Annotated in this window: 57 protein-coding genes and 1 pseudogene (1 of these 58 only partly in view); 27 read left to right on the top strand and 31 right to left on the bottom strand. The window is 64.3% G+C overall.

The annotated features are described in order from the left end of the window. The 9 genes from phnE (AC2FNA_RS18710) to AC2FNA_RS18670 form a co-directional block, all read left to right on the top strand. Positions 1-241: the final stretch of a phosphonate ABC transporter, permease protein PhnE gene (phnE, locus tag AC2FNA_RS18710; protein WP_496829108.1), read on the top strand. It extends 641 nt beyond the left edge of the window; only the last 241 of its 882 coding nucleotides appear in the window; its start codon lies off the left edge, out of view; its stop codon occupies positions 239-241. Next, positions 238-1608, top strand: a complete 1371-nt coding sequence (phnE, locus tag AC2FNA_RS18705) for a phosphonate ABC transporter, permease protein PhnE (RefSeq protein ID WP_496829106.1) — start codon at positions 238-240, stop codon at positions 1606-1608. Before phnE (AC2FNA_RS18710) ends, phnE (AC2FNA_RS18705) begins: the two co-directional genes overlap by 4 nt. A gap of 21 nt (positions 1609-1629) precedes the next feature. Next, on the top strand, positions 1630-2244 hold the full coding sequence (locus AC2FNA_RS18700) for an LbetaH domain-containing protein (RefSeq protein ID WP_496829104.1): 615 nt from the start codon (positions 1630-1632) through the stop codon (positions 2242-2244). Positions 2245-2560: 316 nt separating this feature from the next. Next, positions 2561-2809, top strand: a complete 249-nt coding sequence (locus AC2FNA_RS18695; protein ID WP_496829102.1) for a hypothetical protein — start codon at positions 2561-2563, stop codon at positions 2807-2809. A 59-nt stretch (positions 2810-2868) separates the two neighbouring features. Continuing rightward, on the top strand, positions 2869-3003 hold the full coding sequence (locus AC2FNA_RS18690) for a hypothetical protein (protein ID WP_496829100.1): 135 nt from the start codon (positions 2869-2871) through the stop codon (positions 3001-3003). A gap of 30 nt (positions 3004-3033) precedes the next feature. Then, positions 3034-3303 carry a DUF1214 domain-containing protein gene (locus tag AC2FNA_RS18685; RefSeq protein WP_496829098.1) on the top strand — a complete coding sequence of 90 codons (270 nt, stop codon included), beginning with the start codon at positions 3034-3036 and terminating at the stop codon, positions 3301-3303. Positions 3304-3387: 84 nt separating this feature from the next. Next, positions 3388-4128 (top strand): porin family protein, encoded by a 741-nt coding sequence (locus AC2FNA_RS18680; protein ID WP_496829096.1) that lies wholly within the window; start codon positions 3388-3390, stop codon positions 4126-4128. Between the two features lie 59 nt (positions 4129-4187). Beyond that, complete coding sequence (locus tag AC2FNA_RS18675) at positions 4188-5042, top strand: 2-dehydro-3-deoxygalactonokinase (RefSeq protein ID WP_496829094.1); 855 nt, start codon at positions 4188-4190, stop codon at positions 5040-5042. Positions 5043-5094: 52 nt separating this feature from the next. Next, on the top strand, positions 5095-5499 hold the full coding sequence (locus tag AC2FNA_RS18670) for an acyl-CoA thioesterase (protein ID WP_496829092.1): 405 nt from the start codon (positions 5095-5097) through the stop codon (positions 5497-5499). Here the strand turns inward: AC2FNA_RS18670 and gph are convergent. Then, the gene (gene gph / locus AC2FNA_RS18665; protein WP_496829090.1) at positions 5481-6137 is read right to left on the bottom strand and encodes a phosphoglycolate phosphatase; all 657 of its coding nucleotides are present in this window, start codon (positions 6135-6137) and stop codon (positions 5481-5483) included. The genes AC2FNA_RS18670 and gph overlap by 19 nt on opposite strands. Before the next feature lie 295 nt (positions 6138-6432). Continuing rightward, positions 6433-7353 (bottom strand): MBL fold metallo-hydrolase, encoded by a 921-nt coding sequence (locus tag AC2FNA_RS18660; RefSeq protein WP_496829088.1) that lies wholly within the window; start codon positions 7351-7353, stop codon positions 6433-6435. 184 nt (positions 7354-7537) lie between these two features. Here AC2FNA_RS18660 and hemP point away from each other — a divergent pair, with 184 nt between their 5' ends. Together hemP and AC2FNA_RS18650 are read left to right on the top strand one after the other, a co-directional pair. Further along, positions 7538-7705: a hemin uptake protein HemP gene (hemP, locus tag AC2FNA_RS18655; RefSeq protein ID WP_496829086.1), complete on the top strand. Its 168-nt coding sequence runs from the start codon at positions 7538-7540 to the stop codon at positions 7703-7705. Next, positions 7702-8145 carry a hypothetical protein gene (locus tag AC2FNA_RS18650; RefSeq protein ID WP_496829084.1) on the top strand — a complete coding sequence of 148 codons (444 nt, stop codon included), beginning with the start codon at positions 7702-7704 and terminating at the stop codon, positions 8143-8145. The genes hemP and AC2FNA_RS18650 overlap by 4 nt, the downstream gene beginning before the upstream one ends. A gap of 4 nt (positions 8146-8149) precedes the next feature. Here the strand turns inward: AC2FNA_RS18650 and AC2FNA_RS18645 are convergent, their stop codons facing one another. From AC2FNA_RS18645 to AC2FNA_RS18610, 8 genes are all read right to left on the bottom strand, one after another. After that, a complete protein-coding gene (locus AC2FNA_RS18645) occupies positions 8150-11206 on the bottom strand; it encodes an aminotransferase class III-fold pyridoxal phosphate-dependent enzyme (protein WP_496829082.1) in 3057 nt (1018 codons plus the stop codon). 116 nt (positions 11207-11322) lie between these two features. Beyond that, positions 11323-12195 carry an NAD(P)-dependent oxidoreductase gene (locus tag AC2FNA_RS18640; RefSeq protein WP_496829080.1) on the bottom strand — a complete coding sequence of 291 codons (873 nt, stop codon included), beginning with the start codon at positions 12193-12195 and terminating at the stop codon, positions 11323-11325. A 95-nt stretch (positions 12196-12290) separates the two neighbouring features. Continuing rightward, complete coding sequence (gene cueR, locus AC2FNA_RS18635) at positions 12291-12680, bottom strand: Cu(I)-responsive transcriptional regulator (RefSeq protein ID WP_234143077.1); 390 nt, start codon at positions 12678-12680, stop codon at positions 12291-12293. 10 nt (positions 12681-12690) lie between these two features. Continuing rightward, complete coding sequence (locus tag AC2FNA_RS18630) at positions 12691-15177, bottom strand: heavy metal translocating P-type ATPase (protein ID WP_496829077.1); 2487 nt, start codon at positions 15175-15177, stop codon at positions 12691-12693. 80 nt (positions 15178-15257) lie between these two features. After that, on the bottom strand, positions 15258-16013 hold the full coding sequence (locus AC2FNA_RS18625; RefSeq protein WP_496829075.1) for an SDR family NAD(P)-dependent oxidoreductase: 756 nt from the start codon (positions 16011-16013) through the stop codon (positions 15258-15260). Then, positions 16010-16936, bottom strand: coding sequence for an SDR family oxidoreductase (locus tag AC2FNA_RS18620; RefSeq protein WP_496829073.1), 927 nt, complete (start codon positions 16934-16936; stop codon positions 16010-16012). Before AC2FNA_RS18620 ends, AC2FNA_RS18625 begins: the two co-directional genes overlap by 4 nt. Beyond that, positions 16933-17835, bottom strand: coding sequence for a bile acid:sodium symporter family protein (locus AC2FNA_RS18615; protein WP_496829071.1), 903 nt, complete (start codon positions 17833-17835; stop codon positions 16933-16935). Before AC2FNA_RS18615 ends, AC2FNA_RS18620 begins: the two co-directional genes overlap by 4 nt. Continuing rightward, positions 17832-19148 (bottom strand): flavin-containing monooxygenase, encoded by a 1317-nt coding sequence (locus AC2FNA_RS18610; protein ID WP_496829069.1) that lies wholly within the window; start codon positions 19146-19148, stop codon positions 17832-17834. Before AC2FNA_RS18610 ends, AC2FNA_RS18615 begins: the two co-directional genes overlap by 4 nt. A gap of 67 nt (positions 19149-19215) precedes the next feature. Between AC2FNA_RS18610 and AC2FNA_RS18605 the strand changes: the two genes are divergently transcribed. Then, positions 19216-19878: a TetR/AcrR family transcriptional regulator gene (locus AC2FNA_RS18605; RefSeq protein ID WP_496829067.1), complete on the top strand. Its 663-nt coding sequence runs from the start codon at positions 19216-19218 to the stop codon at positions 19876-19878. Between the two features lie 68 nt (positions 19879-19946). On the opposite strand, the gene AC2FNA_RS18600 is transcribed toward AC2FNA_RS18605, so the two are convergent. Together AC2FNA_RS18600 and AC2FNA_RS18595 are read right to left on the bottom strand one after the other, a co-directional pair. Then, positions 19947-21395, bottom strand: a complete 1449-nt coding sequence (locus AC2FNA_RS18600) for a sulfatase family protein (protein ID WP_496829065.1) — start codon at positions 21393-21395, stop codon at positions 19947-19949. 18 nt (positions 21396-21413) lie between these two features. Further along, positions 21414-22976 (bottom strand): AMP-binding protein, encoded by a 1563-nt coding sequence (locus AC2FNA_RS18595; protein WP_496829063.1) that lies wholly within the window; start codon positions 22974-22976, stop codon positions 21414-21416. Between the two features lie 325 nt (positions 22977-23301). Here AC2FNA_RS18595 and rpsA point away from each other — a divergent pair, with 325 nt between their 5' ends. Beyond that, positions 23302-24978 (top strand): 30S ribosomal protein S1, encoded by a 1677-nt coding sequence (gene rpsA / locus AC2FNA_RS18590; protein ID WP_496829061.1) that lies wholly within the window; start codon positions 23302-23304, stop codon positions 24976-24978. Between the two features lie 85 nt (positions 24979-25063). Here rpsA and AC2FNA_RS18585 read toward each other — a convergent pair whose 3' ends face one another. Next, positions 25064-25975, bottom strand: coding sequence for a glutaminase (locus AC2FNA_RS18585; protein ID WP_496829204.1), 912 nt, complete (start codon positions 25973-25975; stop codon positions 25064-25066). A gap of 360 nt (positions 25976-26335) precedes the next feature. On the opposite strand from AC2FNA_RS18585, the gene ihfB reads away from it, so the two are divergent. From ihfB to AC2FNA_RS18545, 8 genes are all read left to right on the top strand, one after another. Further along, complete coding sequence (gene ihfB / locus AC2FNA_RS18580; protein ID WP_011046553.1) at positions 26336-26620, top strand: integration host factor subunit beta; 285 nt, start codon at positions 26336-26338, stop codon at positions 26618-26620. Between the two features lie 6 nt (positions 26621-26626). Next, entirely contained in the window at positions 26627-26980 is a 354-nt protein-coding gene (locus tag AC2FNA_RS18575; protein WP_496829202.1) for a lipopolysaccharide assembly protein LapA domain-containing protein, read from the top strand. 8 nt (positions 26981-26988) lie between these two features. Then, positions 26989-27639: a phosphoribosylanthranilate isomerase gene (locus tag AC2FNA_RS18570; protein WP_496829059.1), complete on the top strand. Its 651-nt coding sequence runs from the start codon at positions 26989-26991 to the stop codon at positions 27637-27639. Positions 27640-27779: 140 nt separating this feature from the next. Next, entirely contained in the window at positions 27780-27935 is a 156-nt protein-coding gene (locus AC2FNA_RS18565; RefSeq protein WP_496829057.1) for a hypothetical protein, read from the top strand. A gap of 105 nt (positions 27936-28040) precedes the next feature. Beyond that, the gene (trpB, locus tag AC2FNA_RS18560; RefSeq protein WP_234143089.1) at positions 28041-29291 is read left to right on the top strand and encodes a tryptophan synthase subunit beta; all 1251 of its coding nucleotides are present in this window, start codon (positions 28041-28043) and stop codon (positions 29289-29291) included. Between the two features lie 300 nt (positions 29292-29591). After that, the gene (locus AC2FNA_RS18555; protein ID WP_496829055.1) at positions 29592-30041 is read left to right on the top strand and encodes a hypothetical protein; all 450 of its coding nucleotides are present in this window, start codon (positions 29592-29594) and stop codon (positions 30039-30041) included. Between the two features lie 92 nt (positions 30042-30133). After that, positions 30134-30604, top strand: coding sequence for a hypothetical protein (locus tag AC2FNA_RS18550; RefSeq protein WP_496829053.1), 471 nt, complete (start codon positions 30134-30136; stop codon positions 30602-30604). A 36-nt stretch (positions 30605-30640) separates the two neighbouring features. Continuing rightward, positions 30641-31168, top strand: a complete 528-nt coding sequence (locus tag AC2FNA_RS18545; RefSeq protein ID WP_496829051.1) for a helix-turn-helix transcriptional regulator — start codon at positions 30641-30643, stop codon at positions 31166-31168. On the opposite strand, the gene AC2FNA_RS18540 is transcribed toward AC2FNA_RS18545, so the two are convergent. From AC2FNA_RS18540 to AC2FNA_RS18520, 5 genes are all read right to left on the bottom strand, one after another. Further along, positions 31147-31524: a DUF2237 family protein gene (locus AC2FNA_RS18540; protein ID WP_496829049.1), complete on the bottom strand. Its 378-nt coding sequence runs from the start codon at positions 31522-31524 to the stop codon at positions 31147-31149. The genes AC2FNA_RS18545 and AC2FNA_RS18540 overlap by 22 nt on opposite strands. Positions 31525-31533: 9 nt before the next feature. Next, positions 31534-32697, bottom strand: a complete 1164-nt coding sequence (locus AC2FNA_RS18535; protein ID WP_496829047.1) for a serine hydrolase domain-containing protein — start codon at positions 32695-32697, stop codon at positions 31534-31536. A gap of 78 nt (positions 32698-32775) precedes the next feature. Beyond that, complete coding sequence (pth, locus tag AC2FNA_RS18530; protein ID WP_496829046.1) at positions 32776-33471, bottom strand: aminoacyl-tRNA hydrolase; 696 nt, start codon at positions 33469-33471, stop codon at positions 32776-32778. 142 nt (positions 33472-33613) lie between these two features. Then, the gene (locus tag AC2FNA_RS18525) at positions 33614-34243 is read right to left on the bottom strand and encodes a 50S ribosomal protein L25/general stress protein Ctc (RefSeq protein ID WP_496829044.1); all 630 of its coding nucleotides are present in this window, start codon (positions 34241-34243) and stop codon (positions 33614-33616) included. 124 nt (positions 34244-34367) lie between these two features. Beyond that, a complete protein-coding gene (locus AC2FNA_RS18520; RefSeq protein ID WP_496829042.1) occupies positions 34368-35531 on the bottom strand; it encodes an alpha-hydroxy acid oxidase in 1164 nt (387 codons plus the stop codon). Between the two features lie 108 nt (positions 35532-35639). Here AC2FNA_RS18520 and AC2FNA_RS18515 point away from each other — a divergent pair, with 108 nt between their 5' ends. Further along, positions 35640-36083 (top strand): MaoC family dehydratase, encoded by a 444-nt coding sequence (locus AC2FNA_RS18515; protein WP_496829040.1) that lies wholly within the window; start codon positions 35640-35642, stop codon positions 36081-36083. A 3-nt stretch (positions 36084-36086) separates the two neighbouring features. Here AC2FNA_RS18515 and trpA read toward each other — a convergent pair whose 3' ends face one another. Then, the gene (gene trpA / locus AC2FNA_RS18510; protein ID WP_496829038.1) at positions 36087-36878 is read right to left on the bottom strand and encodes a tryptophan synthase subunit alpha; all 792 of its coding nucleotides are present in this window, start codon (positions 36876-36878) and stop codon (positions 36087-36089) included. A 78-nt stretch (positions 36879-36956) separates the two neighbouring features. After that, entirely contained in the window at positions 36957-37445 is a 489-nt protein-coding gene (locus tag AC2FNA_RS18505) for an acyloxyacyl hydrolase (protein WP_234140028.1), read from the bottom strand. Between the two features lie 183 nt (positions 37446-37628). On the opposite strand from AC2FNA_RS18505, the gene ychF reads away from it, so the two are divergent. From ychF to AC2FNA_RS18490, 3 genes are all read left to right on the top strand, one after another. Next, on the top strand, positions 37629-38726 hold the full coding sequence (gene ychF / locus AC2FNA_RS18500; protein WP_496829036.1) for a redox-regulated ATPase YchF: 1098 nt from the start codon (positions 37629-37631) through the stop codon (positions 38724-38726). 84 nt (positions 38727-38810) lie between these two features. Next, on the top strand, positions 38811-39977 hold the full coding sequence (locus AC2FNA_RS18495; protein ID WP_164128988.1) for an amidohydrolase family protein: 1167 nt from the start codon (positions 38811-38813) through the stop codon (positions 39975-39977). Between the two features lie 44 nt (positions 39978-40021). Beyond that, a complete protein-coding gene (locus AC2FNA_RS18490; RefSeq protein WP_496829033.1) occupies positions 40022-41134 on the top strand; it encodes a CaiB/BaiF CoA transferase family protein in 1113 nt (370 codons plus the stop codon). Here the strand turns inward: AC2FNA_RS18490 and AC2FNA_RS18485 are convergent. The 11 genes from AC2FNA_RS18485 to AC2FNA_RS18435 all read right to left on the bottom strand — a co-directional run bounded on the left by AC2FNA_RS18485 (position 41129) and on the right by AC2FNA_RS18435 (position 53386). Beyond that, positions 41129-41566, bottom strand: a complete 438-nt coding sequence (locus AC2FNA_RS18485; protein WP_496829031.1) for a MarR family winged helix-turn-helix transcriptional regulator — start codon at positions 41564-41566, stop codon at positions 41129-41131. The genes AC2FNA_RS18490 and AC2FNA_RS18485 overlap by 6 nt on opposite strands. A 62-nt stretch (positions 41567-41628) precedes the next feature. After that, complete coding sequence (locus AC2FNA_RS18480) at positions 41629-42330, bottom strand: ABC transporter ATP-binding protein (protein WP_496829029.1); 702 nt, start codon at positions 42328-42330, stop codon at positions 41629-41631. Further along, positions 42323-43096, bottom strand: coding sequence for an ABC transporter ATP-binding protein (locus AC2FNA_RS18475; RefSeq protein WP_496829027.1), 774 nt, complete (start codon positions 43094-43096; stop codon positions 42323-42325). Before AC2FNA_RS18475 ends, AC2FNA_RS18480 begins: the two co-directional genes overlap by 8 nt. Then, the gene (locus tag AC2FNA_RS18470; protein WP_496829025.1) at positions 43093-44937 is read right to left on the bottom strand and encodes an ABC transporter permease; all 1845 of its coding nucleotides are present in this window, start codon (positions 44935-44937) and stop codon (positions 43093-43095) included. Before AC2FNA_RS18470 ends, AC2FNA_RS18475 begins: the two co-directional genes overlap by 4 nt. Before the next feature lie 66 nt (positions 44938-45003). Then, positions 45004-46218: an ABC transporter substrate-binding protein gene (locus tag AC2FNA_RS18465; protein WP_496829023.1), complete on the bottom strand. Its 1215-nt coding sequence runs from the start codon at positions 46216-46218 to the stop codon at positions 45004-45006. A gap of 92 nt (positions 46219-46310) precedes the next feature. Beyond that, positions 46311-46892 (bottom strand): amino acid synthesis family protein, encoded by a 582-nt coding sequence (locus tag AC2FNA_RS18460; protein WP_496829021.1) that lies wholly within the window; start codon positions 46890-46892, stop codon positions 46311-46313. Further along, complete coding sequence (locus AC2FNA_RS18455) at positions 46889-47470, bottom strand: amino acid synthesis family protein (protein ID WP_496829019.1); 582 nt, start codon at positions 47468-47470, stop codon at positions 46889-46891. The genes AC2FNA_RS18460 and AC2FNA_RS18455 overlap by 4 nt, the downstream gene beginning before the upstream one ends. Further along, complete coding sequence (locus tag AC2FNA_RS18450) at positions 47463-48332, bottom strand: UPF0280 family protein (protein WP_496829017.1); 870 nt, start codon at positions 48330-48332, stop codon at positions 47463-47465. The genes AC2FNA_RS18455 and AC2FNA_RS18450 overlap by 8 nt, the downstream gene beginning before the upstream one ends. Beyond that, positions 48329-49822: a 6-hydroxynicotinate reductase gene (locus tag AC2FNA_RS18445; protein ID WP_496829015.1), complete on the bottom strand. Its 1494-nt coding sequence runs from the start codon at positions 49820-49822 to the stop codon at positions 48329-48331. The genes AC2FNA_RS18450 and AC2FNA_RS18445 overlap by 4 nt, the downstream gene beginning before the upstream one ends. Then, a complete protein-coding gene (locus AC2FNA_RS18440; protein ID WP_496829013.1) occupies positions 49815-52559 on the bottom strand; it encodes a molybdopterin-dependent oxidoreductase in 2745 nt (914 codons plus the stop codon). The genes AC2FNA_RS18445 and AC2FNA_RS18440 overlap by 8 nt, the downstream gene beginning before the upstream one ends. Further along, entirely contained in the window at positions 52559-53386 is an 828-nt protein-coding gene (locus AC2FNA_RS18435) for an FAD binding domain-containing protein (RefSeq protein WP_496829011.1), read from the bottom strand. Before AC2FNA_RS18435 ends, AC2FNA_RS18440 begins: the two co-directional genes overlap by 1 nt. Before the next feature lie 149 nt (positions 53387-53535). Between AC2FNA_RS18435 and AC2FNA_RS18430 the strand changes: the two genes are divergently transcribed. Continuing rightward, the gene (locus AC2FNA_RS18430) at positions 53536-54417 is read left to right on the top strand and encodes a LysR family transcriptional regulator (RefSeq protein ID WP_496829009.1); all 882 of its coding nucleotides are present in this window, start codon (positions 53536-53538) and stop codon (positions 54415-54417) included. Positions 54418-54501: 84 nt separating this feature from the next. Next, a pseudogene (locus tag AC2FNA_RS18425) lies at positions 54502-54681 on the top strand (NADH-quinone oxidoreductase subunit F); the annotation flags it as partial.

Genomic DNA, 54681 nt, shown 5'->3' with positions numbered 1-54681 from the left:
CGTCAGCTACGCGCTGTTGCGCTTCGAGATCAACATCCGCGCCTCGGCCATCCTCGGCTTTGTGGGCGCGGGCGGCATCGGGTATGAGCTGCGCAACGCCATGTCCTGGGGGCAGGGGCGTTACGACGAGGCGGCGGCAATCTTCCTTCTTCTCTTTGTCACCATCGTCGCGGTGGATCAGATCTCGGACCGCCTGCGCGCCCGGCTGACCCATGGCGCCCGGGCAGGGGCCACGGCATGAGCACCGCCACCACCAATCTGGAATTGAACCATCTCAAAGAGCGGGCCGATGGCCTGTTCGCCCGCAAGCGGCTCTTGGCCCTTGGCCTGCCCGCGCTGGTGCTGGCCTATCTGGCCTATATCTTCTTTGCCTTCGACATGCCGGGGCTGGCCGCGCGGGCGAACTGGGACAATGGCCGCACGCTGGTTGCCGACAGCTACAGCTACAAGACCCATGTCACCCGCGACAACCGCTCGGGCGACGTGTCGGTCGCTATCGAGGGCGAGCGCAAGGGGAGCTACCCCGAAGGCACCGGACCCGTCTGGGTCGCCTTGGGTGAAACCACCGTCATCGACCTCACGGGCGGCCATATCGTTCGCTTCAGCCCCGAAACGGTGGAATACGACATCCCCGGCTACGGCACCCTGCGTGCCACCCCGACCCGGGGTCAGGGCGTGGTGACCGAACTGCCAACGGGCGATCTGCCCGACTGGATCAACATTTCGAAAAACCGCATCACCGTCACCACCGAGGCTGGGCGCTTGACGGTGACCCGTAACCGATCGGAAGTGTTCCGCTATTTCACCGGGTGGGAGCTGTTCTGGTTCACCCTCGACAGCCCTTATCACGGCCTGTCCCCCGCCGAGTTGGCCCGCCGCGCGACACAGGGCGAGGCTGGCGCGATCTGGCACGATTTCTGGACCAACACCATGTGGCGGCATGGCGACGTGGCCTGGGCCATTGGCGAGACCATCCTGATGGCCTTTCTCGGCACCTTTGGCGCCGCAATCATCGCCCTGCCGCTGGCCTTTCTCGCTGCGCGCAACTTCAACCCGCTGGCGCCCTTCCGTTTTGCGATGCGTCGCGTCTTTGACTTCTTGCGCGGGGTCGATGCGCTGATCTGGACCGTGGTGCTGGCCCGCGCCTTCGGCCCCGGCCCGCTGACCGGCGCGCTGGCGATCCTGGTCACCGACAGTGGCACCTTTGGCAAGATCTTCTCCGAGGCGCTGGAAAACGTCGATGACAAACAGATCGAGGGCGTGCAATCCACCGGCGCCAATGCCGCGCAGCGCTATCGTTTCGGGGTGATCCCGCAGATCACCCCGGTGCTGCTCAGCCAGGTGCTCTATTTCCTCGAATCCAACACCCGCAGCGCCACCATCATCGGCGCCATCACCGGCGGCGGCATCGGACTCTTGCTGACCCAGGCGATCATCACCCAGAAGGATTGGGAAGAGGTCGCCTATTACATCCTGCTGATTGTGTTTATGGTCATGCTGATGGACTGGCTGTCGGGCTGGCTGCGCGCTCGCCTGATCCGGGGCGAGACGGCAAAGCCGCGCAAACGGCACGCCGCACTCCAGCCAGATCCGCTTCTGCTGCCCTGATCCCTGCAAGGACCCAAACCAATGGCCCGTCTCAGCGCCGAAGCCCCCTTCCTGCATCCCGGTTGCCAGATCACCGACAGCCGCTTTGGCGCCTATGTCGAGATCGGCGCCAATAGCCGCCTGACCAACACAACATGGGGCGACTACAGCTATTGCGACCGCACTTGCGACATTGCCAATGCGCATATCGGCAAGTTCGCCAATATCGCCAGCTTCACCCGTATCGGCGCCACCGATCATCCGATGGAAAAGGCCTCGCTGCATCATTTCCATTATCGTTCGGCCGATTACTGGGACGATGCCGAACACGATGCCGACTGGTTCGCCCATCGCGCCGGTCGCACCGCCACCATCGGCCATGATACCTGGGTCGGCCACGCCGCGATCATCAAGCCCGAGGTCACCATCGGCCATGGCGCGGTCATCGCCTCGGGCAGTATCGTGACCAGGGATGTGGCGCCTTACACCATCGTCGGCGGCAATACCGCGCGGCTGATCCGTCGCCGTTACCCCGAGGATGTGGCCGAGCGGATGATGGCACTGGCCTGGTGGGACTGGGACCATGCCCGCCTTCGGGCCGCGCTGCCCGATTTCCGTAGCCTGCGAGCCGAGGCGTTTTTGGAGAAATACGCCTGATCTGCTGACATGGGACCTTTTTCGCGAAGGTGTTGCCTGCGCCCGGAAATGCGGCAAACTCGGATCAAAGCTCCCAACGGCGGGCTCATCCGGGAGAGACATGCTCAACCCTTCACCTCGTCGCGCGTACTGCATGGTCTTGACGACGGGCTGGCGCAGAGCACAGGCCGCGCCGTCGCCCGGCGAGCGCTGGCGGAGTGCGATCTGCCTGCCGAGGCGCTCGACAACCCGCGCCTCTAGATTTCGCAGATGGAAGAGTTGCTCTTTCTGCACCAGATCGCCGGGTTATCCGCATCACGCCACCCTGACGCTTGCGGTGGCGCTCAGCATCGCGCCCCCCTATATCGGCAACTGCCACCGCCGCATGGTCGCATTCAACTTCCCCAAATCCCGCAAAACCGCCAGAAACGAGGCGTTCTTTGGCTGCGACGTCCGGTTCGACGAGCCCGAGCGGCTGTTCTTCGACGCCGAGGTCAAGTTTGCCCGCTGCGTCGTTCCGGCCGCTGGCGACCTGACCCTGTCCGATGTCGCCCGCGACGCATTTGGTTCGGCGCTTCGATCTTAGCTTTTGCCGACACTGTCCCGGTCACAATTGTCAAACCCGAAAGCGACCGCTTTCAGTCGATGTTGCTGATCAACGAAGAGCATTCGATGCCTCCCGCCGTGCACGAGGACGGGACGTTCACCATTCCACCCTCGCTGGTCGGTCCCCGTTACATGGCGGTGGTGATCCGCACCTTTTCCGACACCAACAATTAAGGCACCCCCTATACAATCACGGCCAAGGACGTGCCGGTCGACGGGTTCTGGTCGGTCACCGTCTACAATGCCCAAGGCATTGTGGAGGCCAACGATCTCGGCGTCTATTCCTACAACAACGTCACCGCCAAGCCGAACGCCGACGGCGGTTATACAATCAACTTCGGCGGCTGCGCGGACGGGCGCATCAACTGCATTCCGATCATGCAGGGCTGGAACTATGCCATCCGCCTCTACCAACCCCGCCGCGAGATCTTGGACGGAACCTGGAGATTCCCCGATTTTCAGCCTGCGGGCTGATCCGACGCACCCCGCCGCGCTTGTCTCGGGGTGCCTCGTATGCGACGCTCGGAATGGAACGCCATCGCTTCCCCGGAGACGATCATGAAACACCTGCCTTCCACAGTTTTTGCGCTGGCTCTCGCGGCGGCGGCGCCGCTCGCGGCCCAGCAATCCGACTGGCGATACGAGGCGACGGTCTATCTCTTCACCGCAGAGACCGAGACCGGCGTGACCACGCCCACCGGCACCCTCGAGGGTACGCTCAGCTTCAAGGATGCGCTCGACAATCTCGACTTCGCCTTCATGGGCGCGTTCGGTGCCACCAACGGCCAATGGAGCTTTCTGGCCGATTACATGCTGACCGACATCTCCTTTGGCAATCCGACGCCGGGCGGTGCTTTTTCGGGCATCAACACGGCGGCCAAGACGCAGGTGTTTAACGCCTATGCCGCCTACCGCGTGCATGAAACCCCCGATCTCGCCGTTGATCTTGGCGCCGGTCTGCGCTGGTTTGACACAAGGACCACGCTGACGGCGCTGCCGGGGATCCTGCCAGGGCGTACCGTTGTGGCAAATGACAACTGGGTCGATCCTGTGATCGCGCTGCGCGCCCGGGTGCGCCTGTCCGAAAGGTGGAACGGCACCGCCTTCTTTGACTATGGCGGCTTTCAGAGCGACAGCGAAAGCTGGCAGGTACTCTTGACTGCCGACTATGCGCTGAACGACAACTGGCGGCTACGGTTCGGCTATCGCCACCTGTCGGTCGATCACACGCTGTCGAGCGGCAATGACTACACCTTCCAGCAATCCGGTCCGGTCTTTGGCGCCACCTACCGGTTCTGACAGCGCTTGGCCTTGCCGCCCTGCTGTCCTAAGACCGGCGCACACAGCCGGAGACCGACATGACCAGCGACTGGATTGCCCTCGACTGGACCACCACGCGCCGCCGCCTCTGGGTGATGCGCGGTCGTGACGTGCTGGACGAGGCCGTCGATGACGGCCCGCGCCCCGCCGATGCCGCCTCGATCCTGACGCTGGTGGCCGGACGGCACGCCGGGCAGGGGGTGCCGGTCATTGCCTGCGGTCCGCTTGGCCCGGTGCGCGATGCGGTCCCCTGTGCGCCTCTCTCGGGTGGGCTCTGGCAGATCGACCTCGGCGATCCCCGTGTGGCGCTGAACGCGGTGCCGGGTCTTGCGCAAGCCGAACCCGCGGACATGATGCAGGGTGATGAAACCCGCATCGCCGGGTTCCTGGCCCTCAACCCCGGCTGGGACGGGGTGATCTGTCTGACCGGCGAAACCAGCCGCTGGGTGCATGTAAGCGCCGGTGAAGTCGTAAGTTTTCGCAGCTTCCTCTCGGGGGCGATACTCTCGTCGCTCGCCGCTGGGACGGTCCTGGGTCGATGGACGGGCGCGGCGGGGTTGGATGCCGGAGCTTTTTCCGATGCGGTTGCCGATGGCCTGTCGCGACCTGAGCAGATTCTGGCCCGCCTCTGGAGCGCCCATGCGGCCGCCACATTGCAGGGGCTGCCGGAAGAGGCTGCCCGCGCGCGCATTCTGGGCGGGCTGATCGGGGCGGAACTGGCAGCGACCCGACCGTTCTGGTTGGGACAGCAACTTGCGGTAATGGGAGAGGGCCGGATGCCCCGCCTCTATGTCGATGCTCTGGCCGCACAGGGGGCACCCGCGACCCAGGCCGATGCGACCCGGATGACCCGGCAGGGGCTGATCGCCGCATGGGAGGCGATCACCGCTTGAGCTGTGCGCCGACCACGGGCAAAAGTCTTCCGATCGACACAAGGGGCGCCAGATGAGCTTTACCACCGAAATCGAAGTCCGGTTCAAACATTGCGATCCGGCCGGCATCGTGTTCTTCCCGCGCTATTTCGAGATGATCAACGACGTGGTCGAAGACTGGTTCGCCAATGACCTTGGTTGCCCCTTTCACGAACTGGTCAAGGAAAACGGTGCCCCCACGGCGCAGATCCAGGCCACCTTCACCGCGCCCTCGCTGCATGGCGATGTGCTGAGTTTTCGGCTGACGCCCACCCGGATCGGCAATTCCAGCCTCGATTACGAGCTGACCGCCCATTGCGGCGACGAATTGCGCCTGCGGGCCAACGCCACGCTGGTGCATGTGGCCCGGTTGGGCCGCTCGCTGGCCTGGCCCCAGGCCATCCGCGACCGGGTAGCGGCTCAGATCGCCAGTGCCTGACTGGCCAGCTCCGGCAAGTCGCTGAAATCGGCAAAGGCCGCCCGATGTGGCAACTCTGCAACCGGCCGCTTGCGATAGCCTTCGGTGAACAGCAGAAAGGGGATCTCGGCGTTTTGTGCGGTTTCCGCATCGACCTCGCTGTCGCCCACATAGATGCGGGGCAGCTCCGGAAGGGCGGCAAAGGCCGCATGCAGCATCTCGGGGTTGGGCTTGCGCGTGGGCAGGCTGTCGCCGCCGATCACCACGTCAAAGAACCGGGCAAGCCCGAGATCGGCAAGGACATGGCGTGCGGGTTCGATTGGTTTGTTGGTGCAGATACCCATTGCGGCGCCGCGTGCTTTCAGAGCTTCGAGTGCGACTATCACACCCGGATAGGGGCGTGTCAGCTCTGATCCTGCCCGATTGTATTCAGCCAGCGTGGCGGCAGTCAGCGTGTCATGACGTGTCTTGTCGAGGCCGAGATGGTCGATCACCCGCGCCACCAGATGCGGCAACCCCTTGCCGACAAACGAAGTGACCGTGGCCAGATCGAGCGCGGCCACCCCTTCGGCCGCGAGCATCCTGTTCACGGCGGCGGTGATGTCGGGCGCGCTGTCCACCAGCGTGCCATCAAGATCGAAGACAAGGGCAAAGGTCATGGGCAAACTCCGGCTGTGCCTTGATCCCTGTCAGAGCGTGGCGGCAACGGCAAGCCCATATGCGCGGTTCGTCAGAACCGCGCATGCCTCCGGCGGAGGTATTTTTGAACAGAAGAAACGGTTTGTTAACGTTAATGCGCCAGTTTGACGGGCGGTACAGGCGGAGGCGCCGATGGCCGTAACAGGAGAAGGCCCCCTGCCACATGCGCAGGGGGCTGACCTTTTGATCCACCAGTCTTCTTCTGTTCAAAAATACCTCCGCCGGAGGCAGCCCGCGCAGCGGGCTTTGTCGCGCTCAGCCCTCCAACGGGACGAACCTGTATCCGTCTTCGGCGGCTTCCACATGGCCCATGCCGCCCTCGGGCAGGTGATAGCCGATCATGGTCATGCGTTCGCTGGCAAGGCGCTGCATCAGGCGGACCCGGGTTTCGGCCCCCATCGCGCGATCCTGATCCGCGCCCGACGGCCAGTGTGGGCGGGCAAAGGCAAGGTGATGGTTGCCGATCGCATCACCCACCACCATCAACGCATCACCGCCTTCGCGGATCTCGAAGGACATGTGCCCGGGCGTGTGTCCGAAGGTCGCGGTCGCCGCAACGCCAGGCAGGATCTCGTCCCCATCCTCGAAGGTCTCGAGGGTTTCCAGCGCTTCCAGCCGCCGCGCGGCGCCCACGGCGAACGAGGCGCGGTCGGCACCGATCTGATCGATGGTCGCCGGATCCAGCCAGTAGTCGCGCTCGATCCTGCCGATCAGGTGGCGGGCATTTGCGAAAAGCGGGTCGTCGAAATCGTCGAGCACACCCCAGAGATGGTCCGGGTGACCATGGGTGAATACAACCTCGGTGATGTCGTCGGGGGTAAGGCCAATGGCGTCCAGCGCGTCGACAAGCTCGCCGGCGCTGTCCTGAAAGCTCGCACCGGACCCTGCGTCGAACAGGATATTGCGTCCGTCACTCTGCATCAATGTGACGTTGCAGTCGGGCCGCAGCGTATCGCCTTGCAGCCCATAGCGCGCCAGCAGCGCAGGCAGCTCCGCCTGCGGCATCGGATCGAACATGAAACCGGCGGGCAGCACCAGATGGCCATCCGAGAGGCTGATGATCCGGGCCGCGCCGATATGGGTTTCGGCTGCCGACCACAGCCGCAACGGAGTCGCGGTTGTTATGGCAAGGCCGGCGCCGAGGCGGCCGAGCAGGGTGCGTCTGGTCAAGGTCATGAAAGTCTCCTTCGGAAACATTCTGACATTCATGGACATGAATTACAATTGATGAGATTTCGGGAGCGGAGGGTGACTTGACAAAGGTGACTAAAATAGTCAGTTTTTGAATGTGCGCAGCCATCGGAGTCTCCGTCAGCCAGCGATAAACAGCGACGCCATTTGCCGATACGGAGACAGTGACATGACGATCCATAGCGCCACCCCCACCGCCGATCCGGTCTTCCAGATCCTGCCCTCCCACAAGGCCGAGGACCTGACCAAGGGAGGAAATCTTGCCCATATCCGGCTTGGCGACCAGCTATATACCCTGCGCATCACCCGCGCGGGCAAGCTGATCCTGACCAAATGAGTTCCGCGTCTCACCGGGGGGCCGCCGCCGTCGGGCATCTGGCTGACCTGCCCGCGCTCGAAGCCTCGGTCGTGCATTGCCTGCGCTTGTGGAGCGATGCGGCCGAAGGGCGCGCGGCCCTGCCCGAGGGACGCTCGGCCGAGTTGTTGAAACAGATATGCGGGCTTTGCGCCTCTTACGGGCGGCGCCCATTGATGCGGCATGGCCTCGGTTGCGCCTGTCTGGGGGCGGACGAGGCCTGCTTTGCCCATATGGTGGCCGCCGCCGCCACCGGCGCGCGCGAGGATGCGCTGATGCTGGCCGCACTGATCGTCCGGCCCGATCTAGCCCCGGCGCTGGTGGCGCTGGGCGAGCAATTGGGACTGGCGTTGAACCGCCGACCCATGGTCGGGGCGGCGAAGAATCGCACGTTAGAGAGCCGCGCAGGGCGTTTGCACTAGCCTGCTAGCAGCAACCACAGCCCGCGTGATGGTGATCGTGATCGCAGGTCGGGGTAGGCGCCCAGTCGCCGACCTCGGCCAGCACCGTGCGCAGCGCCCACAGGATCATCTCCACATCCTCGGCCTCGATGGTCAGGGGCGGGCGGATCTTCAGGATATTGTCCTTGGGCCCTTCGCTGCCGATCAGGATGCGGTGGTCGCGCATCCGGTTCTTGACGTATCGGCAGATCTCGGTCCCCTCGGACCCGTCGGGGTTGATCAGCTCGACCCCCAGGAACAGCCCCATGCCGCGCACATCGCCGACACAGCCAAATTCACCCTCCAGCGCGCGCAGCCCGGTCATCAGCCGCTCGCCCATCAGGCGCGCGTTGTCCTGCAGGCCTTCGTCATCGACGATATCCAGCACCTCCTTGCCGATCCGGCAGGACAGGGTCGAGCCGCCAAAGGTCGAGAAATACTCGATCCCGTTGTCGAAACTTTCGGCGATCTCTTTCGTCGTCACCAGCACGCCCAGCGGATGCCCGTTGCCAATGGGCTTGCCCATCACCACGATATCGGGCTCGGCGCCCTGATGTTCAAAACCGAAGTAGTAGTCACCGAGCCGCCCCAGGCCGGTTTGCACCTCGTCGGCGATACACACCCCACCCGCCGCGCGGATCTTGTCATAGACCGCTGCAAGATAGCCCTTGGGCGGGATGATCTGGCCTCCGACGCTGGGAAAGGTCTCGGCGATGAAACCGGCGACTCCGTGGCCCTTGTCCTGCAACCGGGCGATGGCGGGATCGACAAGATCGGCGAATTTCCGGGCGCGCTCCGTATCGTCGCGCTTGAAACTGCCGCGATAGTCGTCGGCCACCTCGACCAGTTCGACCCAATCGGCCTGCCCCACGCCGCCCGGCTTGTTGAACTTGTAGGCCGAGATGGCAATCGCGCCGGTGGTATTGCCGTGATAGCCGTGATCGGGCGTCACCATGCCGATGTTGCCCGTATGCGCCCGCGCCAGCCGCAGCGCCAGTTCGTTCGCCTCGGTGCCGGAGTTGACAAAGAAGCAGACCTCGAACCGCTCGGGCAGTTTCGACAGCACCTTTTCGGCGAAGGCCAGTTGCGCCGGGTGCAGATAGCGGGTGTTCGAGTTCATCCGGTTCAACTGATCCGCCGCCACCGCCTGAATGCGGGGATGGGCATGGCCCACATGGGGCACGTTGTTATAGGCGTCCAGATAGGGGCGGCCCCATTCGTCGAACAGGTGATGTTTCCAGCCGCGCACCAGCATCACCGGATCGTCATAGGTAAGGCTCAGGTTGCCGCCGAAATGCGCCCGCCGCCCGGCCAGCACGGCGGCCTTGTCGGTGGGGCGATAGAACACCTTGTCATCGGGCAGGTTCAGCAGTGCCGCCGGGTTCGGGCAGACCGCGTGCCACAGGTCCATTTCGTCCGGGTCGCCGACACCGGGCCAGTCGGCCTCCATGCCCTGCGTCGTCAGCGCCAGCTGGAAATGCACATGCGGCGCCCAGCCGCCGTTCTGACTTGCGTCGCCCAGCCGTGCAAAGCCTGCGCCCTGCGCGACCGGATCACCCGGTTTCAGCCGGTCGCAGACCTCGGGGTCGAGATGGCCGTAAAGCGTATAGAACGCATCGCCCTGCGGTGTTTCGTGATGCAGGATCACCACGCCGCCATAATCCAGATGCCCGGTGCGGTTCTCGACCGCCTCGACCCGCCCGCTGAGCGGTGCGTGCAGCACGGTTCCGGCCGGTGCGAACACATCCACCGCCAGATGCACGGTGCGCCGGTCGCTGGCCTTCCATGGCCCCTTGCGAAAGCCGGGTTCGGCATAGATCAGGCGCGGTTCGTTGTAATAGCCCAGCCAGAGGCCGGTGCCGAACTCCTCGCCCACCCGCGCGGCTTCCTCTATGGGCATATGAAACGGGTTCTGCGGCCAGGTCGAATTCTCGACCGAGAGTGAGCCCATCGGCGCATTCTCCAGATCGGTGCCGAACATCTGCGCGAAACGGCCCCGGTGCGCGTCCAGATAGGCCTGCACCCGTTCGGCCCCATCGGTCACCGGCAGGCCGCAGGCCACCCGCAACCGCGCCGCCATCAGCCCGCCATTGACCGAGGTGTTTTCCAGGAACCGCCAGGCCGGGGCCTGGCTGATCGTCACATAGGGGTCGTCCGGGTTCCGGGCCGCCATCAGGGTCGAGTTCACCACCGACACCGCCAGCCGCATCCTGAGAAGCGGCCAGATCAAGTCCACCTCTGCCGCGCTCAGCCGGTTGGCGGCATGATACCCGCGCACCAGTGCCGCCAGCGCCCGTTCGGGCTTGGGGTGATCCAGCACCACATAGGCCCCGGCAATTGCCAGGTCGCAGACGCGTGGCGCGGCACACATGTCGCCCAGGTCGATCAGGCCCGAGACCTTGCGGGTCTCGTTCAGCCCGCCCTCGACCAGGATATTGTAATCGTTGACGTCATTGTGGATCGCCTGCACCGGCAGGGCGGCCAGTTGGTCGCGCAGCCCGGAGAATTCAGCGGCAATCTCCGTCAGCAACGCCCGCCGTGCCGGATCGGTAATCGCCTGCAACTCGGCATCGATCCAGCCCGCCTGCATCAGGTTCCATTTGAAATCGCGCGCCAGCCCGTCATGCGCGAACCCCTCCAACGCCCGGTCGGTGGCGCCCAGCACCCGGCCGAGTTTCAGGATCAGCTCTTCGGAATGCGGCAGAGCCTGCGCATAGCAACGCCCCGGCAGACGCTCAAGCAGCCAGACCCGGCGCGGCGCGCCCGCCTCATCCGCGACCTCGGGCAACATCGTCCCATCGAGCGCGGCAAACACCTTGGGAAAGGGCAGGCCCGGCGCCACCTCGGCGATGCGATCCAGCGCGGCGACCTGCATCTCGACCAGCCCTGCCTCGCAGCCGGGCCGCATCACCTTCAGCACATAGTCCCGCCCGTTGTGGGCCCGGGCCAGAAAGTTCAGGTCATATTCGCCATCGAGCCGTTCGAGAACCGCCTCGATCCCCCAATGCACCCGCAGGGCCTCTGCCCAGAACTCCGTCAGCACTGCCGCACTCCCATCACATTCCTGCCGAGGCGGTCATTGCCCCCCGGTTCTTCATTTCGCCAAAAAATACTCCGGGGGAGTCCCCGCAGGGGACGGGGGCAGCGCCCCCTTTTCCCTCAGTCCAGCTTGCGCAGCCGCGCCAGCAGGCTCGAGGTATCCCAGCGCCCGCCGCCCATCTTCTGCACGTCCTTGTAGAACTGGTCGACCAGCGCCGTGACCGGCAGGCTGGCGCCGGTCTCGTTGGCGGTGTCCAGGCAGATGCCCAGATCCTTGCGCATCCAGTCCACCGCGAATCCGTGGGTCCAGTGGTCGTCCAGCATGGTCTCGTATCGGTTGGCCATCTGCCAGCTGCCGGCGGCGCCCTGGCTGATCACCTCGACGACCGCGCGTCCATCAAGCCCCGCCTTCTCGGCGAAATGCAGCGATTCCGCGAGGCCCTGCACCAGACCTGCGATGGCGATCTGGTTGCACATCTTGGTGACCTGGCCGGCGCCGCTCTCGCCGATGCGGCGGCAGATCCGGGCATAGGCGGCGATCACCGGTTCGGCGCGGTCGTATTCAGCCTGATCGCCGCCGCACATGACCGACAGCACCCCGTTCTCGGCCCCCGCCTGACCGCCCGAGACCGGTGCGTCGACAAAGCCCACACCGCCGTCCTTGGCTGCGGCATGAAGCTCGCGTGTCACCTTCGCAGATACGGTCGTATGGTCGACGAACACGCTGCCTGCCGCCATGCCTGCCAGCGCGCCATCCGGCCCGGTGCAGACACTGCGCAGGTCGTCATCATTGCCGACACAGGCCATGACGAATTCGGCGCCTTCGGCGGCTGCGCGCGGCGTTGTGGCCATGGCGCCGCCATGCTGGGCCACCCATTTTTCGGCCTTGGCGGTGCTTCGGTTATAGACGGTGACGTCGTGGCCTGCGGATTTCAGGTGCCCCGCCATCGGATAGCCCATCACGCCCAGGCCAAGGAATGCTACTTTTGCCATCTCCGGATCCTCTCTCGTTATCCGGCGGCGAGTGTCCCCCGGCTTGTTCCCGACAGAGACAAAGCAAAGCTTGTGGCAAAGGGCAAGCCCGCGCGTCAGTCCGTCCCGCCCAGATCACGCAGGATCGGGCAATCGGGCCGGTTGTCGCCCGCGCAGGCATCGACCAGTTCTGTCAGGGTGTCGCGCATGGCGATCAGGTCGGTGATCTTGGTCTCGATCCGGGCCAGATGATCGCGGGCCACCTGTTTGACATCGGCGCTGGCGCGGCTCTGATCCTCGTAGAGCGCCAGCAGGGTGCGGCAGTCCTCGATGGTAAAGCCCAGCGCCCGGGCCCTGCCCAGAAAGGTCAGCTTGTGCAGGTCCTGTTCCCGAAACCGGCGATAGCCGTTCAGGTCGCGCTGGGGCGTGATCAGGCCGATATCCTCGTAATAGCGGATGGTCTTGGCGGGCAGGCCGGTGCGGTTGGCGACATCTCCGATATTCATGCCGGTCTCCTTACTCTGCCGGGGCGGGGGCGACCGCCGGGGGTGGGTTGGTCGCCTGTCGCGAAGCGGGCAGGGCGGCCCGCACCCGCCGCAGGCGCAGGGCGTTGGTGACGACAAAGACGCTCGACAAGGCCATCGCGCCCGCCGCCAGCACCGGCGACAGCATCGGCCCGCCAAACGGATAGAGCACGCCCGCCGCCACTGGGATAAGCAGCACGTTATAGCCAAAGGCCCAGCCCAGGTTCTGGCGGATGTTGCGCATGGTGGCGCGGCTCACCTCCAGCGCATTGGCCACGCCGCGCAGATCGCCCGACATCAGCACCACATCGGCCGCCTCGATGGCCACATCGGTGCCGGTGCCGACCGCGATGCCAGTATCGGCATGGGCCAATGCGGGGGCGTCGTTGATGCCGTCGCCGACAAAGGCCAGCGCGCCATGCTCCGTCCGCAGCGCATCCAGCGCCGCGACCTTGCCCTCGGGCATCACCTCGGCGGTGACCGCGTCGATGCTCAGTTTCGCCGCCAGCGCCTGTGCCGTGCGGGTGTTGTCGCCTGTGATCATGGCCACGCTCAGCCCCATCTGGTGGAACCGCTCGATGGCCTCGACCGTGCCGGGTTTCACCGGGTCCGAGACCGCCAGAACCGCCGCCGCACGGCCCCCGACCGACGCATAAAGCGGCGTCTTGCCCTCTGCGGCCCAGCCCGCCCCGATTTCGGCCAGCGAGCCCAGGTCGATACCTTCGCGGACGAACAGCCGGTCGGCGCCGACCAACACGTCCTGGCCCTCGACCGTGGCGCGGGCACCCAGCCCGGTCAGGCTCTGGAACCCGTCCACCGTAGGCACGTTGCCCTTGGCCGCGCGGGCAATGGCCGAGGCAATCGGGTGTTCCGATTGCGCCTCGACGGCTGCCGCCAGCCGCAATACGCCATCACGGTCAAACCCTTCGGCGGGGCTCAGATCGGTCAGTTCCGGCCGCCCCAGCGTCAGCGTGCCGGTCTTGTCGAAGGCAATCACCTTTGCCTCTTGCAGACGTTGCAGCGCGTCCCCCTTGCGAAACAGCACGCCCAGTTCGGCGGCACGTCCGGTTCCCACCATGATCGAGGTCGGCGTGGCCAGACCCATGGCACAGGGGCAGGCGATGATCAGCACCGCCACACCCGCGACCAAGGCGTGACCCAGCGCGGGCGATGGGCCAAAGGTCAGCCAGACCAGCACCGTCAGCGCCGCGACTCCCATCACGATGGGCACGAACCAGAGGGTGATCCGGTCCACCACCGACTGGATCGGCAGCTTGGCGCCCTGTGCCTGTTCCACCATGCGGATGATCTGGGCCAGAACCGTGTCGGCGCCCACCTTTTCGGCGCGCGCGCGCAGGGCGCCTGCGCCGTTCACGGTGCCGCCCACCAGCGTGTCGCCGGCGGATTTGGTTACCGGCACCGGCTCGCCGGTGATCATGCTCTCGTCCACATGGCTCTGCCCGTCCAGCACCACCGCGTCTGCCGGGATGCGGTCGCCGGGACGGATCAGCAGCGTGTCGCCGGGCTGGATATCGGCGATAGCCACCTCGACCGGCTGGCCATTGCGCTCGATCCGGGCATGGCGGGGTTGCAGGCCGACCAGCGCCTCGATGGCGGCACCGGTGCGCCCGCGCGCCCGCGCCTCCAGCCAGCGGCCCAGCAGGATCAGCGCGACGATGACGGCGGCGGCTTCGTAATAGACATTGGCGGTGCCGGCGGGCAGCAGGCCGGGGGCGAAGGTTGCCACGAGAGAGAATCCATAGGCGGCACCAGTTCCCATTGTGACCAGCGCATTCATGTCGGGGGCACCGCGCAGCAGGGCCGGGAAACCCTTGGCATAGAACACTCGACCGGGGCCGAGCAGCAATACCGTGGTGAGCGCAAACAGGATAAGATAACTGGCCTGTTGGCCGATGGTCGCCATGATCCAGTGATGCAGGGCCGGGATCATGTGCCCGCCCATCTCGATCAGGAAGACAGGCAGCGCCAGCAGGATGGCCAGCAGGGTCTGCCGTTTGAGCATCGCAGCCTCGTCCGAGGGCTCCTCGCCCCCGTCCTCGGCGCCTCCCTCGGGGCGGGCAGCATAGCCCGCAGCGGTCGAGACCGCCGCCAGCGCCACCGGATCGGTGCTGCCGGTGACATAGCTGACCCGCGCGGTACGGGTGGCCAGATTGACCTGCGCCGCAACCACGCCGGGCGTGGCGTTCAGCGCCCGTTCGACCCGGCCCACACAAGAGGCGCAGCTGAGCCCTTCGACCGTCAACGTGGTTTCCGACACCTCGGCCGGATAGCCCGCATCCGCCGCCGCCTGGGTCAGCGCGGCGACCGGGCTGTCATGGTGGACCTGCGCCGTCCTGGTGGCAAAGTTGACCGAGGCCCCGGCAACCCCCGGAACCGCCAACAAGGCGCGTTCCACCCGGCCCACACAGCCGGCGCAGCTCAAGCCCGTGATCTTCAGCGATGTGGTTTGTGCTGACATGCGACTCGTCCTTGTTCTATGATCACCCCTCAGATGGAGCTTCCAGTCACAGGAAGGTCAAGAGGGTGCCCGGAAAATTCTCAGCCACGTCCGATTTTACTTTCCATCAGCCGTTGATAGAGGCCCGGCGACAGCCGGTTGATCCACCAGGCCAGCCGTGCCACCCGGCCCACCGGGATCATGTCTTGGCCCCGGTCGAGGCCGCGCAAAATGGTCGCCGCCGCCGCCTCGGGCGTCATGTAGTCCATCCCGTCCGTGGCCGAGCCGGGCCGGGCGATGCCGTCGGGCTGCGCCTGCGCATTGCCCAGATTGGTGGCGACAAAGGACGGCGCCGCGATTTGCACCCGCACCCCATGCGCGCGCTCCTCGGACCGCAACGATTTGAAAAACCCCTCCAGAGCGTGTTTGGACGCGGCATAGGATGTGCGGCTGTATAGCGGCGCGAACCCCGCCACCGAGGAAATCGCCAGATGGGTGCCGCGCGCCTGCCGCACGGGCGACAGCAAGGCGCGGGCCATGTTCACGGCAGCGAAATAGTTGATCTCGAACACCCGGCGATGGCTGGCCTCGTCACTGTCTGCAAACAGGCCGATCTGGGTGATGCCGGCATTATAGACGGCAAGGTCCACCCCTTGCGGCCCGCTGGCAAGGGCGCAGGCCGCGGCCAGCTGGCCGGGATCGGTGAGGTCGCATTGAATGACGCGCTGGGTCTCGCCAGCCTCGATGGTCGAGATATCGCGATCGAGCAGCGTTACATGCCACCCGCGCGCTTGCAGCGTATCCGACAGCGCCCGGCCCAACCCGCCAGCCCCCCCTGAGATCACCGCCCGCTTCACAACCCCACCTCGCGCCGCCAGAGGTCGAAGACCTCGGCGCTGGTCAGCTCGGGTGTATAGCCGAACACCTGTTTCAGCGCGTCATTGGCCAGCACCGGGCGATATTGCAGGAACCGCACCTGTTCGGGCCCATAGCGCGACAGACCCAGCGGCCGCGCGAGCGCGAGCGCCGCCTTCAACGCCAGTGCAGGCAAGCGCAGCACCGGCTTGCCCAGGGCGTGTGCAAGGTCCGAAACCCCCATCACCCCATCGCCCGCCACGTTGAATATGCCCGCTGGCCCATCTCCCGCTGCCCGCGCCAGAATACGGGCCAGATCGCGGGTCCAGATAAAGACAAACGGGCTTTCCGATCCGCGCACCGCCAGCAGGCGGGGTTTGTGAAAGAGGGCGGTAATCTGGTTCTCGGTGCCCGCGCCCAGAACCGTTCCCACCCGCAGCACCACCTGTTCCAGCTCGGGCGCGCTCTGGCGCGCCTGGGCCAGCATCTCCTCGACCTGGCGTTTGTGATCGGCATAGGCAAACTCGGGATTGCCGCGCAGCGGATCGCTTTCGCGCAGGGGCACCGGGTTGTCGGCGTGATAGCCATAGGCCGCCCCCGAGGATGTCACCACCAGTCGCCGCACCCCATGCGCCAGAGAGGCTTCCAGCACCGCCCGCGTGCCGCCGACGTCGACGCGATGGGCGACCTCGCGCGCCACACCGGGTGACACGATAGAGGCGAGGTGAATGACCACATCCGGCTGAACCTTGGCAATAACCCGGTCAGGGTCATCGCCCGTCACATCCATCTTGAAATAGGGCATACCCTCGGGCAGCGGATCGGGTCGCGCAAGGTCAGTGGCAAAGACCTGCTGGCCGGACAGTTCGGCCAACAACGCCTGTCCCACCATGCCCGCCGCACCGGTGATCAGGATGCGGCTCATCGTCTGGCCTCGGTCCGCGACATCAGCATGGCCAGCCCAAGGCCCGAGATCGCGTGCCAGATCCCCCAGAACGCCGCCGCCACCGCCATACCGCCCAGCCCATGGAAAAAGGCAAAGATCAGCACAAGGCCAAGGCCCGAGTTCTGGATGCCGGTTTCGATCGTCACCGCGCGCCGGTCGTAAGGGGACAGCCGGGTCAGAGTGGCCACAACCCAGCCGCCCCCCAGAGCCAGGGCATTGTGAAGGATCACAAGCCCGGCGACAGCTCCGGCGAAACTCAGGAAGTACCCCCAATTTGCAGCCAGAGCGAGTATGATGAACGCGATGAAGATGCCCATCGACAAGAGTTGCAGTGGCCGCCGCAACCGCGCTGTCAGGGCAGGGCGGCGCATGTTCAGCGCCACGCCCAGGATCAGTGGCAGGATCAGCATCAACCCGACCGTGATGGCGATCTGCACAGGGTCGATACGGGTCTCTTGCAGGATGGCGCGGGTGGGGGGATACAGGCTCCCCCACAGCGCGATATTGGCGGGCGTCATCACGATGGCGCCCACGGTGGCAAAGGCGGTCATCGACACCGACAGCGCCGCGTTGCCGCCGGCCCGATGGGTGATGAAGTTCGAGATATTGCCGCCCGGACAGGCCGCCACCAGAATGAGGCCCAGCGCAATCGACGGGTGCGGCGCGGTCAGCCAGACTAGCGCGAAGGTCAGCACCGGCAGCACCACGAATTGCGAGAAGAGCCCCACCAGCACCGGTTTCGGTCCGTGCGACAAGCGGCGGAAATCCTCGACCGTCAGGTCAATGGCGATGGAGAACATCACCACCGCAAGGATTGCGTTCAGCAGCATCAGCGAGGCGGGCGAAAAGTTCAGCAGGATATCGTCTATGCCGGTCATGCTCGCGTGTCCTTCAGCCGTTTGATCCATCCGGTCACCGCGCCGCGATAGGTGGCCTTGTCCACGTAATAGGCCATGCGCGCCAGCTTGAGGTAGTTCATGCCGCCGGTCGCCCGTTCAAAGCCTGCCGATTTCTCAGCCTTCAACTCTGCCGCCGCCTTGTTGCCCGTGCGCAGGCCCGTGATATAGCGCGCCACCATCTCGGCTTGTTCATGGCGGCCCTGCCAGCCCAGACCGCTGGCCTCGATCATCCCCAGCACAAAGAGGTCGTCGCGCTCGGGATGCAGCGCGTTCAGGTACAGATGCGGCGCATCGCCCAGCCAGTTCAGCTGGTCGCGGTCGATGAATGGATAAAACAGCTTGTAGCCGGTGGCGGCGAGGATCATGTCATACTCCTCGCTCGAACCATCGGCAAAGATCACCCGGATTCCGTCAAAACGGTCGATATCGGGACGGATGCGCAAATCGCCATGGCCCGCGTGATAGAGAACCAGCGAATTGACCACCGGGTGGCTTTCATACAGCTGGTAGTCGGGCTTGGGGAATCCGTATTTCTGCGGATCGCCCACGAACCATTTCAGGATCATCCCGTCGACCCGCCGTTTCAGCCACATCGGCAGCTTGATCATGCCGCCCAGCGTATCGGCCGGTTTGCCAAAGACGTATTTCGGGACAAAGTAGTATCCGCGCCGCATCGACAGGTCGCACATCACCCCGTGATGGATCGCATCCACCGCGATGTCGCAGCCGGAATTGCCCGCCCCCACGATCAGCACCCGCTTGCCATCGAATTGCGAGGGGTGGCGGTAGGCCGAGGAATGAATCAGTTCGCCGTCAAATGTTCCCTTGAATTCCGGCATGTTGGGCTCGGATAATGTGCCATTGGCGATCATCACCCCGGCATAGGTTTCCGTGTGCTCCCCCTCTGCGTCGCGCCACGTGACACGCCATCCTTCGCCCGGCCCGCCCAGCGGCTCACACCGCAGCACCTCGGCCCCGAAACGGTAATGTTCGCGCAGCCCAAAGCGGTCGGCGAAGGCGTTGAAGTACCGCTTCAGCTCTCGGTGCGAGGGGTATTCGGCGACCGCGTCCTCCATCGGGAAATCGGTGAACTCGGTCATCCGCTTGGAGGAGATCAGATGCGCGCTGTCGTACATGGTCGAGCGCGGGCCATCGATGTCCCACAGCCCGCCCACATCCGAATGCAGCTCGAACCCGTCAAAGGCGATGCCCTGTTCCAGCATCACCTTGGCCATGGCCAGCCCCATCGGACCTGCCCCGATCAGGGCAAATCTGTCGCGCGTTTCTGTCATCGCTGTTCTCCCGTTGCTTTTAGATTGAACGATCGTTCAAAATAAGGCAAGATAATTTGCAAAAGGGATGTTTGTTTTGGAGAAACAACGGCAACGGGCGCCCTCGGCGCGGTCCTTGCAGACCCGGGCCCGTATTCTGGATGCGGCAGAGCAGTTGTTTGCCGCGCGCGGATTCGAGGGCGCCTCGATTCGCGACATAGCCAAGGCGGCGGGGGTGCAGGGCGGGCTGGTGGCCCATCATGGCGGCAGCAAGGAAGAGCTGTTTCACCTTGTCGTCTCGCGCCGCGCGGGAGAGTTGTCGCGCATCCGGATCGAGGCGCTGGAGACGGCGCGCGGGCGCGGCCCGCTCGATCTGGCGTGCATCCTCGATTGCTTCATCCGGCCCTATGTGACGCTGGCACAGGAGGGCGGGCCGCAATGGGTGGCCTATGGGCGGCTGCTGGCGCATGTCTCGGCCGATCGGCGCTGGAGCGCGCTGGCGGCAGAGTGTTTCGACCCCACCGCGCAGCGCTTCATTGCAGAGATCGCCGCCCTCTACCCGGATGCGGCGCCGAGGCAGGCGGCGATGGGGCAGATCTATGCGGTCTCGGCGATGCTGGCTCATGTCTATTCCGCCTGGCGTCTGGACACGCTCAGCCCCGACGCGGAGGAGGCGGGCGCGGATCAGCTGATCGCGTTTGCCACGGCTGGCATTCACGCGGTCATGTCCGGGCGCGCGCCGGAAAAATGACATTTTTCCGGGCCGTTTTCCGGCGCGGAAAACGGCCGCCTGCCGTCAGCGCGCGCGTCGTTGCGATGTCAGAGTGCTTCGCCTTCTTGCGGGACCGGTGTGTGGTTGAAACTATAGCCGGTGCGGCAAGCCTCTTCCCCGCCCAGCTCTGCGATCCGCCTTTTCTGATCGGCAAAGGCGCGGGCATTCACCGTCTCAGGGTTGCAGATGGCCCGCAGGCGGTGCTCGCCTTCGGCCAGCAGCGCGCGCAGGTCGGGATCTCCCTCGGCGCGCGGGGCTAGATCGGTCAGTTCCTGCGGGTCGCGCTCCAGATCGAAGAGTTGCGGTGCCTCCCCGACGTAGTGGACATATTTCCAGCGGCCCCAGCGCAGCATAAACGTGCCGGTGCGCGAACCGCCGTCATGATATTCGCTGAACCCGGCCCGGTCGGGATCATCGGGTGCAGAGGCAATACTGCGCAGTGACAGGCCGGGGAGGTCCTCGCGCGCCGCCACTCCGCAGACCTCGCGCGCGGTGGCGGCAATGTCGGTAAGGCTGGTGCAGGTCGATACGCGTTGCCCCGCAGGGATGCCCGGCCCGGCGGCAATCATAGGCACGCCGGCGCTGGCCTCGTACATCACCTGCTTGGTCCAGAAACCCTGATCGCCCATCATGTCTCCATGGTCGGAAACATAGAGGACCACGGTGTTGTCGGCCTGTCCGCCCGCCTCAAGCGCCGCCAGCACCCGGCCAACGCAATCATCCATGAAGGAGGTCAGCCCGTAATAGGCGGCCTTGGCCTCGCGCATCTTCAGCGCGTCGAAATAGGCGTCATAGTTGAAGAAACCGCCGATATTGCGCAATTCGGCATGATCCGGCAGGCCCTGGCCATAGCCCACCGGCAGGTCCATGTGGTCTGGATCATAGAGCGCAAACCATTCCTCTGGGCAGGTCAGCGGGTAATGCGGGCTGACCAGCGATACGAAGGCGGCCCAGGGATGCTCTTGGCGGGCCGGGTCGGCCAGCCAGGCCTCGGCCGCGGCGGTGATGGCGCGGTCATAGTCGGTATAGCTGCTGGCACCCACCCCGACATCCGCCGCCAGTTCGGCGGCGGCCTCATAGGCGGGCGGGTTCTTGCGCAGCAGGCCCACGGTCCAGCCGATGCCACCCACCACATGCATCGGCAGGATCTCCTGCGAGAACCCGTTGTCGTCCTCGGTGGCGCGGAAATGCAGCTTGCCGATGGAGACGACCTCGCGCCCGGCATCGCGCAGATCATGCATCCAGCTGCGCGGCTGACCGGCATAGGGGGTGGCGCTGTCCCAATGGCCGGTCCTGTGGATCCAGTCGCCCGTGGCAAGCGCTGCCCGGGTCGGCACGCACATGGGCGAGGGGGTATAGGCGGCCTCGAACATCGTGCCGCGCGCGGCCAGCGTGTCCAGGTTGGGCGTCTTGACGATGGGATGCCCGGCGCATCCCATCGCGTCCTTGCGATGCTCGTCCGAGATGATCACCAGCAGATTGAGCAGCTCTGTCATGTTCGGCCCCTGGTACCATCAGGAGTTTGCTGTCTGTGCATCGCGCAGCAAGCGACGCAAGATCTTGCCCGAGGCAGATTTCGGGATCTCATCCACCACCTGTAACTGGCGCACCTGCTTGTAATGCGCCAGCCGGGTGTCGAGATAGGTCTGCACCTCGGCCAGGCTTGGCCCGGCCTGACCGGCCGCGGCGACGACAAAGGCCAGCGGCACCTCGCCCGCCTCGTCATCGGGGGCGCCGATCACCGCCGCATCCGCGATGGCAGGGTGGGTCAGCAGCGCCGCCTCGACCTCGGCCGGTGCGACCTGGAACCCCTTGTACTTGATCAACTCCTTCAAGCGGTCGGTGATATAAAGGAATCCGTCCTCGTCGAAATGGGCGATGTCGCCGGTGCGCAACCAACCGCCCTCGACGATGGTGGCGCGGGTGGCGGCCTCGTTGTTGAGATATCCCTTCATTACCTGCGGACCCCGTATCCACAATTCTCCATCCTCGCCCTGCGGCAGGTCGGCGCCGGTCTCGGGGTCGACGATGCGGCACTCGGTGTTCGATATCGCCACGCCCGAGGCGCCCGGCTTGCCCTCTCCACGTGGCGAGACATGACTGACCGGGCTTAGCTCGGTCATGCCATACCCTTGGTTCACTTTTGCACTGATGCGCCCCCCCAGAGCCTCGGCCACGTCGCGGCCCAGCGGGGCTGCGGCGCAGAACACCTGTTCGACGCAGGACAGGTCGTAATTGGCCACCACCGGATGCTTGGCCAGCGCAATGGCGACCGGTGGAACGATCCACAGCCGGGGCGTGCGGTACCGGGACACGCAGTCCAGATACTGCTCCAGATCGAAGCGCGGCAGTGTCACAAGACCGCCACCGCCGGTCAGGTATATGTTCATCAGCACCTGCAAGCCGTAGATATGGAAGAACGGCAGAAAGGCGGTGGTCATCTCGCCCGGGTTCAGGTCGGCAGGCAGCAGCGTCTGGTCGATATTCACCACGAGGTTGCGATGGGTCAGCATCACCCCCTTGGGCATACCGGTGGTGCCCGAGGAATAGGGCAGCACCACCACATGCTCGGCCACGTCGACGGGCACCTGTTGCTCAATCGGTGTGCCCATCAGCGCGCCGAATGACAGCATGCCCTCTGGCGCGTCTCCGACCACCACGATCCGGTCGACATCGGTGCCCTCGATTGCAGCGCGGGCAGTGTCCAGAAAAGCCGGAATGGTCACCAGAACCTGCGCCCCGGCGTCTTTTAGCTGATGATGTACTTCGGGCGCGGTATAGGTCGGGTTGATCGTGGTGATGGTGCCGCCGGCCCAGGCGACGCCGTGAAAGGCGATGCAATATTCCGGCAGGTTCGGCAGCATCAGCCCGACGCAAGTGCCCGCACCCATCCCGCGCTCGGTCAGGCCCCCGGCCAGGGCCTTGACTGCGTGGATGAATTGAGCGCCGCTATAGCTGCGCCCGCTGGGTCCATCGATCAGGATGGTCATCTTTGGGTCGATCCCCTCGAACACCCGTTCGGTGACGGTCTTGTCGCTCAGGGCGACATCCTCGAATCTGCTCTTGATAATGGTCATTTGAAATTCTCCCCCTGAAGCCGGGCGCTGCCCGGTCAGATCATGCTAGAGGCAGGCAGGTTATTTCCAAAGGAATAACACGGGGTGCCCGGCAAACGATCTTGCGCTTCGTTGCCGAACCTCCTATAGAGCGCACGTCGATAAGGCGATTTGAGCCATAAAATAATGAGACGAGCAGGGTCGGGAGCATCCGGCCCTCTTTGTTTTGTGGTAACAAGACCGGATCGTCTGACCAATCCGTGCCGCCCCGGCGGACATCAAACAAGACCGGCGGAGACAACCGCTCGGCCAGCAAAAACCGAACTGAAAAGGAAATCAACGCCGCATGGCTAACGCATCCATGGAGGAATTCGAAGCCCTCCTTAACGAAAGCTTCGAAATGGACACCCCCGAAGAGGGATCGGTTGTCAAAGGCAAGGTCATCGCGATCGAAGCGGGCCAGGCCATCATCGACGTCGGCTACAAGATGGAAGGCCGCGTCGAGCTGAAAGAATTCGCAAATCCCGGCGAAGCGCCTGAGATCTCGATCGGCGACGAGGTAGAAGTCTACCTGCGTGCCGCCGAGAACGCCCGTGGCGAAGCTGTCATCTCGCGCGAGATGGCCCGCCGCGAAGAGGCCTGGGACCGTCTGGAAAAAGCCTATGCCGACGACCAGCGCGTCGAAGGCGCGATCTTTGGTCGCGTCAAGGGTGGCTTTACCGTCGATCTGGGCGGTGCTGTGGCCTTCCTGCCCGGCAGCCAGGTCGACGTGCGCCCCGTGCGCGATGCTGGCCCGCTGATGGGTCTGAAACAGCCATTCCAGATCCTGAAAATGGACCGTCGCCGTGGCAACATCGTCGTGTCGCGCCGCGCCATCCTGGAAGAAAGCCGCGCCGAACAGCGCGCCGAAGTCATCGGCAACCTGACCGAAGGTCAGACCGTCGACGGCGTGGTCAAGAACATCACCGAATACGGTGCATTTGTTGACCTGGGCGGTGTGGACGGCCTGCTGCACGTCACCGACATGGCATGGCGTCGCGTCAACCATCCCAACGAGATCCTGAACATCGGCGAGACCGTCAAGGTCCAGGTGATCAAGATCAACAAGGACACCCACCGTATCAGCCTGGGCATGAAGCAGCTCCAGGAAGATCCGTGGGATCTGGTCGGTGCCAAGTATCCGCTGGAATCGGTGCATACCGGCCGCGTGACCAACATCACCGACTACGGCGCATTCGTCGAGCTGGAGCCGGGCGTCGAAGGCCTGGTGCACGTCTCGGAAATGTCCTGGACCAAGAAGAACGTTCACCCCGGCAAGATCGTTTCGACCAGCCAGGAAGTGGAAGTCATGGTTCTGGAGATCGACAGCGCCAAGCGTCGCGTGTCGCTGGGCCTGAAACAGACCATGCGCAACCCTTGGGAAGTCTTTGCCGAGACTCATCCCGAGGGCACCGTGGTCGAGGGCGAGGTCAAGAACATCACCGAATTCGGTCTGTTCATCGGCCTTCCGGGCGACATCGACGGCATGGTTCACCTGTCCGACCTGTCCTGGGACGAGCGCGGCGAAGACGCGATCCAGAACTATCGCAAGGGTGACGTGGTCAAGGCCGTCGTCTCCGAAGTCGATATCGACAAGGAACGCATCTCGCTGTCGATCAAATCGGTGGGCGGCGACAAGTTCGCCGAGGCCGTGGGCGGCGTGAAGCGTGGCTCGGTCATCACCGTGAATGTCACCGCGATCGAGGATGGCGGCATCGAGGTGGAATACGAAGGCATGAAATCCTTCATCCGCCGTTCGGACCTGTCGCGCGACCGCGCCGAACAGCGCCCCGAGCGCTTCTCGGTCGGTGACAAGGTGGATGTCCGCGTCACCAACGTCGACAGCAAGACCCGTCGTCTGGGCCTGTCGATCAAGGCACGCGAGATTGCCGAAGAGAAAGAGGCCGTGGAACAGTACGGCTCGTCCGACTCGGGTGCATCGCTGGGCGATATCCTGGGCGCGGCGCTGAAGGGCGACAACTAAGTCCTTCGCCGGCCTAAAGACAACAAAGAGCCCCGCAGGAGCGATCCTGCGGGGCTTTTCCGTTCTGACAGGGGCCTGATGTGGTCTATCCGAAAATCGACCAGCCCGTTGCCCGTGCCAGCTGTTCGACCGCCAGCGTGCCAAGAGCGGAATTGCCATGTGGGTTCAGCCCGGGCGACCAGACCGCGATCGAGGCCCGGCCAGGCGCGATGACCAGAATGCCACCGCCGACCCCACTCTTGCCGGGCAGACCGACGCGATAGGCGAAATCTCCCGACCCGTCATAGTGGCCGCAGGTCAGCATTAGAGCATTGATCCGGCGCACACTGGCGCGCGAGATCAGTGAAGGCGCGGTTTGGCCCCCGACGAGGAACCGGCCAGCCATAGCCAGTTGGCGCGCTGTCATTTCTATCGCGCATTGGTGGAAGTAGGTGCCGCAGGTCAGTTCCGGGCTGTTTACGAAATTGCCATGCGCCGCAAGGAAATGCGCCAGCGCCATGTTGCGGTGGCCGTGATCGGTTTCAGAGCGCGCCACAGACTCGTCGATATGGATGTTCTCATCATCCGCGGCGGCCCGCACGAAACGCAGGATTTCGCCCAGAACCTCTCGGGGTTGATGGCCCGCAAGAATTGCGTCGGTAACCACTAGCGCGCCTGCGTTGATAAACGGGTTGCGAGGTATGCCGCTCTCGTGTTCGAGTTGCAGGATCGAATTGAAGGGCTGCCCGGACGGCTCCCGACCGACCCGCTGCCAAAGCCTGTCTCCCAGTCGACCAAGGGCCAGGGCCAGGGTGAAGACCTTGGAAACCGACTGAATGGAGAACGGCGTATCCGCATGTCCCGCGGCAAAGCAGCGGCCGTCGGCCAGGGCCAGCGCGATGCCGAACTGGCCAGGGTCAACCGAGGCAAGTTCGGGGATGTAATCGGCGACACGGCCCTTGTCGGCGATGGCGAGCATCCCTGCCTCGATCCCCTCGAGAAGGGTGTTGTAGTCCATATCGTCGATATCTCCTCGCGCGTGGTTGGAAAGGCTCATACCTCTATCCTTGCCAGCTGGCAAAACCGAACTTGGTGCAGTGGCCTGGTTGAACGGGCCGACCTGTCGCTGGTGCGGAGTGCTGCGAATCAAGAGGCTTTGCATGCGCAGCAATCGGTCTTGGCAAGGCTCCGGCAGGGGGTCTCGTCCCGGAATCCGGGCCCATCGCCCTGCTGAATGACAGCTCTGTTGACGGTTAATTGTGGGCAAATGGCGAAATATGGCTTGGCCGCAATCGGTAACCTGTTTCCGCAGAAGGGTTTTCTGCCTATAGTCCCTGACATAAGAATGACGACCTTTGGCGTTGGGAGGGCCAGGCGCATGATCCGTTCGGAACTGATCCAGAAGATTGCCGATGAAAATCCGCACCTCTATCAGCGGGATGTCGAGCGGATCGTGAACACAGTGTTCGAAGAAGTCACCGATGCCATGGCACGCGGGGACCGGGTCGAACTGCGCGGCTTCGGCGCTTTCTCGGTCAAGAAGCGGGACGCGCGCATTGGTCGCAATCCCAGAACCGGCGATACAGTCCATGTAGAGGAAAAGCACGTGCCGTTCTTCAAGACCGGCAAGCTGCTGAGGGATCGCCTGAACGGAAAAGCCTGACCCATGATGCGCTATATTCGCTACGCCTTTCTTGCAACGCTTGGGATCGTGCTGGTTTCGGTGTCGCTGGCCAATCGCCAGATGGTGACGCTGAGCCTGCTGCCCGAAGACCTGGCCCATCTGCTGGGGGTCAACTTCTCGTTGACGCTGCCGCTGTTTCTGGTGGTGCTGGGGGGGATCGCGGCGGGCGTGGTGATAGGTTTCGTCTGGGAATGGCTGCGCGAGCACAAGCATCGCCGCACGGCGGATGTAAAGCACCGCGAGGTGCGTAAGCTCGAGCGTGAAGTCAAGTCGCTCAAGAAGAAGCAGAACGAGGGTAAGGACGAGGTCCTGGCGATTCTCGATGATGCCGCTGCCTGATCGCTGAAATGGGTGACGACATTCGCGTCAAGATTTGCGGGCTGACCGATCCAGAACAGCTGCGTGTCGCCGTTGAGGCGGGGGCGCGATACGTCGGCTTCGTGTTCTTTGCAAGATCACCCAGGCACCTGCCGGTGGACCGAGCGGTTGAACTGGCGGTGTCGGTCCCAGTTGGGGTGGCCAAGGTGGCATTGGTGGTGAATCCAACCGATGCGGACCTGGACGCCATCACCGCCGCCGTTCCGCTCGACATGCTTCAGCTTCACGGCAAGGAAAGTCCTGCGCGCGTGACCGAGGTGAAGGCACGCTATGGTCTGCCAGTCATGAAGGCGATCGGGGTGGCCGAGGCAGCCGATCTGGCGCAGATCGACCTCTATTCCGATGTGGCGGACCAGTTGCTGATAGACGCCAAGCCGCCGTCAGGTGCGGACCTGCCCGGTGGCAACGGGCTGGCCTTTGACTGGCGGCTGCTGGCGGGGCGGAAGTATTGGCGCAAGCCCTGGATGCTGGCAGGCGGGTTGACGCCTGACAATGTGGGCGAGGCGATCCGTCTGACCGGGGCGCGGCAGGTCGATGTCTCGTCGGGCGTCGAATCCGCGCCGGGGGTCAAGGATGCCGGGCTGATCCGAGGTTTTCTTGCGGCTGCTCGGGCGCAGTAACCCATTCTTTACCAGGTCTTGCGCAGTATGGCGTTATGAATCTCGCCCTCCCACCCTAGAGCCCTGAGCAATGGTTCGATCATTTGTTTACCGCAAAATCCGCCCGTTCCGGCGGTGTGGTGCGCCGCAAGGTGCGGGATATGGAACGGATGGTGGGGCGGGAGGCGTTCCTGGCGGAGATCCGACGCCGTGGTTTCACTGCTGTCGAGAATGCGGGGCAGGTGATCGTGTTCTGCAACGCCGAACCCGTTCGCCTGATCACGGCGCGGGCACAAACTTTCTCTGAAAGTTTGTGATCAAATCCTGAGCAGGATTTGGTGTCAGACTTTCGCGAAAGTCTGACCGCTTTACCTTTCAGCGTTGTACCGCTAGTGCTGGTCCGCGATATCAGGGAGCACGCCATGGCCAACGACCTTTTCAATTCCTTCATGTCCGGGCCTGACGAACAGGGCCGTTTCGGAATCTTCGGGGGGCGTTTTGTCAGCGAGACGTTGATGCCACTGATCCTGTCGTTGGAAGAGGAATATGAGAAGGCCAAGATAGACCCGAGCTTCTGGGCGGAAATGAACGATCTCTGGGCAAACTATGTGGGCCGCCCGTCGCCGCTCTACTTTGCCGAACGGCTGACCCAAGAGCTGGGCGGTGCCAAGGTCTATATGAAACGGGACGAACTGAACCACACCGGTGCGCACAAGATCAACAATGTGCTGGGCCAGATCATCCTGGCGCGCCGAATGGGCAAGACTCGGATCATCGCCGAAACCGGCGCTGGGCAGCATGGTGTTGCGACCGCGACGGTCTGCGCCAAGTTCGGCCTGAAATGCGTGGTCTACATGGGCGCCCATGATGTGCGCCGCCAGGCGCCCAACGTGTTCCGCATGCGCTTGCTGGGGGCTGAGGTTATTCCGGTCACCTCAGGCCGTGGTACGCTAAAGGATGCGATGAATGACGCGCTGCGCGACTGGGTGACCAATGTGCGCGACACCTTCTACTGTATCGGTACGGTGGCGGGACCGCACCCCTATCCGGCGATGGTGCGCGATTTCCAGTCGATCATCGGCAAGGAAGCCAAGGAACAGATGATGAAGGCAGAGGGCCGTCTGCCCGATACCATCATCGCCGCCATCGGTGGCGGCTCCAACGCCATGGGTCTGTTCTACCCCTTCCTCGATGACAAGAGCGTCAACATCATCGGGGTCGAGGCCGGTGGCAAGGGCGTCAACGAGAAGATGGAGCATTGCGCCTCGCTGACCGGTGGCCGCCCCGGTGTGCTGCATGGCAACCGCACCTATCTGCTTCAGGACGACGACGGCCAGATCCTCGAAGGTTATTCGATCTCGGCGGGTCTTGATTATCCCGGTATCGGGCCAGAGCATTCCTGGCTCCATGAGGTCGGGCGCGCCAAATATGTCTCGATCACCGACAAGGAGGCGCTGGAAGCGTTCCAGCTTTGCTGCGCGACCGAGGGGATCATCCCGGCGCTCGAACCCAGCCACGCGCTGGCCCACGTGATGAAGATCGCGCCGGACCTGCCCAAGGATCACATCATCTGCATGAACATGTGTGGCCGGGGTGACAAAGACATCTTTACGGTGGCCAAGTTCCTGGGTTTTGACATGTCCGATACCGAAGGGCGTGACGCAGAGGACTGAGTCGATTGTTCCGGGTTGCGCCGGCTCAAGGGTTCAGACCCATTCGGAATAAACCAAAGATGGATGAAAGCGGCTCTCGAGGCCGCTGTTCTGCTTTTCGGGATGAGGTGACTTTCGAGCGTATTGCCCGCAACATTCTGAAAAAACTGATAAACCTTTGTTTATTCGCCACTGCTCACATTCTTGTCGTCCTTCTAAACCACAGATCAATTCCCCCCATCGAACCAGTCGTAAAGCTTGAACTCGCCGTTTGGTTTTGACGGTGCGCATTTGCGATGGAGGTATGAAATGCGAAAGACAATGACATCCAGGGTTGCGGTTGCGGCCGGAGCAATTCTTGTCGGCGGGCTGGTGGGGTTTGCCGAGGCCAGCGTGGTGCAGACCGACCTGAGTGCACCGGATTCGGCGAGCAATTCCGATACGGTTGCACAAACCGAGGTCGGGAGCTTCGTGGTTGCAGGTCGCGAGGATAACGGGCGTGGCCGCGGTCGCGGACGCGGCGGAGATGATGGCGCGGACCATGATGCGGGCGACGATCACGGCGGTCGCGGACGCGGCGGAGATGGTGGCGCGGACCATGATGCGGGCGACGACAACGGCGGTCGCGGACGCGGCGGGGATGACGGCGCGGACCATGATGCGGGCGACGACCATGGCGGTCGCGGGTCCGGCGGGGATGATGGCCCCGGCCACGATGCGGGCGACGATCATGGCGGCCATGGCGATGATGGCCCGGGAGATGACGATTGAACGACCGGGGGTTGCCTTGATCCCACGAAGCGGCAAACCTGCCGTGACTCCTGCCCTGATCAGGGCAGGAGTCTTGTTGATCAGGTAGGCAAATGGATCGCAGAAGCTTCATCACTTCCGGACTGGCACTGATGTGCTGGGGCGGCGCCCTCTGGGCTCAAACCACGACGGATACGATCACCCGACAGCTCAGGGCGCAGGGGTATACGTCAGTCGAGGTAAGCCGGACCCTGCTGGGGCGTGCGCGGATCGTTGCGAGACGCCCGGGGGAACAGCGCGAAATCATTGTCAATCCTCGGACTGGCGAGATCTTGAGGGATTATTGGCAAGGCAACCGGGTTTCCACTGGTGGCGGCTTGCTCGATCGGTCGCCCGAGACCGAAACCGAAACCGACGACGGTGGTGGCCGGGGGCGCGGTCGGGGCCGGGGCCGAGGAGGCGAGGATTCGAGTTCGGACAGCGGATCAGATGGGGATGACGGCGGCGACGATGGTGGCGACAACAGCGGCCACGGCGGAGGCGACGATGGTGGCAGCGGTTCGGGTGGCGATGGTGACGATTGATCTGCTCCGGATCGGTATTGCCGGGTCTGCGCCCGCATGAGGGGCGTTGCGATCCTGTTGGCGATTGCCGTTGTGCAGACGGTGTGCGCCGTTTTCTTCGTGTCCGATATCTTGTTGACCGTGATCGGCCTGCGTACCACGCCGATCAGTTGGCAGACCCGGGAACTGTTGGAAATCGGCGCGGCAATCGGTTTGCTGCTAGGCGGGGTCCTTGGTTGGCTCGCCTTGAGCCGGACCTGGCGCCGAGCGCACAGGGCTGAGGCCAGGCTGCGTGCCGCATCCGGAGCCTTCATGGAGTTGCTGGACGAACGGTTCGAGGAATGGGGTTTGACGGCGGCCGAACGGGACGTTGCCCTGTTTGCGATCAAGGGGTGCAGCCTTCAGGAAATCGCGGCGCTGCGCAACACCTCCGAAGGGACGGTCAAGGCGCAAACCAACGCGATCTATCGCAAGGCGGGCGTATCTGGGCGCCCCCAATTGCTGGGCCTCTTCATCGAAGACCTGATGACCGGTGACCTGATGCCGGAACAGGCGGGCAAGGATCAGTCGCGCCGGACCGCGTGACGTTCCAGAACTTCCAGCGGAACGACTTCCAGTGCGCGCCTGTGCGTCGCCTCCAGGTGCACCTGCGGGCCACACCCCTCGTCGGCGGCCTGCATGAAACGCGCCGCACACAGGCACCAGCGGTCGCCGGGCTTCAGCCCGGCAAAGCCGAACTCGGGCCGAGGGGTGCTGAGGTCATTGCCGACATATTTGGAATAGGCGAGGAATTCGGCCGTCATCACGGCACATACCGTGTGGCTGCCCTGATCCTGCGCGCAGGTGTTGCAATGCCCGTCGCGAAAGAAGCCGGTGACGGGATCGGTCGAGCAGGGCGCCAGCGCTCCACCCAGAACATTGAGACTCGGGTCGGGTGTCATGATCCGATCCTAAAGGCTTTGCGCGATTTTGCGGAACATTTCGATATTGGCCTCGTTCACGCCATCGCCGCGAAAGCCGCGATCGGCGCCGGTGGTGACGATCACCACGCCGCGCGGCTGGTCGAAATAGATGTATTGGCCATAGACGCCGCGCGCCAGGAATTCGCCCGGACCGGCACCAACCGGGATCCACCATTGATAGCCATAACCGATCTTGCCGGGCGCGGTCGGGGCGCTGGCGGCGGTCGAAACAGCGATCCAGTCCGCCGGGACCACCTGTTTGCCGCCATAGCTACCATTCTGAAGGATCATCTGGCCGAACCGGGCATAGTCACGGGTGGTGAAATTGAGCCCGCCCAGCACAAACGCCACGCCCGCGCCATCGGTGATGTAGTAGCCGTCACGTTCCAACCCCAGCGGCGCGATGATCTTTTCCGCCAGCAGGTCGGTCACGCTGCGCCCTGTCGCACCCCGGATCACCATGCCGATCACATGGGTGTCGATCGAGACATATTGCCAGGTCTCGCCGGGCGCGGCGAAACTGTCGGTGAAGCTCGCCGAGAAATCGTCCAGTGTGCCACCCAGGGCGACCACCCGGCCCATGCGGTTGATGTCTGAATTATTGTCGAAATAGTCCTCGTCGAAAGTGACGCCGCTGGCCATGTTCAGCACGTTGCGAATGCTGGCCGGTTCATAAGCGCTGCCTTTGAGCTGGGGCGCGTATTTGACAACCGGATCATCGATAGAGGCGATGGCGCCCTCTTCCAGCAGCGCGCCCATGAGGGCGGAGAGATAGCTCTTGGCCACCGACCACGAGATGCGGCGATCGTCGGGTCCGGTGCCGAGATAATACTCCTCGAACCGGATCTGGCCGTCCTTGAGGACAAGAAGAGAGGTGACCGCCCGCGCTTCGATCCAGTCGGTGCCACCTGTTGGCAGCTCATAGGCGGCGCCATGGGGCAGGTCCGAGGTGGGGCCATTGCCCCGGGCGACCGGGGCGGTCAGAAAGGCCGCATCCATATGCGAGAAGTTGGAGATGATCTTTTCGGCGTCGAACAGAGAGTTCACGGCGAGCAGCCGGTTGATCTCTTCCCATTTCCAGACGCCGATGACGCCTGCGGCCAGGATCAGGGCTAGCAGGACCCGGCCCAGCCATTTTCCGAATACGCGCATGTCATTCCTCCGATGGGATTATCCGCTCACGGTGGCAAGGCGGCGCGCGCGGCGCAACCGCTACGTGGCGGCAGCGGGTTATTTGAACCGGTCGACCAGTTTTTGCAGGGCGCTGCGGTCATCGGGCTGGGGCGCAGGGTCCGGGGCAGAGGCTGCCTTTTCGGGCGGCACAGATGGCGGGCGCGCTGTCCCGGTAGACGAGCGCGGAGGCGCGGTGCGCAGAGCGACCGCGTTCATGAACCGGGCGCCGTCGCCCGCGGCCAGATGCGGCGCACCGTCCGAAACACCACGCAGCACATTGTCCAACCAGTCCTCGTCTGCGCGGGCGAAATCGTGCAACACATAGCCCGCGACCGCCTCTTTGCGGCCGGGATGCCCGATGCCCAGCCGCACCCGGTCATAGGCGGCGCCGATATGGTCGTGGATCGAGCGCAGGCCGTTATGGCCCGCGTGTCCGCCGCCCGCCTTGACCTTGACCTTGCCCGGGGCAAGGTCCAGTTCGTCATGCAGGACGGTGATATCGGTGCTGTCAAGCTTGTAGAACCGCATCGCCTCGCCCACCGATTGGCCAGAGCGGTTCATGAAGGTCTCGGGCTTGAGCAGCAGTACCTTCTCACTGCCCAGCCGTCCCTCTGCGATCTGGCCCTGGAACTTGGCGCGCCACGGGCCAAAGCCGTGATCCTCGGCAATCCGGTCCAGCGCCATAAAGCCGATGTTATGCCGGTTGCGGGCGTATTTCGCGCCGGGGTTTCCCAGTCCGACGAACAATCGCATGTCGGGCCTCTTGCTTTGCCAGTTGCCGGTCCTTCTTGCCGCTTGCGGCTGCAAAAGGCCAGACGGCCCTCTGGGCCTGACTACAAAAAAAGGCGGGGCCCAAACGCGGCCCCGCCTTCTGATGGGTTGACGGTCGCGAAGATTATTCTTCGGCTTCGCCTTCGACCTCTTCGGCTTCTTCGTCGTCAGACGAGGATGCCAGACCCGACGGGGCCGAGATGTTGGCGATCACGAAGTCGCGGTCGACAGTCGGCTTGGCACCTGCGGGCAGGTTGACGCTGGAAATGGTCACAACGTCGCCGATGTTCAGGCCCGACAGATCAACGGTGATGCTTTCGGGGATGTCGCCAGCGGTGACTTCCAGTTCGACTTCGGGGCGAACCACGGTCAGCACGCCGCCTTTCTTGAGGCCCGGTGCCGCCGCATGGTTCACGAAGTCCACGTGGATGAACAGCTTGATCCGGCTGGTGCGACGCAGGCGCATCAGGTCCAGGTGGGTCGGCAGGTCCTTGACTACGTCACGCTGCACGTCGCGGCAGATCACGCGGACATCCTCGTGGCCTTCGACCTTGAGGTTGAAAAGGGTCGATTTGAACCGGCCCGCCTTCAGCATCTTGAGCAGACGGTTGAACGGGATCTGGATCGGCAGCGGGTCGTTGTCGCCACCAAATACAATGCCCGGAACCATGCCGTCGCGACGTGCCTGACGAGCGGCGCCCTTGCCTGTCCCCGTCCGTTCCAGAGCTACGAGATCAGGAATCTCTCCAGCCATGTTGGTATCTCCAATGTTAGGGCGGGGCTCCTCCAAGGCTGTAGCCCCGCGTGAAGCCGCGCTATTACAGCGGATCGGCTGCAAAGGAAAGGGGGATCTGCCCGATTTCCCCCTGATTATCGGATCAGGCCCAACGACCGCCAAAATCCTCGGGCACCAGCAGGTTGTGGCGGCCCAGATTGGCGACATTCTTCTCGCCGCACAGCGCCATGGTAACGTCAAGCTCGCGGTGGATCACCTCCAGTGCCTTGGACACCCCGGCCTGTCCCATGGCACCCAGACCATAGACAAAGGCGCGCCCGATCATGGTGCCCCTGGCGCCCAGCGCCAGCGCCTTGAGCACGTCCTGCCCCGAGCGGATGCCGCTGTCCAGATGCACCTCGATATCGCCGCCTACCGCGTCCATGATCTCGGGCAGAACCCGGATCGAACTCAGAGCGCCGTCAAGCTGCCGACCGCCATGGTTCGAGACCACGATGGCATCGGCGCCCAGTTTGGCGGCCATTCTAGCGTCTTCGGCGTCCAGGATCCCTTTCAGGATCACTTTGCCGTCCCATTGCTCCATCAGTTTGGCGACCTTGCCCCAGTCAAGCGTCGGGTCGAACTGCTCGGCGGTCCAGGCGCCCAGATTGGCGGTGTCCGATACGCCGTGAACATGGCCAACGATATTGCCGAAATTGCGCCGCTTGGCGCCCAGCATCTCGATCCCCCAGGCCCATTTGGTCATCATGTTGGCGATGGTTTTGGGCGTCAGTTTGGGCGGGGCAGACAGGCCGTTCTTCAGATCCTTGTGCCGCTGGCCCAGGATTTGCAGGTCGAGCGTGATCACCAGCGCCGAACACTTGGCGGCCTTGGCCCGCTGGATCAGGCGGCTGGTATAGTCGGTGTCGCGCATGGTGTAGAGCTGGAACCAGAACGGGCGGCCCGTGGCCTCGGCCACCTCTTCGATCGAGTTGATCGACATCGTCGACAGCGTGAAGGGCACTCCGAATTCGTTGGCGGCGCGGGCGGCCTTGATCTCGCCATCGGCGTTCTGCATACCGGTCAGTCCCACGGGCGCCAGCGCCACCGGCATCGCCACGTCCTGCCCGACCATCTGGCTGGCGGTCGAACGGCCGGACATGTCGACTGCCACCCGTTGGCGCAACCGGATCAGGTCGAAATCGGAGCTGTTCTCGCGAAAGGTCTGCTCTGTCCAGCTGCCGCTCTCGGCATAATCGTAGAACATGCGCGGCACGCGACGTTCATAGATACGCTTGAGATCTTCGATATTGGTGATTACGGCCATATCCTGCCCCTCAAAATTGGTTAAATTTGTTTACCAATATTTTTACCGCTTGGCAACTCGGTCTGGCCGCGACACTGTGCACCGGGCGCTTCAGCAAGGGCAGAGGGTATGACGAAATACTGGGAAGATTTTCCGGTCGGGTTCCGCTACGAGTCCGACCCTTGGGAAATGACGGGTGACGAGATCATGGATTTCGCGCGCAAGTGGGATCCACAACCGTTCCATATCGACCCCGAGGCCGCCAAGGACAGCCCGTTCGGGGGTATCATCGCCAGTGGCTGGCACACGCTCGTCACCGCGTTCGAGCGTTGGTATGCCTCGGGCCTCTGGGCAGAGGCCTCGATGGGTTCTCCAAGTATGACAGATGTAAAGTGGGTGGTGCCCGTGCGCCCCGGCGACATGCTGCGGGTGGTGGCAACGGTCACCGAGAGCACCGCATCGCGTTCGCGACCCGACCGGGGCCGGATCACGGTGTTGAGCGAGATCTACAATCAGGACGGCCAAAAGGTTGCCGAATACTCGGGCATCAACATCCTGAGGCGCCGGCCCTGACGGTCAGGCGCTGTGCGCGCCGTCCGCCAGCGTTTTGACAAAGGCCAGAACCTCGGCCACCGGTTTGCCCGCGCCGATCTGTGCCACGATGGCCGAGCCGACAACGGCGCCATCGGCGACACTGGCGATGGCGCGTGATTTCTCGGGCGTGTTGATCCCGAAGCCTACGATAATCGGCAGGTCGGTTGCCGCCTTGATCCGCGCCACTTCCGGGCCGACATCCGTCGCCTGCGCCTCGGCCGCGCCGGTGATCCCGGTGATCGAGACGTAATAGACAAAGCCCGACGTGTTTTGCAGCACGCGCGGCAGGCGCTTGTCATCGGTCGTCGGCGTAGCGAGCCGGATGAAGTTCAAACCGGCCGCTTGTGCGGGCAGGCACAGTTCGGCGTCTTCCTCGGGCGGCAGATCGACCACGATCAGCCCGTCGATTCCGGCGGCCTTGGCATCGGCCAGAAACCGGTCGACGCCGCGATTGTAGATCGGGTTGTAATAACCCATCAGCACGATGGGGGTGCTGTTGTCGGTCTTGCGGAACTCGGTCGCCAGATCCAACGTCCGCTGAAGTGTCATGCCGCCATCAAGTGCACGCTGGCCTGCCAGCTGGATGGTCGGGCCATCCGCCATCGGGTCGGTAAAGGGAAGACCCAGTTCGATAACATCCACCCCCGCGCCGGGCAGGCCCTTGACCAGTTCCAGCGAGGTGTCGAAATCCGGATCCCCCGCCATCACATATGAGACAAAGGCCTTTTTGCCTTGGGCTTTCAACTCGGCGAATTTGGCGTCGATACGGGTCATCGGGCGTCCTTGCGTTCTGCTATCGGCCTGATGTGCAGAAAACTGTGCCGAAAATCAATCCCACACCCGACGCGCAGCTCAGAAAGAGCGGTGGAACCGCAGCAGAACCGAGTTGACGCCCGGGTTGAACTCGGAAATCGAGGCATTCGATTTATGTGTGATCGCCAGCGACAGCGCATCGCCATTGTCAAAGCGGTAGCCGACGCCAAACAGGCTGCGTACTTCGAACCGGCTGCCCAGCGTGTTGCTGTCCTCACCCTCGAAATAGACGCCGGGCAGCACGCTGGCCTCGATGAACCAATTCCTGTCCAGGGCATATTCTCCGGCAACGCCCGCGCCCAGGTGGAAATCGCCATTGGCATGCAGCGTCGCCGCCGCAGCCAACCGGGCGCTGAGGCGACCCCGCTCCCAGAACGGCGTGTGCTGGTATTCCAGTGACAGAACCCCCTGATCTTGAGACTGCTCGTGCTGGAAATCTGCGTATCCCGCTCCGAGGATAAGGGATTGCGCCTGCGTTGTGCCGGCAAGCCCAAAGGCCAGGATCGCGGAGAGAAGGAACTGTTTCATATCGCTGCCATTTCTTGTGACGGTGTTCGGCAGGAGAAATGTGTACCGATCGGTAACCCATCAAGTCGCCTCACGCGGGGCTTGCGCAGTCGTGAAGGGATGAAACATGCCGATGCGCGCGCGGCTTGCGCATTTGCGCCGACCCGCCTAGAAGGCCCCGTCAGATGGCATCAGGAGACGGTCATGGGTTTCAAAATGGGTATCGTGGGTCTGCCGAACGTGGGCAAGTCGACCCTGTTCAACGCATTGACCCGCACCGCGGCGGCGCAGGCGGCGAATTTCCCTTTCTGCACCATCGAGCCCAATGTGGGCGAGGTGGGCGTGCCCGATGCCCGGCTGGACAAGCTGGCCGCGATTGCCAAGTCGAAACAGATCATCCCGACCCGCATGACCTTTGTCGATATCGCCGGGCTGGTGAAGGGCGCCTCCAAGGGTGAGGGGCTAGGCAACCAGTTCCTGGCCAATATCCGAGAGGTCGACGCTATCGCCCATGTGCTGCGCTGTTTCGAGGATGGCGACGTGACCCATGTCGAGGGCCGCGTCGACCCGGTGGCCGATGCCGAGACCATCGAAACCGAGCTGATGCTCGCCGATCTGGAAAGCATCGAGAAACGCCGCGCTAACCTTGTGCGCAAGCTCAAGGGCAATGACAAGGAAGCGCAACAGCAAGATCGTCTGCTGGCCGCAGCGCAGGCCGCGCTGGAAGATGGCAAGCCTGCCCGCGTGGTCGAGGTCAGCGACGAGGACGCCAAGGCGTGGAAGATGCTGCAACTGTTGACCACCAAGCCGGTGCTTTATGTCTGCAACGTCGGCGAGGCAGAGGCTGCCGAGGGCAATGCCCATTCCGCCCGCGTCGCAGAAATGGCCGCCGCGCAGGGCAACAGCCACGTGATCATCTCGGCCCAGATCGAGGAAGAGATCAGCCAGCTTGAAGATGACGAAGCCGCCATGTTCCTCGAAGAGATGGGGCTGGAGGAGGCCGGGCTCGACCGTCTGATCAAGGCGGGCTATGCGCTGTTGCATCTGGAAACCTATTTCACCGTCGGCCCGAAAGAGGCACGCGCCTGGACCATCCGTCAGGGCACTGCTGCGCCGCAGGCGGCGGGCGTGATCCATGGCGATTTCGAAAAGGGCTTCATCCGCGCCGAAACCATCGCCTATGACGACTATATCGCCTGCAACGGCGAGCAGGGCGCCAAGGAAGCGGGCAAGATGCGGGCCGAGGGCAAGAGCTATGTCGTCAAGGACGGCGACGTGCTGCACTTCCTCTTCAACACCTGACCCGATGGGCCGGGCAGCCGGCGCTTGACCGAATCCCCGCCTATGTTAGCGTGCTAACGAGTTTCTCGTTTCGCGGAGGGTGCCATGTCGGGCAAGCTTGTCATCACCAATATCGGCCTTTTGCTGTCGGGCAAGATGGAAGAGCCGATCTATGACGGCGATTGCGTCATTGCCATCGACGGGCGGATCTCGGATTGGGGATACGAGGGTGATCTGGACACCGAGGGCGCCGACACGCTGATCGACGCGAATGGAGTGACGCTGGCACCGGGCCTGATCGATAGCCACGTGCATCCGGTGGTGGGGGACTATACTCCGCGCCAGCAACAGCTGCACTGGATCGACAGCACGTTGCATGGTGGCGTGACCACGCTGATCTCGGCGGGCGAGGTGCATATGCCGGGCCGCCCCAAGGATATCGTCGGCCTCAAGGCAATGGCGATTGCGGCGCAGCGCTGGTACGAGAATTTCCGCCCCTCGGGTGTCAAGGTGATGGCCGGTGCCCCGGTGATCGAACACGGCATGGTCGAGCAGGATTTCAAGGAACTGGCCGATGCCGGGGTCAAGCTGCTGGGCGAGGTCGGTCTGGGCACCGTCAAGGACGGCAAGACCGCCCGCCAGATGGTCGACTGGGCGCGCAAATACGGCATCCAGTCCACCATCCATACCGGCGGCCCCTCGATCCCCGGATCGGGCCTTATTGACGCCGACATGGTGCTGGAGACCGGGACGGATGTGATCGGCCATATCAATGGCGGCCATTCGGCGCTGCCCGATGACCAGATCATGTGCCTTTGCGAAAGCTGCACCGCCGGGCTTGAGATCGTGCACAATGGCAACGAGCGCGCGGCGCTCTTGACGCTGAACACCGCGCGCGAGTTGAAGCAGATGGACCGGATCATTCTGGGCACTGATGGGCCGGCGGGTTCGGGCGTGCAGCCGCTGGGCATCCTGCGCATGGTGGCGATGCTGTCGGCGCTGGGCAATGTCCCGGCCGAGATCGCCTTCTGCTTTGCCAATGGCAACACCGCCCGCCAGCGCGAGCTGGATACCGGCTTGTTGGAGCGTGGCTATGCCGCCGACTTTGTGCTGATGGACCAGGCTCAGCACGCGCCGGGCAAGACCATTCTGGAATCGGTGCAGCTGGGCAACCTTCCCGGTGTCGGCATGACCGTGATCGACGGGGTGGTGCGCAGCGAGCGCAGCCGCAACACCCCACCCGCAACCCGCTTGCCCCGGATCGTCAGCTAGGGCAGAACCTGCCCTGACGTCACCGGCAGGGAAAGGGCAGGCAGATGAGCGCACCGTTGCATGGGCTGAAAGTGGTCGAACTGGCCCGCATTCTGGCGGGGCCATGGATCGGCCAGACCCTGGCCGATCTGGGCGCCGAGGTGCTCAAGGTCGAAAGCCCCGAGGGCGACGACACCCGCAAATGGGGCCCCCCCTTCATCGAGCGCGAGGGCGACCGCTCGGCCGCCTATTTCCATGGTGCCAACCGGGGCAAGACCTCGATCGCGCTGGATTTCGGGGATGCGGGAGATCGCGCCAGGCTGCTGGACCTGATCCGCGAGGCGGATGTGCTGATCGAGAATTTCAAGGTCGGCGGGCTGAAGAAATTCGGCCTCGACTATGACAGCGTCAAAGAGGTCAATCCGCGCCTGGTCTATTGCTCGGTCACCGGGTTTGGACAGGACGGCCCCTATGCTCATCGGGCGGGCTATGACTTCCTGATCCAGGGGATGAGCGGCATCATGGACCTGACCGGCGATCCGGCGGGCGAGCCGCAAAAGATCGGCGTGGCCTTTGCCGATATCTTTACCGGGCTTTACGGCGTCATCGGCATTCAGGCGGCATTGGCGGAACGTGAGCGGTCCGGGATGGGTCAGCATGTGGATCTCAGCCTGCTCGACTGCATGACCGGGGTGCTGGCCAATCAGGCGATGAATTTCCTCGCCTCGGGGCAATGCCCGACGCGGCTGGGCAATGCGCATCCCAATATCGTGCCCTATCAGGTGTTTCCGGTGGCCGATGGCCATATCATCATCGCCTGCGGCAATGACCGGCAATATGGCACGCTCTGCACCATCCTTGGGGTGGCCGAGCTGATCAATGACCCACGCTTTGCCACCAATCCCGACCGGGTGGCGCACCGGGCCGAGATGACCGAGCTGTTGACGGCGGCCTGCCTGAAATGGACCAAGGCCGACCTGCTTGCGGCGCTGGAACAGGGCGGTGTGCCGGGCGGGCCGATCAATTCGGTGGCCGAGGCGCTGGCCGACCCGCAGATCGCCCATCGCGCCATGCGGATCGACCCCGAGGGCGTGCCCGGCCTGCGCACGCCGATCCAGTTTTCGCGTTCCGAACTGGTGCTGGACAAGGCCTCGCCGAAAAGGCCGGTCAGATCATGACAGCTTGGCCAGCAGTTTGAGAAAGCTGCGCTGTTCGGCGGGGGATAGCGGGGCGAGCGTGTCGGCGGTGATACGCGCGCCCGCGTCCTTCATCCGGGCCACCAGCGCCGCGCCCTGCGGCGAGAGCGAAATCAGCATCCGCCGCTTGTCGCCCGGATCGGGTTCGGCAAGCATCAACCCCTTTTGCCGCAGCCGGTCGACCACGCCCTTGATCGTGGCCACATCCATCGCGGCCAGACGGCCCAGCTGGTTTTGCGAGCACTTGCCATGTTCGGACAGCCGCACCAGCGCGGCGAACTGGGTCGCGGTCAGCCCCTCAATGGTCTGCGACTGAAAGATCGCGGCATGGCGCTGGCTGGCCAGCCGCAACAGATAGCCCACCTGATCGTCCAGCCGATAGGGCTCTGCCCCGTGTTGCGCCGTGTCGTCCATCACCCTGTGCACCGGATTTTGCAATGACCCGCCTTACCGCAAGGGCAGGCAGGTCACAACCGTCAGACCGCCAGATACTGTGCCGAGACCTCGGGGCGGGCGTCGAGATCGGCAAAATCCCCCTCGTAGCGCATCGTGCCCTTTTCGATGATATAGGCCCGGTCGGACACCTCGCGCGCGAAATGCAGGTTTTGTTCGGACAGCAGCACCGACAGCCCCTCGCGTTTGAGTTCCGAGATGACATTGGCCATCTGCTCGACGATTACCGGGGCGATACCTTCGCTGGGTTCGTCCAGCAGCACCAGCGAAGGGTTGCCCATCAGGGTGCGGGCAATGCTCAGCATCTGCTGCTCGCCCCCCGACAGTTGCTTGCCCAGGTTCTGGCGGCGCTCGGCGAGGTTGGGAAACAGTTGGAACAGGTGGTCGGTTGACCAGTGCGGTGCGCCCTCGCGGGTCGGGCGGCGGCCCACTTCGAGGTTTTCCTCGACCGTCAACTCGCCAAAGATGCGCCGGTCTTCGGGGACATAACCGATCCCGGCGCGGCAGATCAGATGCGACGCCCGGCCCAGGATGTTCGCACCGTCAAGGCGGATGCCGCCGCCGGTCTGGCGCACCAGCCCCATCACCGATTTCATCGTGGTGGACTTGCCCGCGCCATTGCGGCCCAACAGCGCCACCACCTCGTTACGGCCCAGTGTCAGCGATACGCCGTTCAGGATTTGCGCGCGCCCATAGCGGGCGGTGAGGCTGTCGATCTCAAGCATTGCCGCGCTCCTTCTCGAAAAGGCGGCCACCGCCCAGATAGACCTCTTGCACCAGCGGGTTGGCGCGGATCTCGGCCCCTGTGCCTTCGGCGATCAACCGGCCGCGATTGAGCACCAGAATGCGGTGGGCATGGGCAAAGACCACGTCCATGTCATGTTCGGTGAACACGACCGAGACATGCCCGCGCGCCACGATATCCGCCGTCAGCGCCATCAGCGCCACGCGTTCTGACGGGGCCATGCCTGCAGTGGGTTCGTCCATCAGCAAGAGCGCCGGCTCATGCGCCAGCGCGATCGCCAGTTCCAGCCGCTTCAGGTCGCCATAGGCCAGTTCCGAGCAGGGCCGGTCCGCTTGTTCGCGCATCGACACCAGATCGAGCAGCCCCATCGCCTCGTCCAGATACATCCGCGTCGCCCGCGAAAACAGGTCATAGACCCGGCGGTGATGCGAGATCAGCGCCATCTGCACATTCTCCCGCACCGTCATCGACAGGAAGGTCGCGGTAATCTGAAAGGTGCGTCCGACCCCCAGCCGCCAGATCCGGCGCGGCGGCGTGCCGATCAGCTCGCGCCCGTTCAGTTTGACCGAACCCGCGCTGGGCGGCAGATAGCCGTTGAGCATGTTGAAACAGGTGGTCTTGCCCGCACCATTGGGGCCGATCAGGGCAAGGAACTCACCCTGTCTCAACTCAAAGCTGACATTGTCGACCGCCTGTACCCCGCCAAAGGCCTTGGAAAGGCCGCGTACCTCAAGAACCGGGGTCATGCCGCATCCCTCCGCACCAGCTGGATCAGCCGCCGGACCCCGCCCGCGATCCCGTCAGGCGCCAGGAGGACCACCGTCAGGATGATGCCGCCAAAGATGAAGCGCCAATAGTCGAGCCGGCTGACCCAATCCTCGATCAGCACCATCGCCATGGCGCCATAGACAGGTCCCGCCAGTGCATGAATGCCGCCCAACAGCACCATGATCAGCCCGTCGATACTGTGCCCGATGCTGAGCGCGTCGGGGAACACCGATCCCTTTGAGAATACGAACACGACGCCCGCCAGCCCCGCCAGCGTTCCGGCCAGCGTAAAGCCCATCCATTGATGGAACCTTGTGTCGATGCCGATCGCCTCGGCCCGGATGCGGCTGTCGCGCACCCCGCGCAGGGTATAGCCAAAGGGCGAATGCGCCACCCGTCTCAGCAGCCAGATTCCACCTAGGCAGAGGACCAGAGCCAGGTAGAAATAGACCCGGTCGGATTTCGCCCATTCGGCGGGCCAGACGCCCAGAATACCGTCATCGCCGCCGGTGAAATCCTGCCACTGAAAGGTGACGCCCCACAGGATCTGTGCCGCCGCCATGGTCAGCATGGCCAGATAGACGCCCGACAGGCGCACGCAGAACCAGCCAAAGAAGAGCGCCGCCAGTGCCGCCGCCACCGGCCCCAGCGCCATGGCGGGCAACATGCCCCAGCCCAGCATCTTGACCGCCATCGCGGCAGCATATGCTCCGACCCCGAAATAGGCCGCATGCCCGAAACTGACCATGCCGCCCACGCCCATCATGAAATGCAGCGACACCGCAAAGAGCGTTGCCACCATCACATCGACCAGCAGGATCGTGGTGAAATCGGACACCACCGCCGGGCTGAAGGCGAGCATCGCCACCAGCGCCAGCAGCACCATGGTCGATCTCTGGTCCAAGAGGCGCAGGGGCTGTTCCGGCTCTTCCGCGCCGCCATGCTCGCTGCCGGGGCGGCCGAACAGCCCATAGGGCCGTACGATCAGCACCGCTGCCATCACGACAAAGGGCAGCACGATGGAAATCTGCGGAAAGATCAGGATGGCGAATGCATTGAGGACCGAGATCAGCACGGCGGCAACAAAGGCCCCCGTGACGCTGCCCATGCCGCCGATCACGACTACAACAAAGGCCTCGCCGATGATCGACAGATCCATTTGCAGCGACACCGCCTCGCGCGGGATTTGCAATGCGCCACCCAGCCCGGCCAGGGCCGAGCCCAGCACGAAGGCCGCCGAGAACAGCCAGGCCTGATTGACGCCGAGGGCGCCCACCATCTCGCGGTCTTGGGTTGCCGCGCGCACCAGCACGCCCCAGCGGGTGCGATGGAACACCAGCCAGATCGCGGCGAGCACGGCGGGGCCGATGGCGATCAGCGCCAGATCGTATTCGGGGATCGGTTCGCCCATCAGGCGCACGGCACGGTCCAGACCGGGCGCGCGTGGCCCCAACAGGTCCTCGGCCCCCCAGATCGCCAGCGTCAGGTCCTGCACGATCAAAACCACACCAAATGTGGCGACCAGCTGGAACAGTTCCGGCGCCCGGTAGATGCGGCGCAGGATGGTCAGTTCCACCACCAGCCCGATGCCGCCCACCAGCACCGCTGCCGCCAGCACGCTGAACCAGTAACCCGGTATGCCGCCCTGTAACGTGGTCACCAGCGTATAGGCCAGATAGGCCCCCAGCATGTAGAACGAGCCATGGGCGAAATTCACGATCCGGGTCACGCCGAAGATGATCGACAAGCCCGACGCGATCAGGAACAGCGAGGACGCGTTCGCCAGTCCCGTCAGCAATTGTGCGAGATAAAAGCCCATCAGGCCGGTCTTCCTCTGGTCAGGTCAGGGTCCCGAGGGGCGCGCGGCCCCTCGGGTTTCAGGGCGTTACTCCGCCGGGCGCAGCTTGGCGGCCTCTTCCTCCGACGGCAGATAGGCCGCGCCATCGGCATAGGTCCAATCCACCATCTTGGGCTGGCCATCGACCAACGCGGTCTTGCCCACATAGGCGCCCATGGTCGACTGGTGGTCGGCGGCGCGGAACATGAACGGGCCGGTCGGGCTGCTGCTCACTTCCAGACCTTCCATGGCGGCCAGCATAGCGTCGGTCTCGGTCGAGCCTGCCTTGGTGATCGCGGCGGCAATCGACAGAACCGAGTTATAACCCACGATCGAGCCGGTCTTGGGCGCCTCGCCGAACTTGGCCATATAGGCCTCGGCAAAGGCCTTGTGCTCGGGCGTGTCGATGTCGGTCGAGGGATAGCCGGTCACGATCCAGCCATTCGGCGTCTCGCCCTGAAGCGGCTCCAGATACTCCGGTTCACCGGTCAGCAGCGACACCACGGGTCGGTCGTCGAACAGGTAGCGCAGCGAGCCTTCACGCACGAACTTGGCCAGATCGCCGCCAAAGGTGACGTTATAGATCGCGTCGGGCTTCGATGCCTCAAGCGCGCGCACGGTGGGGCCGGCGTCGATCTTGAAAACCGGCGGCCACTGCTCCTCGACAAACTGCACGTCGGGGCGCAGGCGCGTCAGTTCCGCCTTGAAGGCCGCGACCGCGTCCTGACCATAGGCATAGTTGGGCGCCACGGTGGCCCATTTCACCGCATCCAGCTTGGCCGCCTGTTCGGCCAGCATCGCGGCCTGCATATGGGTCGAGGGACGCAGGCGATAGGTGTATTTGTTGCCCTTGGACCAGACCAGCGCATCGGAGAGCGGTTCCGAGGCCAGGAAGAACACCTGTTTCTGGTTGGCGAAATCCGCGACCGCCAGCCCGATATTGGACAGGAAGGTGCCAAAGATCATCACCGCGCCTTCCTTGGCGATCAGCTCTTCGGCGATGCGGATGGCGGTGGCCGGGTCGCCGGTGTCGTCGCGGCTGACCACGGCCAGGTCCTTGCCCAGCACGCCGCCGGCGGCGTTGATCTGTTCGATGGCCAGTTCCCAGCCCTTCTTGTAGGGCTCGGTAAAGGCGGGCAGGCGGGTATAGCTGTTCACCTCGCCCAGCACGATGGTATCGGCCGCGCGGGCGATCTGAGGCGTCAGTGCCGCCAGCGGCAATGCGGCCAGAGCGCCCAGAACGGTACGTCTGATCAGTGTCATGTCATTTCCCTCCGGTTGATCTGTTGGTCTCAAACGGGCCGGTTGCCCCGGCCTCTGTCTGGGCGGCCCGCCCGTGGGGCAGGCCGCGAGGCTCATCTCAGGCCGTCCTTGCCTTCGGCCGCGTCATGGGTCAGCCCGCCGACACGCGGCAACGGGCGGCCGCTGTCGGTAACGGCAACCGCCACCATGATCTCGTTCGCGCGCGGCGCATCGTTCAGCCGCACCTCGATCCCGTCGAAATGGCTGCGGACATAGGCCGCGTCCTTGTGGCCCAGCGGCACATCAAGCACCTGTCCCGGGCTGCCCATCTTCTTGGACGATGGCACCAGTGCCGCGCCTTTCTCTACCGCCTTGCGCAGGGGCGCGCCCAGTTTCGGATGCAGGATGGCGGCGGCATGTTCCAGCTCGCCATTCTCGCCCACCATCGCGGACTTGCCATAGCTTTCGGCCTGCTCGGGCCGGATCCCCAGCGCCTGAACACAGCGCTCGCCCAATAGAGCGCCAAGCTCGGCACCGGTGTCCATCAGCTCGGTCAGGTCATCAACATACCGGCCCGCAAACGGGTTCTCGATCACCGCCACGGCCACCGCCTTGCGGGTGGGCGGGGATATCTCGCGGCCCGCCTCGATCCGGGTTTCCTCAATGAATACAGCGATCTTGCGGATCTTGGTCATCTCAGCCCGTCCTCTCCCTTGATCTGCCAGGCCTCCAGCCCGCCCGCGCGGGAGTGCACGCGCTGGCCGGTGCTCATCACCAGCACCAGCGCCATCTCGTCGGCGCGGGGCGCATCGTTACAGCCAACCTCCATACTGTCGAAATGGCTGCGCACGTAAGAGGCGTTGATATGGGTGATTGGCACGTCCAGCCGGGCGCCGACACCACCCACCTTTTTCGACGAGGGGACGATGGCATTGGCGGTGCCCAAGAGCTGCCGCATCGCATAGCCCCCCGGCGCATGCCAGAGCGCGCCATGTTCCAGCTCTCCCGCCTCGCCGATCAGGGCGCCCTTGCCATAGCCCTCGATCCGGTCCGGTCCACCGAGCATGTCCAGAAGCTGTTGCGCCATGCTCAGGCCCAGAGGTTTGAGATCCTCCATGAACCCCTGGATCTCGGGCTCGTAGCGCCCGGCAAAAGGGTTCTTGAGGATACTCATGACCGAGGCGCGGCGCAGCGGGGTGGTGGCCACCGGACCACCCTCGTGCCAGATCTCTTCCAGTGCCGAAACGGTTTTTCTGAGGATCAGGTCAGGCAAGGGCAAGGCTCCTTTCAGGGGCGGTCACGGGGATGGCGCCGGCATGGCGGGCCTGTCCGCGCAAGGACAGATGGGCGGCACGAATGTGTCCGGCGGCGATCAATTCACTTGCCAGTTTCTGCCCGTTTTCAAGGGCATGCAAGACCTCGTTGCGGGCAAGGGCACCGCAATGGGTGACAACGGGGCGCTGTCCCAGATCGCTGTCGTCCTTCACCGAGTTGGCAGGCGCGCGGCGGATTGCGGGGTGGCCGGGCAGGTCGGTCGCGTTGGCGATCAACGTCGCGGCCGCATCGGCACCGGCAGCGCTGGGCGCCAGCACCGTGACGCTCTCGGCGATGCCGAGGCTGAGGCTGCGACCGCCCAGACCCGAGGTGGCGATGCCGCCGACCCCGTCGCTGGCGCCGACCGAGAGCCGGCCCAGGTCGTGCCCGTCGTGCGTGGCCATGGCGAGGGTAAATCGGGCGTCGCCTGTCAGGTGCAGGGCGATATCGCCGCCGTTGTTCACATAGGCGCGTGTCAGCGGCGTGGAGGAGAGCATCGCTGCCAGTACCTCGTCGGCCACGGCACCGGCAACGGCGGCCATTCGGGTAAGGCGCAAAGCCATCAGCGAGCGGCAGGCGGTATCCATGCGCAGTGCTACCGGGCCAAGCGGCAGGGGCACGTCGGGGGTGAGCTCGGTTTTCAGGAGCGGCAGTTCACTGACCAGTTCCTCCAGCACCGTTTCAAACCGCGCAGTCGCGGTGGCAAACGCCGCCTCGCGCGCGCCCGGCCCGCCCTCGGCCCCCAAGATCAGGTCAATGGGGCCGTGCTGCAAATGCAGCCGCTTGCCGTCGGGCAGAAGGGCGGCGACAGCTCCGGTCATTCGTTCTCCCCTCGCGACCAACGGTAATTTTCGCGTGCGTTGGGGTCCGGCTGGGTGTCGCGCTTGCCCAGTTTGCGGTCGCGTTCCGAAACCACCTGTGCCACCGGTTTGATTTCGCTGACATGGCCGCCGAGCGTGCCGTAATCGCTGACCCTCATGGTGAATTCCATCGGCGCAACCAGCGCGGGCGTGGGCACATAACCGAACGAGTTCGAGGGCATCTCGGTCACGTCAACCATCACGGTGATGCCGCCACCGGGCCAGACATAGGCCGCCGCCCCGCCGCAGGAGACATGGGTGAGCGAGGATTTCACCGATTTGGTGAGCCGCACCGGGTTCTCGGTCACGCCCGCGCGCAAGGAGCCGCCCGCGCCGCCCATGAACAGGACCGAACAGACCGAGGGTTCGCAGTTTTCCGCGATCAGTTCCGCCGAGGCGCGCAGTTTCTCGGGGATCGGAACCGGTTGCGGCACCAGATCGGCGTCCAGCTCGTAATAGGCGAATTGCTCGCCCGTGGTCGAGACCATCATCAGCCGCAGGCCAGGCCAGGCCACGTCGGGCTTGAATTTATCAAGGATGACCAGCGGGTCCTCGACATCGGTACCGCCCCAGCCGGTGCCGGGATCGGCCACCTGGAAATAGCGGCCCGGCGTCGAGCGGCGGCCCTTGATGCGGATGCCGGTGGGCGGCACGTCGAGCATCTTGCCGGCCTGATGCTCGCTGAGCACGCCAGTGATGTGGTCGTCGACCACCACCACGTCATCGGCATGGCCCAGCCATTGTTTCGCGAACATGCCGATGGCGGCGGAACCACAGCCGACACGCATCAGCTTTTCCTCGACCCCGTTGATGATGGGGGCGCGGCCCGCCTGCACGATCAGGGTGGTTTCATGGCCTGGCTCGCCGATCACCATCTCGACCGCTTCGCAATTGCACAGGCGCAGGAGCGCGTCACAGGTGACGCGGCCCTCTTTCTTGGAGCCGCCGGTCAGGTGCTCGACACCGCCCAGCGACAGCATCTTGGAGCCATATTCGCTGGTCATCACATGGCCGATGGGTTCGCCATCGACCCGCACCACGTCGCGTTCGTGGCCGATATGGCGGTCGGTGTCGATCTTCACCTTGACGCCGCAGTAAGAGAAGATGCCCTCGGTCACCACAGTGACCATGTCGACGCCCTCGACCTCCTGGCTGACGATAAAGGGGGCGGGCTTGTAATCGGGATAGGTGGTGCCGGCGCCGACGGCGGTGACAAAGGCGCGGTTCTGCTGAACGATGTTGCCGTCCCAGTCGTCTGCTGTCTGCGCGTCCTTGAGGAAGGGCACGACGCGGGTCGAGCCGCTTTCGATCACGGTGAGCGCGTCGAGGCGGACAAGTTCGCCGCCATGGTTGGCATAGCGGTCGCAGGCGCCGGATTTGCCATCGGCGATATAGCAGAGCACGGGGCAGGCGTCGCAACGTATTTTCTCGGGGCGGATACGGTCAGTCATGTCCGGCTTCCTTCAGCGCGGCGCGCAGGCGGGCGGGGGTGACGGGGGTCTGACGGATTGAAACGCCGGTGGCGTGGCGGATCGCGTTCAAGAGTGCAGGGGCGGTGGGGATCAGGGCGTGTTCGCCCAAGCCCTTGGCGCCATAGGGGCCGTGTTCGTCCGGGTCCTCGATGATCAGGGTTTCGATTGGCGGCACGTCGCCGATGGTTGGGATCAGGTAGTCGTGCAGATTGTCGGTGCGGCCGGGGATATATTCCTCCATCAGCGCCATGCCGAGACCCTGGGCGATGCCGCCCTCGACCTGGCCTTCGACCAGGGCGGGGTTGACGGCATGGCCCACGTCGTGGGCGGCGGTGAAGCGGAGCGGGCGGATTGTGCCCAGCCGTGTGTCGATCTCGACCACCGCCAGATGGGCGGCATAGCCGAACTGGGCGTAAGGCACGCCCTGGCCGTTCTTGTCGAGCGGCTTGGTGGGCGGGTCGTAGGTCTCGGAGGCGCCGAGGACATAGCCGTCGGCGTCCGGGGCGAGTTCGGTTAGGTCGATCACATGGGTGCGGCCATTGTCGGTGATCTGGATCCGGCCCTGGCCGAGCGTCAACGTGGCCTCGGGCCCGGCATTGACACGGGTCAGGATCGCGGCGCGCAGCGCCGCCCCCGCCAGCCTTGCCGCATTGCCGGTGACAAAGGTCTGGCGCGAGGCAGAGGTCTTGCCGGCGTCCGGCGTCAGGTCGGTATCGGGGCCGATCAGTTCGATCCGGTGGGTCGGGATGCCAAGCGCGGTGGCAAAGAGCTGGGTGATGACGGTATTGGCGCCCTGGCCGATATCCATCGCGCCCTGATGCAGCACGAGTGTGCCATCGGCCCGGATACCGCATTTGATCGTCGAGGGGTTGGGCAGCGAGGTATTGCCGCAGCCATACCAGCCCGCCGCAATGCCGACGCCGCGTTTCAGGATTGTGTTCTCGGCATTGAACGCCTCGGCAGCGGCGCGCGCGCGGGTCCAGTCGGGTTTCAGGGCCTGCAAACAGGCGCGGATGCCGACGCCCTGGGTGAACACCTGGCCGCAGACGGTGGGCTGTCCGGTTGTCAGCGCGTTTTTCAGGCGGAACTCCAGCGGGTCCAGCCCCAGTTTTTCGGCCAGCTCATCGAACAGCGTTTCCTGCGCGATGGCGGCCTGCGGCACGCCAAAGCCGCGGAACGCGCCCGACGGCGGACAATGGGTGTGGATGCCCTGCGCCTCGGCCCGGTAATCGCGGATGAAATAGGGGCCCGAGCCATGCACCGGCACCCGGTTGGCCACGGTCGGTCCCCAGCTGGCATAGGCGCCAGTGTTGAAGCGGCTTTGCAGGGCGAACCCCTTGAGCCGCCCGTCGGCGCTGGCGCCGATGCGCAGGTGCAGGTCAGAGGGGTGGCGCTTGGTGCTCATCTGCATCGACTGCACCCGGCTATAGGCCAGCCGTACCGGCTGCCCCGTCTTCAGCGCGGCTATCGCCAGATAGGGCTGCACCGACATGTCGAGCTTGGCGCCGAAACCGCCGCCGACGCCGGTGGGGATGATGCGGATGCGATCAGGGCCGAAGCCCAGCACCATCTGCAACCCGTCGCGGTCCAGCACCGGGGCCTGGGTGCAGGCATGCACGACGACCTTGTCACCGTCCAGATAGGCATAGCCCGCCTCGGGCTCGATATAGGCATGTTCGACAAAGGGGGTGGCATAGCGCCCCTCGACCACCACGTCGCTTGCGGCCAGCGCCGCCTCGGCATCGCCGCAGGCGACAAAGCCGGCGACCATGACATTGCCCGCGCGGTCCGGGTGCAGCAGCGGTGCGCCGGGGGCGGTGGCGTCGGTGACGTTTTCCACTGCGTCGAGCCGGGTCCAGGTGACCGGGAAGCGGGTGAGGTCGAGCGTCGCGGCCACATCGGGCGGGGCGACGATGGCGGCGACGGGTTCGCCGCGAAACCGGGTTTCGGTCTCGGCAAACACCGGCTGATCCTCGAACCCCGGCATCACGCCAAAGCAGTTGCGGCCCGGTACGTCGGCGGCGGTCAGCACCGCCACCACGCCCGCGTGGGCGTTGCGCCAGCCGTCGATATCGCCCAGCGTGAAGCCCGCGCGGGGGTAGGGTGCGCCGACCAGCACGATCTCCATTGTGCCGACAGGGGCGACATCGTCGCCATAGGCTTCGGTTCCCGCCACCTTGCCCGCGCCGTCGAGCCGGGGGATGGCAGCGCCGGAATGCCCGTCGCCTTCGACAGAGGCGGGCAGCGGTGCGCCCGCCTGCATCACCGCCTGAATGATCTTGCGATAGCCGGTGCAGCGGCAAAGCACGCCGCCCAGTGCATCCTGAACCTGCGCCTCGGTCGGCTCCGGTGTTTCGCGCAACAGCGCGGTGGCGGCCACCATCATGCCGGGCGTGCAGATGCCGCATTGCGCCGCGCCATGGGCGAGGAAACTGTCGGAAAGGCGCTCTGCCACCGGGTCGGTGGCCAGCCCCTTGAGCGTGTCCACCCGGCGGCCTGCCACCTGATGAGCGGCCGTCAGGCAGGCGCAGACCGGGGCGCCGTCGACCAGCACGGTACAGGCGCCGCAATCGCCCGCGTCGCAGCCCACCTTGACCTCGCGCGCGCCGCAACGCTCGCGCAGCATCCGCGACAGGCGTTCGCCCGGTTGCGGGGTGGCGCGCGCGGATGCGCCGTTCAGGATGAACTCGGTGACAGCGGTCACGGGACGATCCATCACTGTCCTCCTGCGGCACGGATGGCGCGGGCGATCTGCTCGGCCACCGCATCCAGCCGATAGCCGGCGCTGCCGCGAATATCGTCGATGGGCGAGAGCGGGGTGAGGTGATCCTGGGTGACGGCCACCTGATCAGGTCGCTGGCCGATCAGGTCGCGTTCCAGCCCGCTCAACCGCTGCGCCACTGGCGAACAGGCGCCCACCGCAACGCAGGCATGGTCGATCCGCCCCCGTGCATCGCAGCCGATCACCACCGCTACCATGGCGATGGAAATCACCAGATAGCGCCGCGCGCCCAGCTTGGTGAAGGCGCCGCGCGCATGGGCGGGTGGATTGGGCAGCAGAAGGGCACTGACCAGCTCTCCCGGTTGCAGGGCGGTGCGGCGGACACCGGTCAGGAACTCCGCCAGCGGCAGCAGCCTCTGGCCGGTGGATGAGGTCAACTCGACCCGCGCCTCAAGCGTCAGCAGCGGCGGCACCCCATCGGCGGCGGGCGAGGCGTTGCACAGGTTGCCCGCAACCGTGCCCGCATTCTGGATCTGGATGCTGCCCACCTCGCGCGCAGCCGCGCGCAAACCGTCAAAGGCGGGCGGCAGGTCGGCCCGGGCGATCTGGGTCCATGTGGTGGTGGCGCCGATGCGCCAACCCTCAGCCGCCCGGCTGATACCCTGAAGGGCCGTGATCCGCGTCAGGTCAAGGATATCCTCGCCAAACGGTGCAACCCCCTGCGCCGGATAGACATCGGTGCCGCCGGCGACAACGCGCATGTCCCCCTCGGCAAGACGATCAAGCGCGTTCTTCAACGAGGCAGGGGCGTGATAGGCCATGAGCGTGGTCTCGTCCGTCCGGTGATTTTCATTTGTACGCTAACGGTATTTCCCGGTTTCGATTCGTGTCAACCGCTTGTTGAGAACCGGGCTGTCGTTACGGGCCGTCTGCTCTATTGTGGCGCACAGAGCGGACTGGGAACAGAGACTTGATCGAACTGCGCGACCTGCAATTGCTCAGCGCCCTGGCGCGGCATCGACACTTTGCCAAGGCGGCCGAGGATTGCGGTATCTCGCAACCGGCCTTTTCGATGCGGATCCGCAATCTCGAAGAGCGGTTGGGTGTCACCATCGTGCGCCGTGCCAATCGGTTTCAGGGCCTGACCGAAGAGGGCGAGATGATCGTGCGCCGTGCCCGCCGCATCCTGGGCGATGCAAAGGCGCTGGAGCAGGAAGTCGCCGCAGTCCGGGGCGAGATCTCGGGCGCGCTGATCCTGGGGGTGATCCCGACCGCGCTGGCCTTTACCGGGCGGCTGGTGCGGCGGTTGCACCAGGCGCATCCGCGCATCGTGGCACGGATCGATTCGATGTCCTCGACCGCGATCCAGCAGGGTCTGGACGAGGGCACGATTGACGCGGGCATCACCTATGGCGACAGTATCGGCACCGATCTGCGCCATGTGCAGCCGCTTTACGAAGAGACCTATGTGTTGCTGGTGCCCGCGCATCTGACCGAGGCGACCGGGCCGATCCCCTGGGCGCGGGTGGCCGATTTCCCGCTCTGCCTGCTGGAGCCGCAGATGCAGAACCGGCGCATTCTCGACCGGATATTCGCCGAACAGGGGCTGCATCCGCGCATCGTGGCCGAGACCAGCGGCTTTACCGCCGCCATGGTAATGGCGCGCGAGGGGTTGGCGGCCTCCGTGGTGCCGCGCGTTCTGGTCCGGGCGCTGGGCGATCTGCGCGGCACAAAAGTATTGCCGCTGGTCGAACCCGAAGTGTCCAAACCCATTGCGCTGGCCACGCTGGACCGTGATCCGGAACTGCCGACGGTGACGGCCCTGCGGCAGGTGGTTGCCTCATTGCGGTGATAAGGCGTCGTTATCGTGCGTTCGAAAGATGCGATTTGACGATATCTTATTCTGATGAGAGACGGGCTCTGATCGGAGGGCGACATGGCACCATTGGACAGCAAATCATCAGGCAACGGACCCGGCGTATGGAAGAGTGGGAAGGGTCGTGGGCGTCGATTGCCGAAGGGTCGTGTTTATAGTGATGAGGCGTTGGCGGATGTTCGTGCTTTGCTGGGGGATCGTCCTCGGCGGCGGGATTTGCTGATCGAGTTTCTGCATCTC

The sequence above is a fragment of the Ruegeria sp. YKSD163 genome (assembly GCF_059612905.1).
The sequence above is the reverse complement of the archived record's forward strand: the minus strand, read 5'-3'. Positions and strand labels throughout refer to the sequence as shown.

What these genes read in the sequence shown, in the direction of transcription:
- phnE (WP_496829106.1), top strand. Translation starts at nt 238, where the DNA reads ATGAGCACCGCCACCACCAATCTGGAATTGAACCATCTCAAAGAGCGG.
- AC2FNA_RS18700 (WP_496829104.1), top strand. Translation starts at nt 1,630, where the DNA reads ATGGCCCGTCTCAGCGCCGAAGCCCCCTTCCTGCATCCCGGTTGCCAG.
- AC2FNA_RS18690 (WP_496829100.1), top strand. Translation starts at nt 2,869, where the DNA reads ATGTTGCTGATCAACGAAGAGCATTCGATGCCTCCCGCCGTGCACGAG.
- AC2FNA_RS18680 (WP_496829096.1), top strand. Translation starts at nt 3,388, where the DNA reads ATGAAACACCTGCCTTCCACAGTTTTTGCGCTGGCTCTCGCGGCGGCG.
- AC2FNA_RS18675 (WP_496829094.1), top strand. Translation starts at nt 4,188, where the DNA reads ATGACCAGCGACTGGATTGCCCTCGACTGGACCACCACGCGCCGCCGC.
- AC2FNA_RS18670 (WP_496829092.1), top strand. Translation starts at nt 5,095, where the DNA reads ATGAGCTTTACCACCGAAATCGAAGTCCGGTTCAAACATTGCGATCCG.
- gph (WP_496829090.1), bottom strand. Translation starts at nt 6,137, where the DNA reads ATGACCTTTGCCCTTGTCTTCGATCTTGATGGCACGCTGGTGGACAGC.
- AC2FNA_RS18660 (WP_496829088.1), bottom strand. Translation starts at nt 7,353, where the DNA reads ATGACCTTGACCAGACGCACCCTGCTCGGCCGCCTCGGCGCCGGCCTT.
- hemP (WP_496829086.1), top strand. Translation starts at nt 7,538, where the DNA reads ATGACGATCCATAGCGCCACCCCCACCGCCGATCCGGTCTTCCAGATC.
- AC2FNA_RS18650 (WP_496829084.1), top strand. Translation starts at nt 7,702, where the DNA reads ATGAGTTCCGCGTCTCACCGGGGGGCCGCCGCCGTCGGGCATCTGGCT.
- AC2FNA_RS18640 (WP_496829080.1), bottom strand. Translation starts at nt 12,195, where the DNA reads ATGGCAAAAGTAGCATTCCTTGGCCTGGGCGTGATGGGCTATCCGATG.
- cueR (WP_234143077.1), bottom strand. Translation starts at nt 12,680, where the DNA reads ATGAATATCGGAGATGTCGCCAACCGCACCGGCCTGCCCGCCAAGACC.
- AC2FNA_RS18630 (WP_496829077.1), bottom strand. Translation starts at nt 15,177, where the DNA reads ATGTCAGCACAAACCACATCGCTGAAGATCACGGGCTTGAGCTGCGCC.
- AC2FNA_RS18620 (WP_496829073.1), bottom strand. Translation starts at nt 16,936, where the DNA reads ATGAGCCGCATCCTGATCACCGGTGCGGCGGGCATGGTGGGACAGGCG.
- AC2FNA_RS18615 (WP_496829071.1), bottom strand. Translation starts at nt 17,835, where the DNA reads ATGACCGGCATAGACGATATCCTGCTGAACTTTTCGCCCGCCTCGCTG.
- AC2FNA_RS18610 (WP_496829069.1), bottom strand. Translation starts at nt 19,148, where the DNA reads ATGACAGAAACGCGCGACAGATTTGCCCTGATCGGGGCAGGTCCGATG.
- AC2FNA_RS18605 (WP_496829067.1), top strand. Translation starts at nt 19,216, where the DNA reads ATGTTTGTTTTGGAGAAACAACGGCAACGGGCGCCCTCGGCGCGGTCC.
- AC2FNA_RS18600 (WP_496829065.1), bottom strand. Translation starts at nt 21,395, where the DNA reads ATGACAGAGCTGCTCAATCTGCTGGTGATCATCTCGGACGAGCATCGC.
- AC2FNA_RS18595 (WP_496829063.1), bottom strand. Translation starts at nt 22,976, where the DNA reads ATGACCATTATCAAGAGCAGATTCGAGGATGTCGCCCTGAGCGACAAG.
- rpsA (WP_496829061.1), top strand. Translation starts at nt 23,302, where the DNA reads ATGGCTAACGCATCCATGGAGGAATTCGAAGCCCTCCTTAACGAAAGC.
- AC2FNA_RS18585 (WP_496829204.1), bottom strand. Translation starts at nt 25,975, where the DNA reads ATGGACTACAACACCCTTCTCGAGGGGATCGAGGCAGGGATGCTCGCC.
- ihfB (WP_011046553.1), top strand. Translation starts at nt 26,336, where the DNA reads ATGATCCGTTCGGAACTGATCCAGAAGATTGCCGATGAAAATCCGCAC.
- AC2FNA_RS18575 (WP_496829202.1), top strand. Translation starts at nt 26,627, where the DNA reads ATGCGCTATATTCGCTACGCCTTTCTTGCAACGCTTGGGATCGTGCTG.
- AC2FNA_RS18570 (WP_496829059.1), top strand. Translation starts at nt 26,989, where the DNA reads ATGGGTGACGACATTCGCGTCAAGATTTGCGGGCTGACCGATCCAGAA.
- AC2FNA_RS18565 (WP_496829057.1), top strand. Translation starts at nt 27,780, where the DNA reads ATGGAACGGATGGTGGGGCGGGAGGCGTTCCTGGCGGAGATCCGACGC.
- trpB (WP_234143089.1), top strand. Translation starts at nt 28,041, where the DNA reads ATGGCCAACGACCTTTTCAATTCCTTCATGTCCGGGCCTGACGAACAG.
- AC2FNA_RS18555 (WP_496829055.1), top strand. Translation starts at nt 29,592, where the DNA reads ATGACATCCAGGGTTGCGGTTGCGGCCGGAGCAATTCTTGTCGGCGGG.
- AC2FNA_RS18550 (WP_496829053.1), top strand. Translation starts at nt 30,134, where the DNA reads ATGGATCGCAGAAGCTTCATCACTTCCGGACTGGCACTGATGTGCTGG.
- AC2FNA_RS18545 (WP_496829051.1), top strand. Translation starts at nt 30,641, where the DNA reads ATGAGGGGCGTTGCGATCCTGTTGGCGATTGCCGTTGTGCAGACGGTG.
- AC2FNA_RS18540 (WP_496829049.1), bottom strand. Translation starts at nt 31,524, where the DNA reads ATGACACCCGACCCGAGTCTCAATGTTCTGGGTGGAGCGCTGGCGCCC.
- AC2FNA_RS18535 (WP_496829047.1), bottom strand. Translation starts at nt 32,697, where the DNA reads ATGCGCGTATTCGGAAAATGGCTGGGCCGGGTCCTGCTAGCCCTGATC.
- pth (WP_496829046.1), bottom strand. Translation starts at nt 33,471, where the DNA reads ATGCGATTGTTCGTCGGACTGGGAAACCCCGGCGCGAAATACGCCCGC.
- AC2FNA_RS18525 (WP_496829044.1), bottom strand. Translation starts at nt 34,243, where the DNA reads ATGGCTGGAGAGATTCCTGATCTCGTAGCTCTGGAACGGACGGGGACA.
- AC2FNA_RS18520 (WP_496829042.1), bottom strand. Translation starts at nt 35,531, where the DNA reads ATGGCCGTAATCACCAATATCGAAGATCTCAAGCGTATCTATGAACGT.
- AC2FNA_RS18515 (WP_496829040.1), top strand. Translation starts at nt 35,640, where the DNA reads ATGACGAAATACTGGGAAGATTTTCCGGTCGGGTTCCGCTACGAGTCC.
- trpA (WP_496829038.1), bottom strand. Translation starts at nt 36,878, where the DNA reads ATGACCCGTATCGACGCCAAATTCGCCGAGTTGAAAGCCCAAGGCAAA.
- AC2FNA_RS18505 (WP_234140028.1), bottom strand. Translation starts at nt 37,445, where the DNA reads ATGAAACAGTTCCTTCTCTCCGCGATCCTGGCCTTTGGGCTTGCCGGC.
- ychF (WP_496829036.1), top strand. Translation starts at nt 37,629, where the DNA reads ATGGGTTTCAAAATGGGTATCGTGGGTCTGCCGAACGTGGGCAAGTCG.
- AC2FNA_RS18495 (WP_164128988.1), top strand. Translation starts at nt 38,811, where the DNA reads ATGTCGGGCAAGCTTGTCATCACCAATATCGGCCTTTTGCTGTCGGGC.
- AC2FNA_RS18490 (WP_496829033.1), top strand. Translation starts at nt 40,022, where the DNA reads ATGAGCGCACCGTTGCATGGGCTGAAAGTGGTCGAACTGGCCCGCATT.
- AC2FNA_RS18485 (WP_496829031.1), bottom strand. Translation starts at nt 41,566, where the DNA reads ATGGACGACACGGCGCAACACGGGGCAGAGCCCTATCGGCTGGACGAT.
- AC2FNA_RS18480 (WP_496829029.1), bottom strand. Translation starts at nt 42,330, where the DNA reads ATGCTTGAGATCGACAGCCTCACCGCCCGCTATGGGCGCGCGCAAATC.
- AC2FNA_RS18475 (WP_496829027.1), bottom strand. Translation starts at nt 43,096, where the DNA reads ATGACCCCGGTTCTTGAGGTACGCGGCCTTTCCAAGGCCTTTGGCGGG.
- AC2FNA_RS18470 (WP_496829025.1), bottom strand. Translation starts at nt 44,937, where the DNA reads ATGGGCTTTTATCTCGCACAATTGCTGACGGGACTGGCGAACGCGTCC.
- AC2FNA_RS18465 (WP_496829023.1), bottom strand. Translation starts at nt 46,218, where the DNA reads ATGACACTGATCAGACGTACCGTTCTGGGCGCTCTGGCCGCATTGCCG.
- AC2FNA_RS18460 (WP_496829021.1), bottom strand. Translation starts at nt 46,892, where the DNA reads ATGACCAAGATCCGCAAGATCGCTGTATTCATTGAGGAAACCCGGATC.
- AC2FNA_RS18450 (WP_496829017.1), bottom strand. Translation starts at nt 48,332, where the DNA reads ATGACCGGAGCTGTCGCCGCCCTTCTGCCCGACGGCAAGCGGCTGCAT.
- AC2FNA_RS18445 (WP_496829015.1), bottom strand. Translation starts at nt 49,822, where the DNA reads ATGACTGACCGTATCCGCCCCGAGAAAATACGTTGCGACGCCTGCCCC.
- AC2FNA_RS18440 (WP_496829013.1), bottom strand. Translation starts at nt 52,559, where the DNA reads ATGGATCGTCCCGTGACCGCTGTCACCGAGTTCATCCTGAACGGCGCA.
- AC2FNA_RS18435 (WP_496829011.1), bottom strand. Translation starts at nt 53,386, where the DNA reads ATGGCCTATCACGCCCCTGCCTCGTTGAAGAACGCGCTTGATCGTCTT.